Here is a 55,051-nt window from a genome sequence, read left to right as displayed (position 1 = left end):
TCAGCGGATGCAGCTTGAGGTCGACCCAGAAGCCGCCATCCATTTCGAGCAGGAACAGGCGGGCGATATCGGCCTGCATCGCCGGAAACCGGCAGGCGGTGATGGCGGCGCACACATCGGCGCGATCCTGCAGGCGAGCCAGCCTCGCGACCTCGCCGAGCCGCCAGAGCTTGTAACCGAAATTCGGATGCAGCAGCCGCCACGCCAGGCAATTCGCCGCGACATCGGCCGGGAGTGCCGCCGGTTCCCGGTCGCCCAAATCCTTCCCGGCACGCGCATTCGGGTCGATCCAGAGCTGATGGATCGACGGTGGGATCATCCAAAAAAATCCCAGAAATCGAGATTTTTCAATCTCATTTTCTGGAATTTAGATTTTACATCTATGTTTTCAACGTAAATGATTCAATTTTAATGCAACTCTAAATTTAGAGCGTGATCGGTTCAAGCCGATCACGCTCTACTCATATTTTGGCGAGCAAATTGGCCGGTTTTGATCGAACCCTATGGTTCAATCAAAACCTACCTTGCTCTAGAGATACGCGCTGCCGCTCAGTGCTGGGTGGTGACCAACTCCGACAGCGTGCTCACATCGCGCCCGGCGGCCGCGCGAATGCGGCGCATCAGCGCGTCGTAACGCGTCGGCGGCGCGATGCCGAGGCGGCGCCGCGCTTCGATCAGATCTTCGGTGAGCAAGGCTTCGAGATCCTCGCCGGGCAGCCAGGCGGCGGATTTGCCATGGCGATAGGCTTCGCGCACCGCCGCGATCACACCCTCGCGCGGCAGCCCGGCGCGGCGCAGCATCTGCGTCGTGCGCAGCGCGCCGAGTGCCGCGATCACCGCGAAACTCCTGATCTTCTGCTGCGGATAGGAAAAGGCGAGAACGCACACCTCGCCGAGTTCGTCGCGCCCATAGCCGGTAATGATGTGGCAAAGATCGTGCATGTCGCGCAGCCTGCGGGCGAACAGCTTGGCGCCGTCCTCGCGGTTGTTCAGACTATCCAGCGCGTCGCCGGAAATCGTCACCAGCCCTTCCGCGCTCAGCCCCTGCTCCTGCATGAAAGCGAGATATTCCCGCCCGACGCTGCCCTCCGGCAGGCGGGACAGTGCCGCATGATCGGACAAGGCAGTGAGCAGATGGCGCTGCTCGGCGATCGCCCGCGCCCCCACCGGGGAGGCGCGGAACCGCTGATAGGGTGCCACGCCGGATTTGCCGCGCAGCGCATCGGTCAGGCGGAACACCTGCCGCGTGTCCTGCGGATCGCGCAGCAGCCGGTACAGCGCGAGCGCCGCGTCGAACGGGCGGATTCGCGGCGATTTCGGTCTGACGGATGCGGTGATGTCGGACATTGCCGGTCCCCTGATTTCCTGATTAATTGTTGACAGAAATGTTCGTTAAAGTCAATCTCAAAACCATGGGCGCGCGTCGCCGCCCCTGACGTCCAGGCACCAAAAACGGAGAAACCATGTCCGAATCCCTGTTTTCCCAAGCCGAAACCGCGCTGCTGAACACCGTGGTCGGCGCCGGAACCGCCCTGTCCGATGCGCTCGCCTTGCCGCCGGGCACGCTGCCCTTCCTGCCGACCGGAACCTTCGCCGCGATCTCCTCCGGCATCGACACGCTGGACAATCTCGCCAACGCGACCGGCCTTACCACCCTCGCCAGCGACCTGCTCGGCGCGCCGGAGAGCCTGATTAATGGCACGGCAATCGGGGGCACCACTCTCGGGATTCCGCAATCGATGGGCTTCGTCGCCGGCGCGGAACCAGCCATCGTGCCCATCGAACCCTCCGCGGCCACGCCGACGGTCGCGCAATTTCTCGATGCCGCCAACGCGGAATACACGCTCGGCGGCACGCCGCCCGGCATGCGCCCGTTCCTGGTCGATGGACGGCAGCTCGGCATCACCAACGAAATCACCGGCCTGTCCGCGAAAGTCTGGGTGACCGACCAGAATCAGATCATCATCGCCTATCAGGGCACCACCGGCGGCGACAATCTCCTGGTCAACCCGCTGATCGCCCTCACCCAGGTCGCTACCGACGTGCAAATCTACGCGAAAACCACGCCGCAGGCCGAAACCGGCGCGCTGGCCTTCGCCAGGGAGGTGATCGGCTATGCCGCGCAGCAGGGGATTTCGCCGGGCAGCGTGTTCGTCACCGGCCATTCGCTGGGCGGAATCGAGGCGGAATACGTCGCCCAGCAGACCGGGCTGGGCGGCATCGGCTTCGAGCCGACCGGAATCCCGAAATCGGCGACCGCGGCAGGCACCGGCGCCAATTTCGTCGATGTGGTGACCTATGGCGACCCGGTGGGCAATTACGCGTCGGACATCAAGGGCGAGCAGCCCTTCGCCCCCGCCTACGCGCCGGGACAATCGGGCAGTTTGCCGCATTACGGCCAGGTGGTGATGATCGGCACGCCGTCCGATCAGACGCAACTGACCCAGGCAGTCGCGAGCTGGAACAATCCGGGACTCAATCAGCTCACGGTGCCGGCAACGCTGGCCGTGCTGATGGCCGAATATCATTTGCCCGGCACCCAGGCGCACGATCTCGGTATCGCCCTGTCGCCGCTCGGCGTCTCCGATACGCAGGGCAGCATGAATGGCACCGTGTTCCCGGCCGGCGGCTACACCATCCCGCAATTCATCAAGGCGTATGATGCGGCGCACGGCATCGCCGCGAGCGCGCTGGCAGCCTGACCGGAGAGCGGCGGCCGTCCGATCAGGCGACCGCCGCCAATACCGAGCGATCGGTGAACGCATCGTAGCGGATATCGGCACGGCCGATCCCGGCTCCGTTCAGCACCGGAATCGCCGCGTCGATCATCGCCGGCGGCCCGCACAGATAGGCGTGGGACGATGCGAGCGCCACCGGCTCCATCGCGCCGAGATGAGCGTGAATGAAGCCCCGCGCCCCGGCCCAGCCGGAACCGTCCGGCTCGGCCGACAGGACCGGGACGAAGCGGAACTGCGCGATCCAGCCGCGCGCGAGCGCCGCGATCGCATCCAGCGCATACAGATCCGCCTCGCTGCGCACGCCGAACATCAAGGTCGCGTCGCGCGACACCCGGTCCCGCCGCGCCTGTTCGAGCAGCGCGAGCACCGGGCCGAGCCCCGAGCCGCCGGCGATGGCGAGGATCGGTGCGGTCGAGGGGCGCAGGAAGAAATCCCCGAACGGCGCGCGCAGCGCAAGCCTATCGCCCGGCCGCGCCGCATCGAACAGCCACGAGGTGAGCTCCCCGCCCGGCACGCGGCGGATGAAGAAGCGCGCGCGGCGCGTCCCGCCCTCGTCGGGCGCGTCGATGAAGGAGAATTGCCGCGCCGGCTCGCTCCCGCGCGCGAGTTCGGCATATTGCCCGGCGGTGTAGGCGACCGGCTCTGCGAGATCGAGGGTGAGCCGCATGATATCGCCGGTCTGCCGGTCGAGTGCGGCGATGCGCGCTTCGGTCGCGACCACGTCGTGGCGCGGCCCGCCGGCGATCAGCCCGAAATTCTCGAGCACCAGATCGCCCTTGGGCACCGACTGGCAGGCGAGAATCACCCCTGCAGCCATTTCCTCATCGCTCAGCAGGTAGGATTTGTCGGTCAGTTCGCGCACCTGGCCGGAGACCAGCCTGGTTTTGCAGGTCCCGCAGGAGCCGACCCGGCAATTATGCGGATAGGCGTAACCCTGGTCGAGTGCGGCCTGCAGCACGGTCTGCTTCGGGCCGACCGCGAACCCGATATCGGCGGGCAGCACGCGGACCTGGGAAGGCGCTTGTGCTCCGCCGCCGAACAGCCGGGAGAACAGCGCCATTATTCCGCCGCAACCAGCGGCGCGCCGCCGAGATGCGCGCGCGAGCCGATGAAATTGGCATCCCGACTCGCCGCGTTCGCCGCCTCGATCAGGGGATATTCGGCGGGTGCGGCATAGCGGCGGTCCCAGTCGAGCACGGCGGGATCGACCACGCGGCGAAACCAGGACGGGATCAGCGCGATATAGATCATGGTGAGGTAGCCATAGGGCATCATCGGCGCGTCTGGGTAGGAGCGGAGTTCCCAATAGGGCTTGTCGCCCATCGCGTGGTGGTGGGAATGGCGCGTCAGGTTGAACAGCATCCAGGACGAGATCCGGTGGTTGCAGTTCCAGGAATGGCGCGGCTCGACCGCCGCCCCCGGCACCCGGACGATCCCGTAATGCTCGATGAAGTTCACCGCTTCGAGATAGCATTTGCCGAACAGCGAGGTGACGAAGAACACCGCGACCCCGGCCCAGCCGGCGAAGGCGTAGAAAATCGCCGCATAGACGAGCGACATCGCCCAGCCGGTGAACATCCGGTTGCGCAGGGACAGCACGCCGTGCCCGGTCCGCGCGAGCCGGCGCGCCTCGATATGCCACGCCCCTCTGATCTGGCCGAGCGTGGAGCGGACGATGAAATGATAGACGGTCTCGCCGCGATACGCGGTCGCCGGGTCGGACGGCGTGCCGAGATTGAGGTGGTGACCGTAGACATGCTCGATCGCGAAGCTCGCGTCGCAGGTCAGCGCGAGCAGCCAGCGCCCGACGATCATCGCTGTCTTGCTCCAGGTCCGGTGGGTCAGCTCATGGCCGACCACGGTGCCGAACCCGGCCCAGATCGTGCCGAGGCAATAGGCGCCGACGATCAGTTCCGGCAGGTTGGTATGCGTCCGCACCGCCAGAAGATCGATGCCGGTGACATGCTGGAACGCCGCGCCGAGGCCGAGCGGATCGCCCGCCACCCCGAGATAGCCGCCGAGGAACCACGCATAGAACACCAGATAGACCACCATCAGCGGCAGAACCAGGTAGAGCTGAAGGTTCATCTGCCCCGGATGGCGATATTCCGGGTCTTCGGTCTCCATCCCGCTGACCAGATCGAGCCCGACGAAAACGCCGGTGATGATGATCGCGGCAAGATAATAGCGCCAGCCGCCCAGCGTCATCAGGACGGTGAAGGTGACGGCGATCGCGGTGATCGAAAGACTGCGTGCTGTAGCCTGCATGGTACGGACGTCCCTTATTGCCTCGGGTGATTTCCGCCACACTAATGACAAAATAGTCAATAGCGCAAGCGAAAAATGCAGCCGCCGGCTTTTCGTCGCCCGTCCCGATGTTATCCGGGGGTGATGGCCGGCGAGAAACCCGCGGCGCGGATGACGGACCTGCACACCTGCCCGGAGAGCGACGGGCCGGTGCCGCATGTCGGCGGGCCGATCGTCAAGGGGTCTCCGACCGTGCTGATCGGCGGTCTGCCGGCGGCAAGGGTGAGCGATCTGGTCACCTGCGTCGGACCGCCCGATATGATCGTGATGGGCTCGCCCACCGTGCTGATCAACGGGATGCCGGCGGCGCGGATGGGCGATCAGACCGCCCATGGCGGGGTGATCGTCGGCGGCCTGCCCACCGTGCTGATCGGGATGGGCGGAGCGCCGGCGCCAGCGGTCGTTCTGGCGGCGGATACGACCACGCCCCAGCATGCCCTCTTGACCCGTGAGCAGGTTTTCCGGCGCCTCCAGGATCACACGGCCAATTCAGCGCGAAAAATCGATGAAATGGGCGATCAAGCTTATACAAAACGACAATTGGACGCCATCAAAAACGACGAACGGGCAAGACCCCGGTTTCGCGGCTCCCAGATCGACAAGGAGGCACGAAAGCAAGTTCAAAAAGATGATGATTTGAAGGAACGGGTCACCGGCAAGCCGAACAAGAGGCCGGACTTCATCGATAAGGAGACCGGCGACCAGTACGACATGACCACCGAGGGCCAGTTGCCGGCACATCGGCTGAAATACGGCGATGACCTCATGCACCTGGACACCGGCGGCAAGACGATCGATCCGCAGCCGCCGATGCCGCCGCCCAGGATCGCTCCCGTGTCCCCGCAAGGGCCACCGCCGGACACCGCCATCTTGCCGGAACAGCCGGACCTGCCGATCATCGACGATATTCTGCCATTGCCGTGAGTCTCATGACCGATCTTTCACCCTCCCGCCCTCCCAAGCGCTATTCCCCGAAGCAGTTCACCGCGTGGCGCGAGCGCTGGACCGGGATCGAGCCGGACGAGGCGCTGCGAACCCAGCCCTTCGGCAAGACCGAGGACGGGCTGTTCGATCTACGCGGGCTTACGATATGCCCCCCACAGCCCGGCGAAAAATGCGATTGGACCATGCCGTGTTCAGGTCATGCGATTTCACCGCCGCTTCGCTCGCCGAGACGAACGCCGAACATTCCGTTTTTCAGGATTGCGTCTTCGACTATGTCGACATGAACAATTTTGGAGACTACGGCTCCACCTTCACCAATTGCCGGTTCCACCGAGGCGAATGGCAGGTCGGAGCGATCGGGTTCGATACCAGCGGCAGCGCCAGGGGCGAATATCAGTCCCGCTACGTCAACTGCCATTTCGAGAACGTGAAGCTGACGAAGACGGTCTTTGGCGATCCGCATTTCATCAACTGTTCTTTCGTGTTCAAGAAGCTGAGCGGGGTGGATTTCGCGTGCAGCGGGTTCGTGAGCTGCCGGTTCGAGGGCGCGTTCCAGGATCTGACGTTCCGGGGTGCCTACGATCCTGAAGACTGTGTGCGCAAGGGAAAGCCGGAATTTGCCGGGTTCACCGATGTCAGCTTCGAGAAGGCGGCATTGCAATGGATCGACGTGCGGGGTGGCTTGCCGTTCCGATCCGTCAAGATGCCGGCGGATGGCAGCGCCTTCACCGCCGATCTGCCGAAGATGTGCAAGGAGCGCGCTTCCATTCTCGACCAAACGGCGGATGGGCGGCCCCGAGAACTTATCGCCCGTTACCTTGAGATCACCTGTCGCTTCGCGCACGAACAGCCGGTGGATATCATTTCACGCTACGACCTCATCGAGTCCGCCGGAAAGGGCGAGGAAGCGACCGCTGCCGCCATCTACGATACGCTCAGGCGCGGCTACGAAATCGCCGCGTGATTTCGCAAACGCATCGTCCCCGCCGAAACCGCAAGATCAAGCCCGAATACGACGCAACCCTCCATCGCCGGCGGCACAAGATCGAAACCATGTCCGGCCGTCTCAACAACTGGCGCCGCATCGCAATGCGTCGAGGGTGTGCTACCCTCCCGGCATGACCAGCCAGAACACGAAGGCATTCCTCTCGCTATGGGTCGTCATCGTCGTCATGGCGGCGCTGGTGTTCGTCCCGGCCTGGACATTCGATTACTGGCAGGCCTGGGTGTTCCTCGCGGTCTATTTCGCCTCGTCCTTCGCGATCACCCTCTACGTGATGAAAACCGACCCGGCGCTTCTGGCGCGCCGGATACGCGGCGGCCCGTTCGCCGAAAGGGAGCCGGCGCAGAAAATCATCATGTCCCTCACCTCACTGGGATTTATCAGCCTCGTCGTCGTCCCCGCGCTCGATCATCGGTTCGGATGGTCCCGCGTGCCGCCCGCTCTCGCGCTCGCGGGAGACTTGCTCGTCGTGCTCGGCTTTCTCGCCGTCCTGGCCGTGTTCCGGGAAAACAGCTTCACGTCCGCGACCATCGAGCTCGCCCCCGACCAGACAGTGATATCGACCGGCCCCTACGCACTGGTCCGCCACCCGATGTACGCCGGAGCCCTCGTCATGCTTCTCGGCATCCCGATCGCACTCGGCTCGTGGTGGGGGCTGCTCGTCATCGGCGCGATGCTGCCCGCTCTGGTCTGGCGCCTGCTCGACGAGGAAAATTTCCTGGCCAAAAACCTGCCCGGCTATGCGGAGTATCGGAAGCAGGTCCGGTATCGCCTGTTGCCCCCGGTCTGGTAGCACCGGAACCTGCCCAACCGGCCTGTCATTGCGAACCGAAGGCGAAGCAATCCAGCGAAGGCGGCGCGGCGAGCCATTCCAGCATCTCGGCATCCCTCAGCGGCGGGCAAACCTTGAACCCCTGGGCATTGTCGAAGCCGAGCGCGCGCAGCAGGGCCATATGCTCCTCGGTCTCGGCCCCTTCGCCGGTCACCGCGAGGCCGATATCCTTCGCCAGCCGGACGATATTGCCCAGGATTTTCCGGCGGCGCGGATCGTTCGCGGCGTCGAGGAGCAAGGATCGGTCGATCTTGAGCGTGTCGAACTGGAAATAATACAGCGTCGCGACCGAGGAATAGCCCGAGCCGAAATCGTCGAGCCCGAGCCGGCAGCCGAGCGCCTTGATCTCGCGCAATATGGCGACGATGTGCGCACTCATGTCGAGCAGGGTGGTCTCGGTCAGCTCGAATTCGATCCGCTCCGGCCGCACGCGGTTGCGCGCGAGCGCCGCCGCGATTTTCGCGATCAGCGCCGGATCGTGCAGCTGAACCGGGGACAGATTGACCGAAACCGCGACCGGCTCGGGCAGGGTCGCGGCAAAGGCGCAGGCCATGTCGATCGCCCGCGCACCGATCGGGATGATCGCGCCGCTCTGTTCGGCGATGGCGACGAACCGGTCCGGGCCGAGCACGCCGTAGCGCGGATGATTCCAGCGGATCAGCGCCTCGACCGAGGTGATCCGCCCGGTATCGAGTGCTGCGATCGGCTGATAGTCGAGCAGGAACGCCCGGTCGTCGAGCGCGTTGTTCATCTCGAAATTGAGTTCCTGCGCCAGTTCGGCGTGCTTGTCCCGCTCGGGGTCGAACAGGCGGTAGGTGGCGCGGCCTTCGGTCTTGGCCCGGTAGAGCGCGAGATCGGCTTCGTGGTGCACCTCGTCCGCCACGGCACCGGCGATACCGATCTCGGCGATGCCGACGCAGGCGCCGATCCTGACGCTGATGCCGTTGCACTGGAACGGACTCGCGAGCCGCGCCACGATCCGTTCGGCGACCGCCATCGCCTCGCCGCGCTCGCTCGCCGGCAGGATCACCGCGAATTCGTCGCCGCCGAGCCGGAACGCCAGATCGGCTGTCCTGATGCTGCCGGCGACGCGTTTCGCCACCGCGACCAGCAGGATATCCCCCATCTTATGGCCGAAGGAATCGTTCACCGTCTTGAAATGGTCGAGATCGAGGCAGAGCAGCGCTGCCCCCTTCGGCCCCGGATCGGCGCAGACCGTTTTCAGCGCATCGTCGAAGCTCAGCCGGTTGGCGAACCCGGTCAGGCTGTCGTGGTTCGCGATGAAGGCGATCTTCTGCTCCGCCCGCCGATATTCGGTGACGTCGGAACCCACGCCGCGATAGCCGGCGAACCGCCCGTCCGCGCCGAACACCGGCTTGCCGGTCAGCGACCACCAGCGCAGCTCGCCGCCGAGGCGGAGCGCCACCCTGCGGTCGCGAAACGGCTCGAACCGGCCGATCTGGCCGATCAGCGCATCGGCGGCCCCGTCATCGGGCGCGCTCCCGTGCTCGCGGAGAAAACCGGTCAGCGACATTGACGTCATCTGTTCGAGCGTCTTGCCCGCGACCTCGGCGAACCGGGCGGAGGGCCGCGCCACGCCGAGCGAGGCGTCGGTTTCCCACAGCCAATCGCTGGAGCCTTCCTCGAAATCGCGCAGCAGCAGCCCGATCACCTCGCTCTGAAGCTGCGCCTCGATCCGCTTGAGTTCACGGTCGATCGTGTCGCGGTTTACCGACAGGATCGAGGTGAAGGTGAGAAAAGCGTAGCTGAACAATCCGACCAGGCTCGGCACCGGCGGCGTCGGGCTGTCGACCAGCAAAGCGATCAGCGAACCGACGGTGATCGGAATCCACAGCGCCAGCGCATAGACCGCCGGGCCGGTGAACGCCGGCGCCGACATCAGCCCGACCGCCAGCGCGTAGAGGGTGCTGGTCTGCACCAGATCGGCGTGACCCAGCCCCTCGATCAGGACCAGTGACCAGGAAATCCCGATCAAGGCGGGAATGCAGCAGAATACAAGCTGAAACAGCCCGAACCGCTGAATCCTGTTTTGCTCCAGCCACCAGAGCCTCGTGGTCAGGATCAAGGTAAAATAGCTCGCGAAAACGCCACCGAAGGCGATGCGCATCAGCGGCGAATCTCCGTGATTCCAGAAACTCCAGGACAATGCCAGGGCGACGACAGCGCCGGTAACCGCCATGCGGGGCGCAAGCCGGGCCCGCAAATCCATTTGCGCCATGGCAATTTGCCGCCGGATATCCGCAGGCATTTCCTTGCGTTTTATGGACGGTATCCCAAGATTTGCGATGAAATCGAAAAGTTGCATCGGTTGTTAGTCCAACCACTCTTCCTGTTTTGGAACAATACAAATTAAGATACGCTATATTTCTGTTCTTCTATACAATTCAGATTATCATACCGCCATCGTGCAACCGGCGGTGGAGCGAGTCAATGGATGGTTACAATTTCGTGGCACATCCCCAGCGGGGAATCAGCGTCAAGAATTTCAGGCCTGACGCCGATGTTCTCGAAGCGCAACTCGCTCTTGGCCAACGTCTCTCCAACATCGCCTATCAGCTCCGCTACGAGGGCTATCGGTCCTATGACTATATTGGCGATCGTCCGGGCGGATCATATTCCGATTCCTATGACGCCCAGGCCAATAACCGAACCGCGATCGTCTTTAAACAGGGCATTCCCGCCGCCACGGTCAGGATCACGGTGCACGATCCGGCCAGCGCCGATTCCGGTGACCGCAAACTGCCGGCGATGGAAATTTTCAGCGACGAGATTAAGGCGACGATGGCCGCCCTGCGGCCGAACGGCAGAAGGCCGCGCGCCGCGGAAATCGGCAGGCTGGTCCGTTCGCCGGCCTACGCCAAGGATTTCGCCATCGTCTTCGCCCTGTTCAGAATAGCGGGCTACCTGATCCTCCACGCCGACGCCGATGTCGTATTCAACGCGGTGCGAACCCATCATATGCCGATGTATCGACGGTTCGGCTTTCAGCAATTGGAAGCACCGCGCCAATATCCCGGCCTCGCGTTCGAGACAGGCCTGATGGCATGTTTCCGGCCGAATTTCGCCGATGCCCGCGACAATCTGCCGTTCCTCCAGGGGATTTCGACCGAGGATGCCTGTTATGCCGGCCTGATCGCCGGCGAGCGGGTCAGGCTGTTCGGCGACGCCCCGAACCGCGCCGCGCGGCGCGAACCGGCCGGCATGAAGACCACGCCATAACAGACAAACCGTTGCAAATAATAATAAAATTCGTCATTGCGCGCCGAAGGCGAAGCAACCAATCGGCCGGAAGGTCCCGATCGCTCCTACGGCTTCACCACCACCATGATCACGATGATAACCATGAGAACGGTCGGAATCTCGTTGGCGATCCGGTAGAAGCGTTCCGATCTCACGTTCCGGTCGGACGCGAAATTCCGCCGCCATTTCGACAGCGCGCCATGAAACCCGCTCATCAGGATGACCGCGCCGAATTTCACCAGCCACCACGGCGCCGACCAGGAAATCGCCCCCGGCGTCAGGATCAGCAGAATGCCGAACCCCCAGGCGCCGATCATCGCCGGCAGGGCGATCTGCTTGAGCAGGCGCCGCTCCATCACCTTGAACCGCGCCGACTCCACCGATCCGGGTGCCACCTGGCAGTGATACACATACAGGCGCGGCAGATAGAACAACGCCGCCATCCAGGCGATCACCGAGATCACGTGGAACGCCAGCTCCCAGCGATAAAACGGCGCGAGGGCGGCAATGGTCATGCCCCGACCCGCTCCGGCGCCACCAGTGCCGCAAGATCATCGAGCCTGCGCAGAATCCGCGCGGCCCCCGCCGCGAGCAGCGCGGCGCCATCGCCATGGGGCAAAAACCCGTAGCAGGTCATGCCGGCCGCTACCGCCCCGGTCACTCCGGTCACGCTGTCCTCGATCACCAGGCAGCGTCCGGGGGCCACGCCCTCGGCCCGCGCCGCGTCGAGAAACACGTCCGGCGCCGGCTTCGGTCTGCCGCCCGTGGCGAACAGGCGCGGCGCGCTGTGAGTGCGGCCGCGCACCAGCACGGTAAAGCCGGTGCGGGCGAATTTCGCGTCCATCTCGGCATCGGCCGAATTGGACGCGATGCGCCAGGGAATCCCCAGCGCATCCAGCCGCTCCAGAATCGCCCGCGCGCCGGGAATTTCGGTCACCTCGCGCGCCATCGCCGTGGCGATCTTCGCCACCATCCGCTCGCCCCAGCCCGAAGGCAGTTCAGCCCCGCGCTCTGCTTCGATGATCGGCTTCATGGTCCGCAGCGAGACGCCGGCGAACCGCGCCATCGCCTGCTCCGGCGTGGTGGGAATGCCGTGCTCGGTCATGTCCTCGGCCACCACGCGGGCGGAGACGATCTCGCTGTCCATCAGCACGCCGTCGCAGTCGAAAACGATCAGGTCGAACGGTCGTATCATGCGGCGTTAACTGCCCGATAGCGGGTCCAGGGGCAATCGCCGTGGCGCGCATCGCAGGCCCGCCCGCCGCGATGCGAACACAGCCCGTCGCCCTGCGCCAGCGCCCGCCGCGCGATTCCGGCGAGCGCCGCGATGAACGAAGCGTCGTCGTTCGGCGCGGGCACCCGGTAATAGCCTTGCAGATGCAGCGTCTCCGCGACCTCGCGATAATCGACATCGAGCTCGACCAGGGTTTCGATATGCTCGGAGACGAAGGCGATCGGCACCACCACGGCCACCACCCCGTCCGCGGCGGCCCGCGCGAGCGCCTGCTCGGTCGAGGGCTCGATCCAGCGCTGTGGCGTCGCGCGCGACTGATAGCAGACCTGATGATCGATCGCCTCACCCAGCGACCGGCCCAGCGCCGCCATCACCGCGGCGACGCTCCGCTCCACATGGTCCTGATACGGATCGCCCGCGCGAACGATGTTCTCCGGCAGCCCATGCGCCGAAAACAGCAGCCGGATTTTTGCTCCTGGCCGTTCGGCGTGCGCCGTTGCTAAGGTTCCGGCAACCAGCGCCGCGATCGAAGCCGCATAACCGGCATCGTCATGCCAGCAGCACAGCGTGGTGGTCGGCGCCACCAGGCCGGCGCGCGCAGCCGCCTCGTGCCAGTCGGCGAGCGAACTGCCGGTCGTGGTGGTGGAAAATTGCGGATAGAGCGGCAGCAGCAGAATCCGCTCCGGTTTCCAAGCCTTGACCTGTTCGGCCGCCTCGCGCGCGAACGGATGCCAGTAGCGCATCGCGACGAAGCATTTTACCCCCGGCAGCCCTGCCTCCAGCGCATCCGCCTGACGCCGGGTCAGCTCCAGCAGCGGCGATTTGCCGCCCATCAGCGCATAACCCTGCTCGGCCTTCTGCTGCGCCGCGGCGGCGATCCGCCGTGCCAGCCAGAACCGGATGAACCAAGGCGCCCGGATGATCGCCGGATCGGAGAACAGGTTGACCCGGAACGGCTTGATCGCCTCCGGGCCATCCGGCCCGCCCAGGTTGAACAGAACGATCGCGATGCGCCGGTCCGAAGCCGGCCCGGCACCGCTCATGACACCGAACTGGCGGCGAGCCGCGATTCCTCCAGCGCGGATGCCCCGCCTTGCGGTCTCTCGAGGGTCCGGATGCGCTCGACCAGCGCCGCGACATGCTCCGGCGGGGTATCGGGCAGGATGCCGTGGCCCAGATTGAAAATATGCGGCATTCCGGCAAGCTCGCCGGCGATCCGCGCGGCGGCTTGGTCGAGGGAAACCCCGCCGGCGCGCAGCAGCAGCGGGTCGAGATTGCCCTGAAGGGCGACCTTGCGCGGCAGCAATCGAACAAGGCCCGGCGCGTCGGTCGCGGTATCCATCCCGAACCCGGAAACCATGGTCTCCTCGATATAGGGCAGCGCCATCAGCCCGGCGAGGCGGGGAAACCCGATGATCCGTGCCCCCGGATGCCGGTAGCGCACCGCCTCGACGATCCGCGCGGTCGGATGGATCACATGGGCGCGGAACAGGTCGGGCGGCAGCATCCCGGCCCAAGAATCGAACAACATGACGCAATCCGCCCCGGCCTCGATCTGCCAGCACAGATAATCGACCGTGGCGGTGGTGACGATTTCGATCACCGAGGCGAGCAGCGCCGGATCGGCATAGGCGAGCAAGCGGGTGCGCGAAAAATCCCCGCCGCGCCCGTCCAGCATATAACAGGCAACGGTGAACGGTGCCCCCGCAAACCCGATCAGCACGGTTTCGCCGGGCAGTTCGGCGCGCACCCGCGCCACCGTCTCCGTCACCGGCTCGGTACCCGGCTTGAGCCGGTCGAGCTTGAGCGCCTCGACATCGGCGAGACTCTCGATCCGCCCGAGCACCGGCCCCTCGCCCTCGGCGAAGCGCAGCTTCTGGCCGAGCGCCCAGGGCAGGATCAGGATATCGCTGAACAGGATCGCCGCATCGAGCCCGAACCGCCGCACCGGCTGCAGCGTCGCCTCGGTGGCCAGACCGGGCGTGGTACACAAGGCGATGAAATTTCCCGCCGAGGCCCGCAGCTTGCGATATTCCGGCAGATAGCGCCCGGCCTGGCGCATCAGCCATACCGGCGGCGGCCACACCGCTTCGCCGTCGAGCACCCGAAGCACCGCGCGGTCCGTCGTTTTCCCCGTCATGCCTCATGCCTAGCTTCAAATCGTTCTAGAGAAAAGAATGGTGAAGCTGTCTGGCCCTGTGGATTATGGGGATCCATGCCGCTCCACCATCAATTCACAAACTTATCCACACGAAATTCCCTGGAACAATCTACTGATTCTACGTCAAACTGGGAGTTTTTCCACAATTGGCGACGCACCCCGGCAATTCCATCCACAGCGATCGGGCATGTTCGGGTTATCCCCGCGATTCACACCGGCGGCTTCCGGCGGCGCGGTTATCCCCGCTATAGAGACGGCGATGACCGGCAAGCGGCTCAATCTCCACCTGATCTCCGATGCCACCGGCGATACGCTGAACGCGGTCGCGCGCGCCGCCATCGCGCAGTTCGAGGGGGCGGAGATTCACCTGCACCGCTGGAGCCTGATCCGCTCGCGGCTGCAATTGCACCGGGTTCTGGAAGGGATCGAGGCGGAACGCGGCCCGGTGCTCTCGACCCTGGTTGACCGGGCGCTGCGTGGCGAGCTGGAACAGGCGTGCCAGCGCCTGGGGCTGCAGGTGCTGCACATGCTCGACCCGGTGTTCGACCTGCTGCAGCAGGAATTCGGCGCGCCCACCCGCCCGACGCCGGGCCGGCAATACGTGCTCGACGCCGATTACTTCCGCCGGATCGACGCGATGCACTACGTCATCTCGCATGATGACGGTCAGGCGATCCGAGGCCTCGCCGAGGCGGATGTAATCCTGGTCGGCGTGTCCCGCTCCTCGAAAACCCCGACCTCGTTCTACCTCGCCAATCGCGGGATCAAGGCGGCGAACGTGCCCCTGGTGCCCGGCCTCGCCCTGCCGCCCGAGTTGAACGACCCGCCCTGTCCGGTGGTCGGGCTGTTCATCGAAGCCGCCCCGCTGATCGAAATCCGCCGCCACCGGCTCAGCCTGCTCGGCGCGGCATCCGGGCCGGCGGCGGCGTTCCAGCGCGACGATGCCGCCTATATCGACGAGGAGGCGGTCGGCCAGGAACTGCTCTGGGCGCGCCGGCTCTGCTCCTCGCGCTTCTGGCCGACGGTCAACGTCACCCGCCGCTCGATCGAGGAAACCGCGGCGGCGGTCCTGAAAATGATGGAAACCTGGCACGAGCGCCGGGCGCGCCGGGGTTGACTTCAGTGACTCAGCTTCTAGCCTCAATCGAGGACCGCTCCGTGCCCCATATCTCGATCCATCATCCGGCGTTCGGCGATATTCTGCTCCGCGAGGCTGGCGGCGCGATCGTGTCGCTCGACTGGGAAAGCGGCGCGGACGATGCGCCGACCCCCCTGCTCCGCCGCGCCGCCGAGGCGCTGCAAGCCTATTTCAGGAGCGGTGTCCTGCCGGCCGATCTGCCGCTCGCCCCGGCGGGCACCGCGTATCAGCGCCGTGTCTGGGCCTGTCTCCGCCGGATTCCGCGCGGCGAGATCCGAACCTATGGCGCGGTCGCGTCCGAAGCCGGCGGCAGCGCCCGCGCGGTAGGCGGGGCGAACCGCGCCAACCCGATTCCCATCCTGATCCCGTGTCACCGCGTCTGTGCGGCGAACGGGCTCGGCGGCTACGCCGGCAGCGACCGGGACGGCTGGGGCCTGGACATGAAACGCCGGCTCCTCGAACTCGAAGGCGCGGTGTAAGCGTCGCATAGTGGAGACAAACATGAGCACCAAGGCGATTCGCATTCACGCCCATGGCGGGCCCGAGGTTTTGCGCTGGGAGGACATGCCGACGCCCGAGCCCGGATCGGGCGAGGCGCTGGTCCACCATGAGGCGGTTGGGCTGAACTATATCGACATTTATTTTCGTGCCGGCCTCTACAAAATCCCGCATCTGCCGGCGATCCTCGGGCTCGAGGGCGCCGGCGTGGTGCGCGCGGTGGGCGAAGGCGTTACCGAAGTCGCGGTGGGCGATCGCGTCGCCTATGCCGGCGGCCCGATCGGCGCCTATGCGACCGAGCGGGTGATCGCCGCCGACCGGCTGGTCAAGCTGCCGGATTCGATCGACTTCGCGACCGGTGCGGCGATGATGCTTCAGGGCATGACCGCGCAATATCTGATCCGCCGGACCTACCGGGTGCAAAGCGGCGAAACCGTGCTGGTCCACGCCGCCGCCGGCGGCGTCGGGCTCATTCTCTGCCAATGGGCGAAGCATCTCGGCGTCCGGGTGATCGGCGTGGTCTCCACCGAGGCGAAGGCGGAACTCGCCCGCGCGCATGGGGCGGATCACGTGGTGGTCGGCCATCAGAATCTCGCCGCCGAGGTCAGGCGCATCACCGACGGCGCGATGGTGCCGGTGGTCTATGACGGCGTCGGCAAGGATACGTTCCTGCCGAGCCTCGACTGCCTCGCGCCACTCGGCCTGATGGTGAGCTACGGCAATGCCTCGGGCCCGGTGCCGCCGGTCGAGGTCGGGATGCTGGCCGCCAAGGGCAGCCTGTTCCTCACCCGCCCCACCCTCGCGACCTATACCGCCCGCCGCGAGGATCTGGTCGCGGTGGCCAACGATTTGTTCGCCGTGGTGGCGAGCGGGGCGGTGAATATCAGGGTGAACCAGACTTTTCCGCTCGCCGAGGCCGCCGCCGCGCAGGAAGCGCTGGAAGCGCGCCGCACCACCGGCAGCACGGTGCTGATTCCGTAAATCACAACTTCGTGACGATCACGACAGCGCCATGTTTCGGTGCTTAAACTCCCCATCACCAGCAACAACAGGAGCAACACAATGACCGAGGACCGGAAATTCGATGGCCGCCGCGCGCTGCTGAAAAAAGCCGCCGGCATCTCCGCCGCCCTCGCCGCCGCCGGCATGGTGGCCGCCCGCACCGCCGAGGCCGCCGGGATGACGAAAGCCTCGGTGAAATATCAGGACAAGCCGAAGGGCGGCCATCAATGCGACGGCTGCGCACTGTTCGTCCCCGGTTCGTCGGCGACCGCGAACGGCACCTGCAAGGCGGTGGCCGGCTCGATCAGCCCGAAAGGCTGGTGCACGCTCTGGACCCCGAAAGCCGCCTGAACCCGGCCGATTCAAGTTCGAGAGATCGTCATTGCGAAGCCGCGCCCCGCGCAAGCGGGACGCGGCTGAAGCAACCCAGGACTCAAAAAGACCGAATCACTTCCCTTCCATCACCTGGCCGCGGATCTCGCCGGCCGGAACCTTCACGGTATGGACGTTCACATAGGACATGCCGCCGAGAATGGTCTTCGCCTCGGCTGACGTGATTTTCGCCTTGCCGTTGATCGGGCTGGCGTGCGGGCCGCTGATCGGCACCAGCACCGGACCATTGGCGCCCGGTTTCGCCGGGCCGTGGAAATGCGCCGCCGTCACCTTGCTGGACAGATGGCTGTAGGTGACGTGCCAGTAGAGCATATGCGTCTTCGAGTTGTAGCGGCCGGTCACCGTGCCGGTGCCCTTGGATGTCACGCCCGCGGCCGGTTTCAGCTTGGCATGAAGCGGGGTCACCTTGGCCATGGCGACGCCGGTGAAGGCCAAGAACGCGAGCGCGGTCATCGGCAGCAGCTTGTGCGTGGAAAGGCGCATGGAGAAATTCCCCCTATGATGATGGCGGCGGATCGCCGCCGTTCGCATATAGGGCGTCCCGTGTGGCGGCAAAGTGGCAAATCCGCGTCGGAATACTTGCGCCGGAACCGATTGCGGCGCAGAGGCGGCCCATGATGGAAACCGCCCGTCTCGCCGATGCGGCATTGTCGCGCCGCCGTATGTTCGTCCGCGACCTGGTCATGGAGGCGCGGATCGGCGTTCACGCGCACGAGCACGGCCGCACCCAGCGCATCCGGGTCAATCTCGACCTCGCGGTCGACGATGACGGCGCGCGCCCGCTCTCGCGCCAGGCGGTCGGGCGCGACGTTCTGACCAGGGTGGTCGATTACGAACATCTGGTGAACGCGGCGCGCGAGCTGATCGTCGCCGGCCATGTGCAGCTGGTGGAAACCCTGGCCGAGCGGCTCGCCGAACTCTGCCTCGCCGATCGCCGCGTCGCCCTCGTCCGCGTGCGGGTCGAAAAACTCGACGTCTTCCCCGACGCCGAAGCGGTCGGCGTGGAAATCGAACGGCGCCGTTAGAGCAATATGGCCTTAAGTGGAATCGCGCGGCGATCCACAAAGCCATGAAATTGCTCGCCCAAACAAAGAGTAGAGCGTGATCGACTGAAAGTCATCACGCTCTAGATTACGCCACGCCTCGGTCACAACCCGCCTTCCGAACGTCATTACGACGCCGAACGCAGTGAGGCGGAAGCAATCCAGCATGGTCGGAGACCGCAATGACTGGCACACCGGAGCGGCCGGTTTCAAGGAAATCCAGCATTACTTGGCGTTGAACCTGATCCCGAACGACACGATCGGCGGCGGCCCGGCGAATACCGGCGGCGGTCCGGCAAAAAGCGGCGGCGGCGCCAGTTCCGCTTGGGGTCCGCCGTTGTCGGATGACGCGCTGTAATAGCTCGGCACCGGCCCGGTCACATGATTGAGCGACAAGGCCGGGCCGAGATACCACCAGCCATGGCGCTGCAGATAGAAGCGGCTCGGGTTCGCGCTTTTCCTTGCATGGACTTGCCCGGTCACGGCGGGCTGGCCGGCGGCCGGCGGCGCGGCCGGCGCCGGTTGCGCAAAGCTGGCCGGCATCGTGGCGAACGCCGCGACGGCGAAGCAAAGGGCGATCATCGAAAAACGGGCGCGTTGCATGATTCATATCCTTTCCGGTGAATCAGCGGCCGCTTTACATATATGCGGTATTTCCGGCAGTTAAACCCTGCCCGGCGGGCTGCCCCGTCAATCGCCGAGAACGGTGAGACCGATCCGGCCGAGCCGTTCGGGATCGGCGATCGCTTCGATCCTGGCGATCCGGTCGCCCCGGATCGTCATGCGGAGCAGGACGCGCAGCCGCCCGCCGGGAGCGACGAGGAGCCCGACGGCGCCGTCCACCAGAATCGGCCGGGCGCCCTGCGCGCGCCTCTTGAACGTCTTGGCGACGGCCTCGGCGCCGTGAATTTCCGGCGCCCCGCCCATCCGCACCGCCACAGGGTCGGCCCGGAACGCGACATCGGGATCGAGCACGGCAAGCAGCGCCGCGAAATCGCCGGCGCGCGCGGCGGCCAGGAAGGCATCGACGATCGCGCGCTGCCGGGCGCGGTCGACATCTTCGGCCGCTTGCACCCCACGCACGCGCCGGCGCGCCCGGCTGGCGAGCTGCCGCGCCGCCTCGGGTGACCGTCCGACGATGGCGGCGATCTGGTCGAACGGCAGGTCGAACATGTCGTGCAGCACGAAGGCGACCCGCTCGGCGGGAGCGAGCCTGCCGAGCACCACCAGCAGGGCGACGCCGACCGAGTCGGCCAGAAGCAGATCGTGGTCGGGGTCGTCCCGCCTTTCGGTCACCGGTTCGGGCACGCGCGCATCCATCGGCTCCTCGCGCCGCGACTTGCGCGCGCGCAGCATGTCGAGGCAGACGCGGGCGATCACCGTGGTCAGCCAGCCCCCCGGATTTTCCACGCCGCCCGGACCGGCGCGGTTCAGGCGCAACCAGGTCTCCTGGACCGCATCCTCGGCGTCGCCCGCCGAACCGAGCATCCGGTAGGCGACCGCGAGCAGGCGGCTTCCATGGGTCTCGAACAGTTCGGCCGGCCAATTCTTCTCACCCACCGGTCACATTCCCCCTTCATGGTCCGTCATGGCGATGACGGACGAAACCCAGCCGATGTGACAGGCCGGCCGGGAAAGATGTCGTCGATTTTGCGGTTTTGAAAGGACACAGACCATGCAGGAACGAATGAAAAACCCGGCGATCGTCATTCCCGAGGCGATGGAGGGCATCAAGGTGCTGCTCGCCGCCGTGGGCAAGACCGGCGTGCCGGGGACGACGCTCCATCTCGTCCATCTTCGGGCCAGCCAGATCAACGGCTGCAGCTACTGCGTCGCCGGCGGCGCCGGCCACGCGAAGCAGGCCGGCGAATCCGACGAGCGGCTGTTCGCGGTCGCCGCCTGGCGGGATACGCCCTATTTCACCGAGGCCGAGCGCGCCGCGCTGGCGCTCGCCGAGGCGGTCACCAGGCTCGCCGACCGGGCCGACCCGGTGCCCGACGAGATCTGGAACGAGGCCGCGACCCACTATGACGAGCGGCAGCTCGCGGGCCTGCTCCTCTGGATCGCGACCACCAACGTCTTCAATCGCCTCAATGTTTCCACCAGGCTGGTGGCCGGCACCAAAATGCCCTGGGGCTGACCTTCGCGCGGTCGTCGCAAGCCGCGTGCGGCGACCGCGCGGCTCGCCTCAAATCGCCGCGGTGTTGCCCTTCGCGCGCGGCTTAACCCCGAAATACTCCATATACGGCGCGAATTTCGGCCGCAGCCGCTCGGGATTGATCCCGAAATCGGCTAGCCGGTAGCGGTTGCGGCCATAGCCGCCGCGCGGCCTTGCGGCGAGGAAACCGCGCATCGCCGCCTCGGCCTCCGGCGACAGCACCGCGCCGAAACGGCGGTACAGTGTGGCGATCGCCGCCATCGGGTCGGCGGTCAGTTCGTCGTAATGGATATGCAGCTTGCGCGCGGGCGCGATATCGGCGCGCCGGTCGAATCCGACCAGCCGCCGCGCGCCGTCGATCCAGCGCGCCGTCACCTGCGCGCCGATCTCCGCCGGGTCGGTCTCGCGCAGGAACGGCCGGCGCAGCACCTCGGTCAGATGCGCGACCGAGGCGAACACATGCACCGGATCGCGATGCACGATCACGAACCGCGCATCGGGATAGACCCGCAGGATCGCATCCATCGAGAAGGTATGGTCCGGGCATTTCAGCGCCCAGAATTTCGCGCCGACCCCATATTGCATCGCCTGCAGGAACCGCTTGTGGAAGGCGAATGCATCGTCATGGCCGAACTCGTCCAGCCAGGCGAGGTAGGACGGCACCCGGAACGTCGTGTCGAACCGCAGCGACTGGAACACATGCGCGGTGATCTCGCTGCATTCCTGCGGGCTGTCGGCATGGATCGGATGCACCAGCGGAAACTCGGGCGCCAGCCCCGCGAAGGTGGCGAGCTGCCGGTCCGTCCGCCGTGCCGCCGCGCTCCGCCTCGGGTCGAAATCGCGCGGTCGCGGCGCGGGATACAAAGTCTGCCAGTTGCGCGGCACCATCACGTCCGGGTCATGGGCGAGCAGCGTGTGCAGAAACGTGGTGCCCGAACGCGGCAGGCCGAGAATGAACAAGGGTGATGCCACGGCCGCCGCGCCGATCGCGGCGTTTTCCGCGTGCATAAGCTCGATCGTTGCCCGGTTGCGCGCCAGCCGCGTCAGATCGTAGCGCACCGAAATCCGCCCGAACAAGGAAAGCCGCGTCTCGCGCGCCAGCGCCTCGATCAGCCGCGCCAGCCCCTCGCGCGCCGCCCCCTCGACCGCGACGCCCGCTTTCGCCTCCACTGCCCGCACCGACAAACCCGGCCAGTCGCGCGGAAGCACCGCCTCCGCCGCGCCGAATCCGGCCGACAGCGCGCGATACCGCAGCGCCATGCGCGGCTTGCGCTCGGGGATCGGCGGAACCGGGTCGGGGCGAGTCATTGTCAATGCCGCTCGATCAGTTCGATTTTGTAACCGTTCGGGTCCTCGATGAAGGCGATCACCGTGGTGCCGAACTTCACCGGGCCGGGCTCGCGGGCGATTTTCACGCCGCCCGCCCGCAACTTTTCCACCGTCGTCTTGATATCCGGCACGCCGAGCGCGAGATGGCCGAACGCATTGCCCTGGTCGTAGCGATCGGTGCCGTAATTATAGGTCAGCTCCAGAACGGTGTTCGATTTCTCGTCGCCGTAGCCGACGAACGCCAGGGTATATTTGCCGTCCGGCACGTCGTTCCGGCGCAATTCCTTCATCCCCAGCATCCTGGTGTAGAAATCCACGCTCTCCTCCAGGTCGTTCACCCGGATCATGGTGTGAAGATACTGAAACTCGCTGCTCATTCCGGTCTCCCTCATTCCCAATCCGGCGCCGCGGGGTCGATCCCCAGCAGAAACACCCCGGCCGCCTCCGCCGCCTCGATCATCGGCACACGTTCGAGCAATATGGTCCCTTGCGCCTCGAATGCCACGCCGCGCAATCCTGCATCCCGCGCCCCCGCGATCGTCGCCGGCCCCAGCGTCGGCAGATCGGCCCGGCGGTCCTGCCCCGGCTTGACCAGCTTGACCAGAACTCCGCCCGGACCCGGCCGCGCCAACCCGCGTGCCCGCGCCAGCATCGCATCGGTGCCCTCGACCGCCTCGACCGCCAGCACGATCCCCTGCTGCACCACGCAAGCCTGGCCGACATCCGCAACCCCCAGGGCCCGCACCACCGCAACCCCTCGCGCGATATCCGCCATCGCCGTCGCGTCCGGCGCCGCGCGCGTCAGCAACCCCTCCGGCGCCAGCGCCTCGCGCAACACCTCGTGCGCGCCCAGAACCCGAAACCCCTCCTCGCCCAGAACCCGCACGATCGCCGCGAGAAACCCGTCATCCCCGGAAAACGCCGCCCGCCCGATCCGCGCCAGCAGCTTCGCTCCGACCGCGTCCGGCCGCAAATCCAGCAGCGAGGGCCGCTTCACCGGCCCGGCCAGCACGATCTCCGCGCACCCGGCACGCCGCAACGCGGCGATCGCCGCCCCCACCGCCCCCAGCCGCACCACCTCATGCGGAAACCCGCCGATCACCTGAGGCTCGGCATACCCCTCCAGCGCCACCACGAACACCTCCCGCCCCGCCGCAAGCGCCGCCAACCCCACCCGCCCCGGCAACGGACCACCCCCCGCGACAATGCCGAGCGGCCCCGATCCGGTCATGGGGCGCTGCCCCATACCCCGCCAGGAGGCTCCGCCTCCTGGACCTCCGCTAAGGGCTTAGCCCTTAGAACCAGGAATTTGGGATTTCCGCGCATGGGGGCTCGTGCTCTCGTCGCAGTCTCGTGCCCCCATGCGCGGAAATCCCACTCTAGGATTCCAAAGGCTCTGCCTTTGGTGGGGTTCCAAGGGACAAAGCCCCTTGGTCGGGTGCGGGACAAAGCCCCGCGATCTGACACGGTGGTCACGTCTCGGGGTCGTCGGCGTGGCGGGTGGTGTGGCGGATGAGGCCGCGTTTGCTGGGTGCGTCGATGAAGGCGAGGATGGTGGCGATGTAGGGGTCGTCGCCGGCGGCGCTGCGGACCTGTTCGACCCGGTCGGCGAAATTTCCGTCGGACTGGAACAGGATGCGGTAGGCGGTGCGCAGCCGGTGCTGGGCGGTTTTGTCGAGGCCGCGCCGCCGCAGGCCGATGATGTTGAGGCCGTGCAGCCGCGCGCGATTGCCGATGACCGAGCCGTAGGGGATGACGTCGGCTTCGACGCCGGAGGCGCCGCCGACCATGGCGCCGGTGCCGATGCGCGCGAACTGGTGGATCGCGGTCGAGCCGCCGATGATCGCCTGATCGGCGATCTCGACATGGCCGCCCATGACGACGTTGTTGGCGATGACCACGTTGTCGCCGATCGCGCAGTCATGGGCGACGTGGACCACCGCCATGAGCAGGCAGCCGGCGCCGAGCCGGGTGATCCCGCTGCCGGTGACGGTGCCGCGATGGATGGTGCAATGTTCGCGGATCGTGCAGCGCGGGCCGATTTCGGTCGCGGTGTCCTCGCCCTGGTATTTGAGGTCCTGCGGCGCCAGCCCGATGGTGGCGAAGGGGTAGATTTTCGTTCCCGCGCCGATCCGGGTGCGCCCGTCGACGACCACGTGCGAGACGAGATCGACGCCGTCTTCCAGCACGGCGTCGGGCCCGATCGTGCAGAACGGCCCGACGCGAACCCCGGCGCCGAGCCTGGCACCGGGGGCGATCACCGAGGATGGGTGGATCATGGGGCTTCGGCTCGCCGGTCCATGATCATCGCGGCATAGGTCGCCTCGGCGACGGCGCTGCCGTCGACCCGCGCGATCGCGTGGAATTTCCAGACATTGCCGCGATTGCGCTCCTTGACGACATGGATGCGCAGACTGTCGCCCGGCACCACCGGGCGGCGGAATTTCGCCCCTTCGACCGACATGAAATAGACGACCTTGCCGGCTTCTTTCGGCCCCAATGTTTCCACCACCAGCACGGCTGCGGTCTGCGCCATGCTTTCGATGATCAGCACGCCCGGCATCACCGGGTGGCCGGGAAAATGGCCCTGAAAGAAATGTTCGTTGACCGAGAGATGCTTGACCCCGACCGCCGAGACGTTGGGGATCAGCTCGACCACCCGGTCGATCAGCAGGAACGGGTAGCGGTGCGGAATCGCGTGCATGATGCCGGCGATATCGACCGTCCGTCCCGTTTCGGTGTCTTGCGCCACGCTGTCGGTGCTGCTGCCGTCCATCGCCGAGGTCCGCCGTTTATTGATCGTCCGGGTCGCGTTCCGCCGCTTGATCGGCGGCGGCGCCAGAATGGCGCATTCCGCCGCGCCGTGCAAAGCGCCGGAGTGCGGCGATCTCGCGAAAAAACGCCTTGGCCGGCTGGGCCGGGCTGCCGAGCATTTCCGCCCCGGCGGGAATGTTGCTCATCACCCCGGCCTGCGGGCCGATGCGGGCACCCTTGCCGATGGTGAGATGGCCGGAAAACCCGGCCTGCCCGGCGATCACCACGAAATCCTCCAGCACCGTCGAGCCGGAAATCCCGACCTGCGCGACGATCACGCAGTTGCGGCCGGTCCGCACGTTGTGGGCGATCTGCACCTGATTATCGATCCGCGTACCGGCGCCGATCACGGTATCCTGCGCCGAGCCGCGATCGATCGTGGTATTGGCGCCGATATCGACATCGTCGCCCAGGATCACCCGGCCGAGCTGCGCGACGGAAACGAACCCGTCCGGCGAGGGCGCGAAGCCGAACCCGTCCTGGCCGATCCGCACGCCGGGATGGATCGTCACCCGGTCGCCGATCAGCGCGAAACCGATGGTCACCTGTGCCGCGATCCGGCAATCCGCGCCGATCACCACGCTCGGGCCGATCACGCTATGCGCCCCGATCGCGCTGCGCGGCCCGATTTCGGCGCGCGGGCCGATCACCGCATAGGGGCCGATTTCGGCGGAGGGATCGACGCGCGCCGAAGAATCGACGATCGCGGTGGAATGCCGGCCCGGCAGCGCCGCTTGCGGCGGATGGAACAGCCCGCCCGCCCGTGCCCAGGCGAGATAGGGCTGAGCGACCGGCAGGGCAATGCACTCCGCGGGCAGCCTGTCCGCGAATTCGGCGAGCAGGATCACCGCCCCCGCGCGCGTCGCGGCAAGCAGCGGCGCGTAGCGCTTGTTGTCGAGAAAGCTGATCTCGTCCGGCCCGGCGCTCTGCAGCGGCGCGATGCCGCGAAACCGCCGCGCGGCACCGGACTCGGGCACCGGCGCGCCGATCGCCCGCGCGATCTCGGCCAGGGCGAACGGGCCGAGCCGGGGAAAGAAGCGCGGATCGCCTGGTCGTCCCGCGCCGTCCGCGTCAGTCACGACGCCCAGCCTTACGGCTTTTTGGGCGCCGGCGCATTCGCCAGTTTCGGCACGACCGAGGGCGGCACCGCGACCGAGGGCAGGATCTTGTTGAGGTGGCTCGCGACTTCCTTGGAAATGTCGAAGCCCTTGACGTTGAGCGCGACCTGCGAGCGGTGCAGCACGAGGTTCATGCCATGCGCCTGCGCGACCTGCCGGATCACCGCGATCAGCGTCGCCTCGATCTTGCCGAGCGCCTTACGGGCGGAAAGCTCGATCGCGATGTTGCGGTTATGGAAATCGACCTGGGCTTTCTCGATCTCCTTCTGCAGCACCTTTTCCTTGGTGGCGAGCGCGGGTTTCGAGAGTTTGGTCTTCTCGGCGTTGATCGCCTTCTGCTCGGCTTCCCATTTCTTCTGGTCGGCCTGCGCGGCTTTGCCGAGCGCCTGGCGCCGCGCCAGGATGATCTTCTCGACCCCCTGCGCCGCACTCGATTCCTGCATGATCTGGGGCACCGAGAGCACGCCCATCACCGCCGCCGGCGGGGCGGCTTCCTTCGGCAGCGCGGGCAGTTGCGGAATCGGCGGCAGTTTCTGCTGCGGCACGGCGGGGCCGGCCTGTACGCCTTGCGGCGCCGGCGCTGGCGCCGGCGCCGCGGCGCGCTCGGGTGCCGGGTGCGGCACCGCGGCGGGCTTCGGATGCGGGATGAAATAGCCGGGGCCGCCGCTATTCTGCGCCTGGGCAACACTCAGTCCGAGCGCCAGCGCGGGAAGGGCCAGAAGGAGCCGTGTGGAAGCGAAGCGTGTCACTGTTAGAACCTCGTACCGAAGGAAACGCGGAATTGCTCGACCTGATCGTATTTATATTTCTTGATCGGCTGGGCAAAGGAAAGATCGATCAGGCCGAACGGCGTGTTCCACGCGACCCCGACGCCCACCGAAATGCGCGGCGCCGGATTGTCGTAGATGCCGAGGGTCTGGCCGTTGACGGTGATCGGGCGGACGCCGGACAGGCTGCCGATATCGGTGAAGGCGAAGCCGGACACGCCGAGATCGGGGCTGACAGGCAGCGGGAAGTGCAGCACCGTGTCCTGGGTCCAGATGAACTTGCCGCCGAGGCTGTCGCCGAACGTGGTGTCGTGCGGGCCGGCGCCGCCGGTCTGGAAGCCGAGCAGGCTGTCGCCGCCGAGGAAGAACCGGTCGGCGATCAGCGAATGATAGCCGAACAGGTCGATCAGGTCGCCGACATGGCCGTCGAATTCGAGCACCCACGCCTTGCTGCCGAGATAGCGGCGCAGCGGAATGTAATAGGCGCCGCGCGCCTGCAGGCGGAGGAACTTCGCGGTGCCGCCGAGCCCCGCATAATCGCCGGACAGTGCGAGCAGCCCGCCGCTCGACGGATCGAGCCGGTTGTTGCGATAGTCGAAGGTGAGGGTGGTGCCGAGCTGCGACAGGCTGGACGAGCCCTGCTCGTTCAGGATGTAGAGGCTGGCGCCGGAAATGACGTTGTAGATGCTGCGGGTCGAGACGGTATAGGTGAAGGCCTGGCTGATATGGTGGTTGTAGCGGAAGCCGAGCCGCACGTCGCCGCCGATCGACCGTTCGCTGAACACGTAGGCCGTGGTGTTGTAGGTGTCGGTGCGGAACAGATCGACGCCGGCGATCAGATTGCGCCCGAGGAAATACGGGTTGGTCACGCCGAGGTTGAACTGGGTGCCCCTCTGCGCGAGCAGCGCGCTGATCGAGGCGTTGATTCCGGTGCCGAGGAAGTTGTTCTGCGACAGGCCGATATTGGCGAGCGCGCCGAGATCGGTCGAATAGCCGCCGCCGAGCGAGAATTCGCCGGTCGCCTCCTCATGCACGCCGACATCGAGATTGACCTCGTCGGGCGAGCCGGTCGGGGTCGGCTTGATCGTGATGTCCTTCTTCTTGAAGAAGCCCAGGTTTTCAAGATTCTGCCTGGATTCCTTGACCGCCTGCTCGTTGAACGCATCGCCCGGCGCCAGCTCGACCTCGCGGCGGATCACCTGGTCCTCGGTGCGGGTATTGCCGGTGATCGACACGTCGCGGACATAGACGCGCGGCCCCTCGATCACCCGGAAGGTGAGCGCGATCGTATGAGTCTTGTGGTTCTCCTTCACGTCCGGCTCGACCTGGGCGAAAGCGAAGCCCCGGTTCTGCACGTCGTCGGAGATCTGCTTGACCGCGGTGCGCAGCGCGTCACCGTCGAAAATATCGCCCTTCTCGATCGGCACCAGCGGCAGCAGCGATTTGCCGGGCAGGTTGCGCAGCGCGGAGACGACCTTGACCGCGGAAACCCGGTAGCGCGGCCCCTCGTCGATCACGAAGGTCAGGTAGAAGGATTTGCGGTCCGGCGCCAGTTGCGCGGTCGCGCTGACGATGCGGAAATCGGCATAGCCGTGATGGTAGTAGAACCGGCGGAGCAGTTCCTCGTCGTATTTGACCCGCTCGGGATTGTATTCGTCGGAGCTGGACAGGAAGCGGAACCAGGCATTCTGCCGGCTGGAAATCACCTCGCGCAGCTTGCCGGGGCCGTAGCGGTGGTTGCCGATGAAGTTGATCCGGCTGATCAGCGTCTGCGCGCCGTCATGGCACTTGAACACCACGTTGACCCGGTTTTCCGGCAGCTTGACGATTTCCGGCGAAACCGTCGCGCTGTAATGGCCACGCTTGGCGTAGAGGGCGAGAATCGCCTTGGTATCCGCCGCCGCCGCCGCCGGGGTGAACACCGCACCCGGCTTGAGCGACACCGCGCCCCGCATCGCCTTGTCCTTGACGACCGAATTGCCCTGGAAAAAGACCTGGTTGACGACCGGATTTTCCTTCACCTGCACCATCAGGGTATCGCCCTGGCGGGTGATCGAGACCGTCTTGAACAGGCCGGTGGCATAGAGCGTCTTGAGGCTGAGATTGATCCGGCGCTGGCTGAACGGGTCGCCCGGCCGGAGCAGGATGTAGGAGCGGATGGTGCTGGGATCGATCCGCTGGTTGCCGCTCACCTGGATCGCAGCGATCCGCCCGCCGGCTTGCGCTTCGGCCGCCGCGGGCGCCGCCGCGCGCGCCTGGAGCGCGGCTGGCGCGATCAGCGCCGCGCCGAGGCATGCCGTGGTCATCAGAGCCAACCGCAGTTGCCGCAAGGATAATCTCCCAAACGCCTCAAGGTCACGATGCCGGCCGCATGAACCTTGCCCACGCACCGCACCGAGATGCGCCTAGCGGCAACCGCCGCCGCCCGCAAGGGCATCGCCGCCCGGCCCGGTCACAAAGTTTTTCAGCAATCCCGCAACGATCGGCGCCGCGCCGCCATCTTGCCTCGCCCCGCCCGGCGCGCGATGCATAGGGTGTGCACCCAGTGGCGACAAGGAGAAACCGATGCCGAACGCCATCAGCCGCTTTCCGGTGCCCGAACTCGCCGGCCTGCCGGACGACATCCGCGAAAAAATCCTCGCGGTGCAGGAAAAAGCCGGCTTCGTTCCGAATGTTTTTCTTGTGCTGGCCCACCGGCCGGACGAATTCCGCGCCTTTTTCGCCTATCACGACGCGCTGATGCTGCGCGATAGCGGCCTCACCAAGGCAGAGCGCGAAATGATCGTGGTCGCGACGTCGGGGGCGAATCACTGCCTCTATTGCGTCATCGCCCATGGCGCGATCCTGCGCCTCTACGCGAAAGACCCGGAACTCGCCGACCGGCTCGCGGTCAACCCGGACCGCGCCGGTCTCGCGCCCCGTCAGGCCGCGATGCTCGGCTATGCGATGAAGGTGGCGACCGCCTCGCACGCGGTCGCCGAGGCCGATTTCGCCGCGCTGCGCGTCCATGGCTTCGACGCCGACGCCATCTGGGATATCGGCGCCATCGCCGCCTTTTTCGCGATGTCCAACCGCCTCGCCAACATGACCGCGATGCGCCCCAACCCGGAATTCTTCACCCTGGGCCGCATACCATGAGCAAGGGTGGCGATCGCCCTATTTCTGCTTGAGCTTGGCCATATAGGCATAGAGCGCCATCAGGTTCTGCCGCGCCGCCGCGTTGCCCTGCTCGCCCGAGAGCCGGTACCAATAAATCGCCTTCGCATAATCCTGCGGCACGCCGTGCCCGAGTTCGTACAACTGGCCGAGATTGTTCTGCGCATTGGCATTGCCCTGATGCGCCGCCTGCCGGTACCAATAGGCCGCCAGAACGTCGTTCCGGGGCACGCCCCGTCCCGCCTGATACAGCAGCCCAAGATCGGTCTGCGCCACGGCGTCGCCCTGGCGCGCCGCCTGGCCGTACCAATAGGCTGCCGTCGCGGCGTTCTGCGGCACGCCTTGCCCCTCCAGATAGAGCGAGCCGAGATAGGTTTCCGCGCCGACATTGCCCTGCCGCGCCGCACTGATGACCGGCCCGACCGATGCCGCCTCCGCCGGCTGGCAAACTCCGGCGGCGACCAGAACGGCAAGGCCGAAGCCCAGAAGCCGATGGTTCGAACGGACACCCTGCATGACGATCCCCTCCATGCTCCCAAATCCGAGACAATATGGAGCGCCCGTCCGCTCATGTCACGCCGGCTGGGTCAAAGATCACGCTTCCCGGCCCGCGAAACCGGATTTTTGGGCCCGGCCGGCGATGCCGCGAACACCGGCGAACCCGGTTCGGCCCGGACGCTTGGCTCATACCCCCAGAGTACCATGGAGAGTTGAAAGGCGTAGCCCGCTTGATCCGCCGCATCGCTCCGGGCAGTCTCCGCCGATGACCGCCACTGCCCACACCCAGGCCCTGGTGCTGTTCTCCGGCGGGCAGGACAGCGCCACCTGCCTCGCCTATGCGCTCGACCGCTACGACCGGGTCGAAACCATCGGCTTCTTCTACGGCCAGCGCCACGCGGTGGAACTCGACTGCCGCGCCCCGCTGCGCGACGCGATCGTCGCACTCCGCCCCTGGCGCGCGACGCTCGGGCCCGATCACATGCTCGATATCGAAGCCGGCCTCGCCGCACTCGGCGCCACCGCGATGACCGCCGATATCGCGATCGAAACGACCGAGGCAGGCCTGCCCAACACCTTCGTCCCCGGCCGCAACCTGCTGTTCCTGACTTACGCCGCCGCATTGGCCTACCGGCGCGGCCTCGGCGTCCTGGTCGGCGGCATGTGCGAGACCGACTATTCCGGCTACCCGGATTGCCGGAGCGCCACCATGGCGGCGATGCAAGCCGCCCTCCGCCTCGGGCTCGACCGCGACATCGCCATCGACACCCCGTTGATGCGGCGCGACAAGGCGGATACTTGGCGCCTCGCCGCCAGCCTCGGCGGCGAACCTCTCATCGAAATCCTGCGGGTGCAAAGCCATAGCTGCTACCGGGGCGAGCGCGGAGCGCTGCACGACTGGGGCTATGGCTGCGGCGACTGCCCGGCCTGCGATCTGCGCGCCGGCGGCTGGCGGCGCTTCCGCGCCACCACCCCGGCCGGCTGATCCGCGAACCCGGCCCCGATCACCGCCTTCGGCACGTTTCGATTCGCTTGCGGATCGCTCGGCCCTGGAGAATACTCGGTCGCACGCAACAGGGGTTTCCACGCGAGGAAACGATGGCCGGACTCTGCGTCTTGTTGACCAACTCGCTCCTCAGCGAGCGCACCGGCTCCGAGGTCACGACGGAACAGCTCGCCGATGGCCTGCGCCGGGCCGGCCATCTGCCGATCGTCTATGTATCGCGGATCGGGCCGCAGGGCGAAGCGATGCGCGCGCGCGGCCATGCCGTCGTCGATCGCCTCTCGGCGCTGCCGGACCGCCCGGAGGTGATCCACGGAACCCATAACATGATGACGATGATGGCGCTCGCCGCCCTGCAAGGCGTGCCGGCGCTGTTCGTCTGCCACGATGCAACGGCGATGCACGACGCCGCACCGCTGCACCCGCGAATTCGCCGCTATTACGGGGTCAGCGAGGTCGCTCGGCGCCGGCTTGTCATCGACGGCGCGTCGCCGGAGCTGTGCGGGGTGCTGCCGAACCCGGTCGATCCGCTCCTGTTCCGGCCGCGGCCGCCCTTGCCGCCCCGCCCAGGTCGCGCGCTCGCCATCTGCAAGCCCGCGCCTCCTCGGGCGGCGATCCGCGCCGCCTGCGCCGCCGCCGGGCTCGCGCTCGACGAAGTCGGGACCGGGGCAGGCCGGGTGAGCGAGCGGATTCACGAGGAATTGACGCGCTACGATCTGGTTTTCGCGTCCGGGCGCGGCGCCCTCGAAGCCGGGTTTACCGGCTGCGCGGTCGTCATCTGCGAATCGCGCGGCTTCGGCGGCCTGCTGACCAGCGCGGCGCCGGAGCTGTGGCGGCGCGGCAATTGCGGCGCCGGAACCCTGACCCGGCCGGTCGACGCCGCTGCGATCGCTGAAGCGATCGCAGCGTATGACGCGGACGACGCCCTGGCGGTCAGCCTCGCGATGCGCGAAGCCCTCTCGCTCGATGCCCATGTCGAACGTCTCGTGCCGGTCTATCATGACATGATCCGCGAAACCGGGGATGTGTCCGCAGAAGCCGAGGCGTCCGCGATGGCGCGATTTCTCGAGGATTTCCTGCCATCGCATGCACCCGCCCGGCCCTGGCGCGCGCTGGTCCGCGACATAACCGGGATCGCGCCCGACGATTTGCCGCCGCCCGTCGCCGGCACCATCCCGAGCGTCGAGCACCGGGACGGCGCCGCCACCGAAACCGTTGTGCCGGAGCCGAGGCCCGAGTCGGCGTTTCGCCGCCTGTGGCGTAACCTGCCGGTGCTGCGCCCCCGCCGCACCGGCATCGGCGATTTGCAATAAAATCGCGGATTCCCCTGCCGCCCCGGTATCTCGCGCCTTTATTCCATGCTATAGATGCGCTTTGAAGCATGGGAGTCGGCTTCGTGCAGGCTTTCCCAACCGCATCACGCTGGTGATCGCGCCGCGACGAGAGCGCGACGCCGGGCTCCGGGCGTGACCAGAGATGTGCGCCCCATGCGACGAGTTGATGCGCTTGAAACGATGCTGAACCCCCCGCGAACGTCGCGCCACGCGATGAACAGGTTGCCAGGACGATGAAGACGATCAATGCGATCCGCATGGGCGGATCAGACATCCTCCCGCTGGTTGAGGGCGGCAAGGGCGTGGCCGTCTCGAACGGGCGCACCGCCGGGCAATGGGCGGCATCGGGCGGCATCGGCACGTTCAGCGCCGTCAATGCAGACAGCTACGACGAGCAGGGCCGGCTGATTCCGCAACTCTATCACGGCCGTACCCGCCGCGAGCGCCACGAGGAGCTGGTCGCCTACGCGATCGAAGGCGGTCTCGCCCAGGCGCGCCGCGCGCACGAGGAATCCAATGGCCAGGGCCGCATCCACGCCAACATATTGTGGGAAATGGGCGCCGCCGAGCGGGTGATCACCGGCATTCTCGAAGGCGCCAAGGGGCTGATCAACGGCATCACCTGCGGCGCCGGAATGCCCTACAAACTCTCGGAAATCGCCGCGAAATTCAACGTCCACTACTACCCGATCGTCTCCTCGGCACGCGCCTTCAACGCGCTGTGGCGCCGCGCCTATCACAAGGTCGCCGATCTGATGGGCGGCGTAGTCTATGAAGACCCCTGGCTCGCCGGCGGCCATAACGGACTGTCGAATTCCGAGGACCCGACCAAACCGGAAAGCCCGCTGCCGCGCGTCATCGCACTGCGCCGCCAGATGCGCGAATTCGGCCTGGACGCGACGCCGATCATCATGGCCGGCGGCGTCTGGTGGCTGGAGGAGTGGGAGGACTGGATCGACAACCCCGATATCGGCCCGATCGCCTTTCAGTTCGGCACCCGCCCCCTGCTGACCCGCGAAAGCCCGATCAGCGAAGCGTGGAAGCAGAAGCTGCTCACGCTGAAGGACGGTGACGTGTTCCTCAACCGCTTCTCGCCGACCGGGTTCTATTCCAGCGCGGTGAACAACGACTTCATCAAGGGGCTGCGCGCGCGCAACGAGCGGCAGGTGGCCTACACCACCGAGCCGGTCGGCGCCCATTCCGCCGAATACGGCGTCGGCCCGCGCAAGCGCGTGGTCTGGCTCACCCCGGCCGATCTCAAGCGGGTGCTCGGCTGGGAGCGGGAGGGTTACACCGAGGCCCTGCGCACCCCGGATTCCACCCTGGTGTTCGAAACCCCGGAGGCCGCGACGGAAATCCGGCTCGATCAGGTCAACTGCATGGGCTGCCTGTCGCATTGCCGGTTTTCCAACTGGGCGCAGGAGGAACCGGACTACAGCACCGGCAAGAAGGCCGATCCGCGCAGCTTCTGCATCCAGAAAACCCTGCAGGATATCGCCCATGACGGCGAGCACCCGGATTCGGTCGACCGCAACCTGATGTTCAGCGGCCATAACGGCTATCGCTTCGCGTCCGACCCTTTCTATTCCAACGGCTTCATCCCGACGGTGAAGCAGCTCGTCGACCGCATCCTCACCGGACGATGAGAGCGGCGCGCCGTTCGCGGCGGTCATCGCGACGCGTCGAGGCGATCCATCCGCGCCAAGCCCAGTAGAGCGTGACGACTTTAAGTCGATCACGCTCTACTCTTGGTTTGGGCGAGCAATTTCATGGCTATGCGGATCGCTTCGCGATTCCGCGTAAAGCCATATTGCTCTGGCAGGCGAATGACAAAAATATTGTCTTAACGAAAACCTCTTGCCCATTAGGTTAAGCGTCGCTACAAGCGAACCCAATCGGGACGTCCAAAATAGCGTGCGTCGTCGCAAGGAAATGCGTTCCCGATCATATTGTGGAATTTCGACAAATCCCGGAATTCCATAGGGCGGTCGCATCGAATAGAGGGAGGATAACCATGGGTTTTCGAATTAAACGGACGGCAATCGCATTCGCCGCCGGCACCGCGCTCGCCACGTCCATGGGCGCCGCCCACGCCGCCGGCCTCGGCCTGATCGCGCAGAGCACAGGCGCGCTCGCCCATGCGTTCGGCGGCGTCACCGTCAACGCGACCCCCTCCACCGCCTATTACAACCCGGCCGGCATGGTGCTGATCAGCGGCAACCAGTTCGAGGGCGATCTCAACTATTACGACATCAACTCCAGCTTCACCGGCAGCAGCACCGTGCTCGGCTCCGGCACCGGCAAGAATTTCGTCGAATCCACCCTGGTTCCCGGCAATTTCGGCGTCATCAGCCTGCCGCACGGGGTCAAGCTCGGTTTCTCGATCACCACGCCGATCGGCGGGCGGATTAAATACGCCCCCGATTTCGTCGGCCAGTTTCAGGGCAACGAGGCGCTGATCACCTCGGTCCAGATCGGGCTCGACGTCGCGATCCCGATCACCCGGAAACTCTCGATCGGCTTCGGTCCGGAAATTAACTATTTCCAGAACATCCTCGGCCTCAACCAGAATTTGGCGCCCTTCCCGGCAGCGGAAGGCCAGTTCAAGGGCCAGAGCTACGCCTTCGGCTACAATATCGGCGCGATGTACCAGTTCAGCCCGTCCACCCGGATCGGCATCGACTACCGCTCCAAGATCGGCCAGACCGTGAAAGGGCCGGAATCGGTCCATCTCGACCCGTCGCTCTACAACCTTCTGTCGGCTTTCAATGCCGCGCCACCAATCGCCTCCAACGCGTTCGACCGCTGGACCTTCCCGCAGCAGATCTCCTTCGGCATCTACCAGCAGGTCACGCCGCGGCTCTCGCTGATGGCAAGTGCGCAATGGACCAACTGGGCGCAGCAGCAGGCCCTGGTCATCACCGATCCGTCCACCATCGGCTTCACCCTCGGCTCGATCTACACCCCGTTCAAATACCGCAATACCTGGACGGTCGGACTCGGCGCGAACTATGTCGCCGCCCCCGGCCTCACCCTGATGGGCGGGGTGGGCTACGACGAAAGCCCGGTCACCGCCGCCACCCGCCAGGATCTGCTGCCGGATGCCAACCGCGTGCTGCTCGGCGCCGGCCTGACCTATCAGATCATGCCGATGGCGACGCTGCAGCTCGGCTATCAGCATATTTTCGTCGCCAGCGCGCCGATCAACCAGACCCGCTCCGGCCTCAACGCCGACAATTCGCTGAATACAGCCGGCGCGGCCGGCACGCTCACCGGCACCTACAATCTCAGCGCCAACGTGTTCTCCACCGGCGTCATTCTGAAATTCTGATCCACACCCGGCTGACGAACGCCGCGGAGCCTCGCTCCGCGGCGTTTACTTTTGCGCCTACCGCCGTGCCGTCACCCGCCGGCGCTCCCTGACCACCGGATAGAGCGGCGCGCTCGCGAGGCGGATGGTCAGGCTCCGCGCGCCCTTGAGCAGCGCGGCCGGAATCACCGCGTCGCCGCGTGTCCACCGATGCCCGTCCTCGGCCCGATGCCACCCCGCCGTCAGGCGCGCATCGCCGAGATCGATCCGCCCGGCTTCGGTTTCCAGCGCCGCCACATCGAGCCCGAGCACCCGCCGGTCCTCCGACCCGGCATCCAGATGCGCCGGCACCAAAGTCCGGCTCGTCAGCCGCACATCGCCGGATGTCGGCACAGCCACCCGCCAGCACGCCGCACCCACCCGAGTCACCGCGACCGTCCGCGCCCCGATCGTCGCGACGATGCCGGGATCGCCGGTCGTCTCGACCGCTCCCGCCCGCGCGACAATCTTCCGGCGCAGCGCCGTCACCGCCGCGCCCGCCTCGGCGAACGGCGCATAGCCCTCCCGCTCGCGCAGGGTCTGCGCGAAATCCGGGTGCAGCACCCGCGCCTGCCCGGCCTCGCCAGAGAAAAACCCCCGGTTGCCGGTCTCCAGATAGGTCTCCGTCGGCAATCCCTCGGCGAACACCACGTCGTGCCGGTCCAATTCCAGATGGAAATAATCGACATGCCGCCGCTCGACCTGCGCGATCGTCGTGCCATTCACCAGCGCCTTCGCCGGCACCAGCAACCCGTCCAGATACAGCGCATGGTCCGGCGAGACATAAAGGTCGCGCGCCGGCACCCCGTCGGTGATCGCCCCGGCCTCGATGCGGACCGGCCAGATCAGTTCCGGGCGCGGATGCCGCCGCGCATCCAGCGTCCGCCGCCCGATCCATTGGATCGGCGCGCACCGCCCGCCATGGGCGATCACCCGATCCCCCACCGCCAAATCCTCGACCGCGACCGGGCCCGTTTCGGTCAGAATCCGCGTGCCGGCCGCGAAACACACGGCCTGCGCCGTCACCAGCCCGGCCGAAACGACGAATGTGTCGCCCGCGAAACTCTGCGCGGGGTCGAGCTGCACCTGATAGCTCACCGAGCCGTCGGTGACGCTCAGCACGTTGTTCGTCCCCAGCGTCGCCGTCCCCGCGCCCGCCCCGGCCGCCCCGGCGAGCAGGATCGCGTCGTCCTCGCCCACGCCGGCCGCATCGAACCCGCTGATCACGTTGCTCAGCGTGGTCACACCCTGCAGCACCAGGGTCGCGCCCGCGCCGGTGAAATCGATCGGCCCGGTGATCGTCGCCCCGGCCTCGATCACCATGCCGCCATTCACCCCCAGGGTCGTCCCGGTCGCGGTCCCGCCCGACGAGACATACTCGATCCCGCCATTCTCCGCCGTGGTGGCGGAGGCCACGCCGCCATGGAACACGGTCTGGCTGCCACCATCGAGCAGCGTGGTGATCGCCGTGCCGCCCGCCGAATTGACCGACCCGCCGACATACCCGACAAGCTGCGTCCCCCCGGCATTGATCGTGTTGCCGGTCGCGGTGCCGCCGCTCAGCACGAGCTGAACGCCACCGGAATTGACCACATTGCCGCTGGCCGAACCACCGCTCGTTATGGACTGAGCGCCGCCATTGTTGACGGTGGTGCCGCTCGCCGCGCCGCCGCTCAGCACGTTCTCATGCCCGCTGACATTCAGCGTCACGCCCACCGCCCTGCCGCCGCCGGTGAGTTCGAGCTGGCCGGTATCCACGATGCTCGCCGAGGCGACGCCGCCGGACGTTACCGTCAGCGCGCCGCCCGAGGTCACATTGTTGCTGGTCACGACCCCGCCACTGGAAACCAGCAACGTGCCGCCGTCGATATTGGTGACCGACATCGCCCCGCCGGTATAAGTAGTCAGACCGATCTTGTAGCCGTCGGCGATCTCGCCACCCGAGGCGATCGTCGTGCCGGTCATCTGCGCGCCACTGGCCACGATGCCGATACCTGAAACCGTCAGCCCGCTCACCGTGCCTTCGAACAGTCCGATCCCGCCGGAGAGCACCACCCCGCCATCGGCGACGCCGCCGGGCAGCACGCCCTCGATACCGCCGCTGCTCACCGTGATCGCCGACACCGTCCCGCCCGACGCCACCTCCAGCTTGCCGCCGCTGGTCACCGTCGCGCCGCTGACCGTCTGGCCCGAGGAAACAACCGTTGTGCCGCTGATCGTGGTTCCACTCATCGCGTCGATCCCTTTTTCTCTTGCCTGGATGTTGTCGTGTCATGGCGTGCGAAGCCCGGAATCCGGGCAATCGCGCCGGTCACCTGTCCGGCGGTGATCAGCCTGGTGCATTCGAACTGCCGCTCGGTGCCGGCCTGGCGCGGGCACCACAGGAAATCCTTGTGGTCGAACCGCGCGCGCGGGTCGTTCCAGCAGGAATTGCAGGCGTGGTAGTTGATCACCCGGTGCGGGGTAAAAAATTCGTTGGTCGGATGGGTGAATCCCGAAATCATCACCACCGGCGTCCCGACCGCCCAGGCCAGCCAGGCGAGCCCGCTGGACAGGCCGACGAAAAACGCCGCGTGGCGCAGCAGATGCGCCCGTTCGAGCAGCGGAACGTCGCCGGTCCTGTCCTCCGCGCCATGCGGAATATGGGTCCAGACCAGCCCCGACCCGCCCACCCGCTTCTGGTCGATGCAGACCACCCGGTATCCCGCATCTTGCAGGAAGCGCACCACCGCGTGCCAGCCCTCGGGATTGCTCCAGATCTTGGCCTGCGCCGAGCTTTGCACCGCGATGCACACGTAAGGCTCGGCGATCGGCCGCTTTTCATCGGTCGCCGCGATGCGCGGCGGCGCTTCGGTGGGATCGACACCGAGAATATAGCCGGCGGTGCGGTGCAGCCCGACCAGCCGGAAATCGCAAGGCTGCCAGTGCCGGTTCTCGTCGTCGAAAAACAGCCCGAGATGATAGGTCGCATAGAACCGCCCGGTCTCGACCGCGTCCTGGGTGACGAAGGCGATATGCGGATAGGCATCGGCGAACAGCGGAATCAGATTCGCCGCCATCGAACAGGTCAGCCGGCAGCCCCGCTCGGCCTGAAACCGCGCGGCATAGGGCAGCCAGCCGATCACGTCGCCCAGGGTGCCGACCGGAAACGCGATATGCACCTCCCGGTCCCGGCAATCGAGGTCATGGGCGAAAACCTGCGCGCCGTTCTGCGCCACCTCGATGCGGAACGGCACGAAATACCGCTTCGAGCTGACCACGAAACCCTGCTCCAGCCTTGTCTCGAACAGGATATTGCCGGTCGCGGTGTCGCGCAGCACGACATGCCATTCGCCCTCGCCGCGCGGCAGCGCGATCCGGCAGCCCTCGTTGAAATCGAATCGCAGCCCGAACGGCCCTTGCTGCGTCGGCACCGGCGCGGGCGCCGGATAGGCGCGCGGCGGCGCCTGGATCGTCGGTGTTCGGGGGAGAGCGGGCAGGCTATCCATAAATTTACGCGGTCACCACAATAGGAGGACAGAGCTAAAACGGAACCGTAATTTGAGACGATAGCTGGATGGAGAGATTAAGAATAGATTAATGCGACATGTAACGCAAAAAATATAAATCACTCCGAACATTCCGCGCGCCGAACCCTGGCCGCGCCCGCCAAGCTGGGCTATCGCGTGTTCCCATGAACGGCCCGGCACCGGACCAGTTGCGCGATCCCCGCTCCCAGACAGCTCCGCGCCGCGCGGTGGTCGATCTGGGGTCCAATTCGGTCCGCCTCGTGGTGTTCGAGGGCCAGTCCCGCAATCCGGTGCAGATTTTCAACGAAAAAGCGGTCCTCCGCCTCGCGCGCGGCCTGATCCGCACCGGCAGGCTGGACGAGGCGGCGATGGACGAGGCCGCCACGGTGATCCGCCGCTACGGCGCGATCGCCCGCGCCATGGGCGCGCATCCGTTCGAGGCACTGGCCACCTCGGCGGTGCGCGACGCCGAAAACGGCCCGGATTTCGTCGCCCGGCTCGAAGCCGCGACACCCGGCCTCAAGGTCGTGGTGCTGTCCGGCGAGCAGGAGGCGCATCTCTCGGCCGAGGGCGTGCTCTGCGGCATTCCTGGCGCCGACGGCATTCTCGCCGATCTCGGCGGCGGCTCGCTCGAAGCCGTGCGCCTCTCGGCGGGCACAATCGGCGATGCCGCGACCATGCCGATCGGCGTGATCCGCCTCGCCGAACGCGCGGCCGGAGACCCCATCCGCGCGAAAGCCATCGTCGCCGGGGAATTGGCCGAGCTGCCCTTTCTGTCCGACGGCGCGGGCGGCGACCTCTATGTCTCCGGCGGCGCGTTCCGCGCGCTCGCGCGCATCCATATCGCCCAGACCGGCTATCCGCTCGCCATGGTCCACCACTACACGATCGGGCGCGAGGAGGCGCGCGACCTCTCGGCGGTGATCGGCGAGGCCAGCCGGAAACTGATCGAGCGGATGCCGGGGGCCGCGCGCAAGCGCATCGAGGATCTGCCCTTCGCCGCGATCATTCTCCGCCGCCTGCTGCGCGCGACCGGCGCCGCCCGCGTGGTGTTCAGCGCCAACGGGCTGCGCGAGGGCTGGTTCCTGCGCCAGCTCCCGCCCGCGATGCGCGAGCAGGACCCGCTGGTCGCCGCCGGGCGCGACCTCACCATCGGCCTGCTGCGCGACCCCAATTTGCCGGACGCGCTGATCGGCTGGACCGCGCCGCTGTTTCCCGCCGAAACCCACGCCCAGCACCGGCTGCGCGAGGCCGCCTGCTGGTTTTCCGATATCGGCAATCACGAACACCCGGAATACCGCGCCGAACAGGCGTTTTTGCGCGTCCTGCGCCAGACCGGAGTCGGGCTCGACCACCATGCCCGCGCCTTTCTCGCCCTCACCCTGGCGCTGCGCTACGAAGCCCCGATCGAAAGCCCGTTTCTCGCCCCTGCGCGCGCTTTGCTCGACATGGCCGCCGCCCGCCGCGCCGAAACCCTCGGCGTCGCACTGCGCCTCGCCTATACGCTCTCCGCCGGCACGCCCGCTCTGCTCGCCGCCACCAGCCTGATCCCGCGGGATGGCCGCCTCGTCCTCACCCTCGATGCGGCGAGCGGCGTGTTCGCCGGCGACCCGATCGAGCGCCGCCTTGCCCGCCTCGCCTCGATGGTCGGGCTCGATCCCGAAACCCGCCTGATCTGAGCGCCCCGAGTGTGGTCTTTCAGGAGGTTGTCCATCCGGTCCTGAGCGAGGAAGCTGAACTTGTCGCCGCCGCGTCCCGTCACCCCGCCGCCTTCACCCAGCCGTGCTCGCCCTGCTGCCAATAGGTCAAGGTGTGACCTGCTTCCTTCGCGACGCGCCACCGCTCCCGCGCCGCCGCGACCGCATCCGCGTCATTGCCGTCGAACATATCGAAAACCCGGTCGAACCGGGAAAAATCCGCCGCCGCGTCATCCACCAGGAACAAAAATCGCGCGCCATTCGGCACGTCGCCGCCCTCGGTCAGCCAGATCGGCTGATCCGCGCCGAACCCCATCGAAGCCGTGCCGTGCGGCAGCCAGTCGGGGTTCGCGCTCAGCCATAGCGACGCATCCAGCGCCGCGATCCGCGCCGCATCGCCCCGCACCACCGCGCGCTGTCCCGCCGCCAGTGTCCGCCCCAGCAGCGGCGCCAGCGCCTCCGCGACGCTCATCCGGGTCAGATGATAGAACCCGATCTCCGTCACGGCGCTATTCAATGACGATGCGCGGCCCGGTCCGGCGCTCGCCGCCCAACTGCCCGGACACCGCTTCCGCCAGCGCCATGAACGCGCGCGCCGCTTCGCCGTCCGGTGCGCTCGCCGCGATCGGCGCGCCCGCATCCGATGTCTCGCGAATCGCCGGCAGGAGAGGAATTTCGCCGAGAAACGGCACGCCGATCCGCGCCGCTTCCGCCCGCGCCCCGCCATGGCCGAAAATATCGGTCCGCGTGCCGCAATTCGGGCAGCAGAAAAAGCTCATATTTTCGACGATCCCGAGCACCGGCACCCGCACCTGCCGGAACATCGAGACGCCGCGCCGCGCGTCCAGCAGCGCGATATCCTGCGGCGTCGACACCACCACCGCCCCGCTCAGCCGCACCCGCTGCGACAGCGTGAGCTGAATATCTCCGGTACCCGGCGGCAGGTCGATCACCATCACATCCAGCGCCGGCCACTCCACCTGGGTCATCAACTGGGTCAGCGCATTGAGCACCATCGGCCCGCGCCAGACCATCGCGGTCTCCTCGTCCACCACGTGGCCGATGGAAATCGCCTTCAGCCCCCAGGCATCGACCGGGATCAGCTTGTTGCCCGCCATCTCGGGCTTGCCTTTGGTGCCCAGCATGCGAGGCAGGGAGGGTCCGTATATATCGGCATCCAGCAAACCCACGCTCATGCCCAGCGCCGCCAGCGACACCGCGAGATTGACCGCGACCGTCGATTTCCCGACCCCGCCCTTGCCCGACGCCACCGCGACGATCGACCGCGCATTGGCGAGCAATGACGGTGCCTGGGCCGGCGTTTCGGCCGCCGCCGCGCGCGGCCCGGTGAACATCACGGTCGCGTTGCGCACGCCCTCCATCGCCGCCAGGTCGGCCTCGACCGCCCGGCGCAGCGGCTCCAGCTTCGCCGCGTCGGCCTTCGCCACGGTCAGCGCCACCTGGACCATGCCGTCGCGCACCGCGACGCTGTCAATCATGGCGGGCGGCACAGTTCTCTTGTCGGCGGGCGCCCGAAACGCCGCGATCCGCGCCCGAATACTGGTCTCGTCGATCATGGTCAGAGTATCTCTCAATTTCGTTAAGATATGGTTTACATCGCGTCGCGGCGGGACGAAACCTGGGCCCTGAGCGCCTCCGCCGTATGCACCGGCAGCGAACACGCATTGTCCCGGCAGACGAACGCCGCCGGCCCGTCGCTCGCCTTGCCATGAGCCGGATGCGACACCGGCAGGCCGCTCGCATCGCCCACCGGCAGCACCACGACCGTCGGATCGAACCCCGCCAGCGCGGCCCGATGCAGCGACGCGAACCGCGCATCGCCCCGATCGCCGACGATCACCACGCTGGTCGCCGCATCCAGCAGCGCCGCCGCGGCGAGCAGGGTCGGATAGGCGGCCAAAGCCCGCCGCTCGCCGGCATGGGCAGCGATCAGCGCTTCCGCGCGCGAGCGATAGTCCGCTCCGCCCGTCAGATGATACAGACATGCATAGCCTTCCGCCATCAGCCCGGCTCCGGCGGGTGTCGGCCCGTCGAACCCGCCGCGCGGCCGCATCCCGCAAGGCAGATCGCCCGAATCGTCGGCGGTGAGGAAAAACCCGCCGGCGCCGTCGCCGAATTTTTGCTCCGTTGCCGCCGCCAACGCCTCGGCCCGCGCCAGATACGCCGCTTCGCCGGTCGCCTGATACAGCGCCAAGGCCGCGCGCAGCATCGCCGCCTGATCGTCCAGCAGTCCAGCCGCCGAAATCCTGCCCCGCCGATACGCATGATCGACCCGGCCATCCGCCCGCCCCAGCAACGCCATTACCGCCCGGAACGCCGAAACCGCCGTTTCCAGCCAATCCGTCCGCCCGAACACCGCACTCGCCCGCACCAGTGCGGCGATCGCCAGCCCGTTCCAGTCGGCCAGTATCTTGTCGTCCCGGCCCGGCCGCACCCGCCGGTCCCGCACCACGCGCAACCGCGCGCGCAATTCCGCCAGCTTGCGCTCCGTCGCCGCATCCTCGGGATGCGTCGCGCGGGTCAGAATGATCTTCCCCTCCCAGTTGCCCTGTGCCGGACACGGATAATGCGTCTCGAAGGTTGAAAAATCGTTACCGAGAGCGTCGATCAGCTCCTGCCGGGTCCAGACATAGAATTTCCCTTCCTCGCCCTCGGAATCGGCATCCTCGGAGGCGGCGAACGCCACCGCCCCGCTCGGCGCCGGATCTTCCGAAGCCGGCATGTCGCGCAACAGCCATTCGACCGTCTCGGCGGCGCGCGCATGGAGCAAAAAATCCGGCTCGGCGGCATAGGCCAGCGCCAGCAGATCGAGCAGCAGCGCATTGTCGTAGAGCATTTTCTCGAAATGCGGCACAAGCCATTCCGCGTCGGTCGAATACCGCGAAAACCCGCCGCCGAGGTGGTCATAAATCCCGCCCTGGCCCATCCGCGCCAGCATCAGCGCGACCGCCGCTCCGGCCTCGTGCCGGCCGGTGCGGGCGTATTCGCCCCAGAGAAACCGGAAAATTGGCGGATTCGGGAATTTCGGCGCGCCTTTCAGCCCGCCATCCGTCCAATCGACCATGCCGATGAACCGCTCCGCCACCGCATCCAGATCGCCCGGCGTCAGCGGTCCGGCCGGTGCCGGCGCCGCCTGCGCCACGATCCGCCGCATCAGCGACTCCCCGCTCTGCTCCAGCCTGGCCCGGTCCTTCGCCCACGCATCGGCGACGCCCCTCAGCACCTGGCGGAACGACGGCCGGCCCCAGCGCGGCTCGGGCGGAAAATACGTCCCGCCATAGATCGGCGCGCCCTCCGGCGTCAGCACCATGGTCAGCGGCCAGCCGCCCTGCTCGCCCATCGCTTGCAGCGCCGCCATATAGATATGGTCGATATCCGGCCGTTCCTCGCGATCCACCTTGATGCTCACGTAATGCGCATTCATCAGCGCCGCTGTCTCGGCATCCTCGAAACTCTCATGCGCCATCACGTGGCACCAATGGCAGGCGGCGTAGCCGATCGAGAGCAAAATCGGCTTCTGCTCCGCCGCCGCGCGCGCCAGGGTTTCGGGTGTCCACATCCGCCAATCCACCGGATTGTCGGCGTGCTGCAGCAGATAGGGCGAGGTTGCGGCGGCGAGGGCGTTTCCGGTCATCGGGTCTGTGCGCTTCCAGGATCATGGTTCCATCGGTAGATAGCAGCCGACAGCAAAAGCGCGAGACCCCCGGATGACCGATCAGCCACCCTATTTCACCAACCACGTCTTCGTCTGCGGCAATCGCCGCCCGGACGACCACCCGCGCGGCTCCTGTGCTGCGAAAGGCTCGGAAAAACTGCGCGATTACATGAAAGCCCGCGCCAAGGAACTCGGCCTTGCCGGGGTTCGGATCAACGCCGCCGGCTGCCTCGACCGCTGCGAGCACGGCCCAACCATGGTCATCTATCCGCGCGGCACCTGGTATCGCATCCCCGATCGTGATGCGGTCGATCGCGTGCTGATCGAGGATATCCGCGACGGCAACCCCATCGCGGAGCTGATGCTGCCCGCCGAAATAGCCCAAGCCAAATGATCGGCATCATTTTTGCTCCCGCCAGCGGGATCGGTGGGGCGATTTCGCTCATCCGCATCAGCGGCACGGGCACCGACGCGCTGATCGCGGCCCTCGCCGGCACTTTGCCGAAGCCGCGCCGCGCCGCGCTGCGCGATTTTCGCGCTCCCGACGGCACGGTACTCGATCGCGGGATTCTGCTCCGGTTTCCGGCGCCGAATTCCTATACCGGCGAGGATTACGCGGAACTCCATGTCCATGGCGGACATGCCGTGCGGTCCGCCATCGCCAATGCGCTGGTCGCTCTCGGCGCGCGCCCCGCCGAAGCCGGCGAATTTTCCCGCCGCGCCTTCGGCAACGGCAAACTCGACCTGCTGGAAGCCGAGGGCATCGCCGATCTGATTGACGCCGAAACCGAGGCCCAGCGCCGTCTGGCGCTCGATCAGGCGGGCGGGGCGATGAGCCGCGCGATCGGCGCATGGCGCGAGGCGCTGGTCGGGCTGATGGCGCGCCAGGCTGCCCTGATCGACTTTTCCGACGAAGACCTGCCGCCCGAGGTCGAAGCCGCGATGCTCGCTGCCATCGCGACGCTGCGCGACGAGATCGTCGCTGCTCTGGGTGCCGGCACTGCCGCCGAACGGCTGCGCGAAGGCATCGACATCGTGGTGCTCGGCGCGCCCAACGTCGGCAAATCCACTCTGGTCAACGCGATCGCGGGCGAAGAGGTCGCCATCGTCTCGGAAACCCCCGGCACCACGCGCGATGCGATCGGCGTGCGCATCGATCTCGGCGGCGTGCCCGTGCGCCTTATCGATACCGCCGGGCTGCGCGAGTCCACCGACGCCATCGAGGCCGAAGGCGTGCGCCGCGCGCGCGCTCATGGCGCCCGCGCCGATTTTTTGCTTCTCATTTCTGCTCCGCCGGATTTTATGGCACCTGAAGCGCCGCCTGGTATCGAAACCTTGCTGGTCGCGACCAAATCCGATCTTCCTTTTGCGCCGCCTGACAATGCTTTGGCGGTCAGCGCGAAAACCGGCGCCGGCATGGCCACGCTGATCGAAATTCTGAAGGCGCGGGTTATGGATTTGACCGATCGCGGCGCCGGTCCGGCCTTGCCGCGACCCCGGCAGATGACCTGTCTGCGCGACATGGTTGCGGCGCTCGATCGGGCGATGGCGGTCTCGGCGCCGGAACTGCGCGCCGAGGAATTGCAACTCGCCGCCAATGCCGTCGCTCGCCTGACCGGGGTGATTGGCGTGGAAGACGTGCTCGATCAGGTGTTTTCCAGCTTCTGCATCGGCAAATAATGCTATAGGCGGCGCCATGAGCGAGACGGAGCAAAACTTCGATGTGGTGGTGATCGGCGGCGGCCACGCCGGAACCGAGGCGGCGGCCGCGTCGGCGCGGATCGGCGCGCGCACCCTGCTGCTGACCCACCGTCTCGACCGGATCGGCGAAATGTCGTGCAATCCGGCGATCGGCGGGATCGGCAAGGGCCATCTGGTGCGCGAGATCGACGCGCTGGATGGCATCATGGGCCGCGCCGCCGATGCCGCCTGCATCCATTTCAAGATGCTCAACCGCGCCAAGGGCCCGGCGGTGCGCGGCCCGCGCGCGCAGGCGGATCGGGCGCTGTATCGGGAAGCGGTTCAGGCGAGGCTGCGCGATCAACCCAATCTTTCGCTCCGCGAAGGCGAGGCGGCGGATCTGGAACTTGCCGCGGACGGATCGCTCGCGGCGGTGCTCACCGCCGATGGCGCACGAATCGCGTGCAGGACGGCGGTTCTGACCACGGGGACGTTCCTGCGCGGTCTTCTGCATTTCGGCGATCGCACCGAAGCCGGCGGCCGGGTGGGCGATGCGGCGTCGAACGCGCTGGCCGCGCGCTTGCTCGGGCTCGGATTGGCGCTGGGCCGGCTGAAAACCGGCACGCCGGCGCGATTGGACAAAAAATCGATCGACTGGGACTCGCTGCCCGAGGACAAGGGCGAGCACCCGCCGACGCCGTTCAGCCTGCTGACCGAGCGGATCGAAAACCGGCAGATTTCGTGCCGGATCACCGAAACCACCGCCGCGACCCACGCGATCATCCAGGCAAACCTGCACCGCTCGGCGGTGTATGGCGGCAGGATCGCAGGGATCGGGCCGCGCTATTGCCCCTCCATCGAGGACAAGGTGGTTCGCTTCGCCGACAAGTCCCGTCATCAGGTGTTCCTGGAGCCGGAGGGGTTGGACGACGACACGGTCTATCCGAACGGGATTTCGACAAGTTTGCCGGTCGAGGTGCAGGAAGCGTTCATCCGCACCATGCCGGGCCTGTCGCGCGCGGTGTTGCTCCGTCCCGGCTATGCGGTGGAATATGATTATATCGACCCGCGCGAACTGACCCATGATCTGGCGCTGAAGCGCGTGGCCGGCCTGTTTCTCGCCGGACAGATCAACGGCACCACCGGCTATGAGGAAGCCGGCGCGCAGGGGATCGTCGCCGGGATCAATGCCGCGCGGCGCGCGGGAGGCTCGGCACCGGTCACGGTCGGGCGGGCCGAAGGCTATATCGGCGTGCTGATCGACGATCTGGTGACGCGCGGCGTGACCGAACCATATCGGATGTTCACCTCGCGCGCCGAGCACCGGCTGAGTCTGCGGGCGGATAATGCCGATATCAGGCTGACGCCGCGCGGGATCGCTTGGGGCTGCGTCGGTCCGGCGCGGCGCAAGGCGTTCGAAGGCTTGCGGGCGGATATTGCGAGTGGCGCGGCAGGGGTGCGGGCGCGCGACATCGTCGAGGCGGACCGGCTCTATGCCGGGTATGTCGCGCGGCAGGCGGCGGAAATCCGCGCGCGCGAGAAGGATGATGCGGTGCTGATTCCGGGTGATTTCGATTATCGCGCGGTGGGCGGTTTGTCGACGGAACTGCTGGCGCGGCTGGAGCGATTCCGACCCGCCTCGCTGGGGGTTGCGGGGCGGCTGGAGGGAATGACACCGGCGGCTTTGGGCGCGCTATTCGCGGCGCTGCGCAAGCCGCGCGCGCTCGCCGCGTGATGGCGATCGAGGCCGAAAAAAAGGTCCGGTTTGGTTCCTTTGTTTCACGTGAAACAAAGGAACCACTTCGATACTATTCGATATCGATCAAAAAATGGACCGAGCGGATCAACCTGATCGCCCGGAAGGATGCCAATGATGAGGCGATCTGGCAGCGGCATATCCTTGATTCTCTTCAGCTTTTGCCGCTGATTCCCAGTGACGTGGACTGCGCGGCCGATCTCGGTTCCGGGGCCGGGTTGCCGGGGCTGGTGCTCGCGATCGAACGGCCGGACATCCATGTGACGCTGATCGAGGCGGATCGGCGCAAGGCGGCGTTTCTGCAGACCATGGTGGCGGAACTGGGATTGAACGCTGCTGTGATCGCCGAGCGTATCGAAAAAGCGACGGTGGCGCCGGTAAAATTGGTCACGGCGCGGGCGCTGGCGCCGCTGCCGGCGTTGCTGGAGTATGCCCACCCGTTGCTTGCCGAAGGCGGGGTATGCCTGTTCCCGAAAGGGCGCGGGATGGAGACCGAATTGACCGCGGCGGTGCTGCAATGGCACATGAGGGTCGAGCGGTTTCCGAGTCAAACGGACGCGGACGCCACGATCCTCCGTATCAGTGAGTTGCGCCGTGCAGCCTAGTGTGGTTCTGAAGTTCCTGCGGATGTGCGGCCGCGATTTTAGGAACTTCAGAACAAAAAACCACACTAGAATCATAGGATTACTAGTGTCCTCTCGATTTGGAAGTTCGTAACGTGACGGGTATTGGTGGTAACGAACTTCCAAATCGGAACACTAGGGTTATTGCGATTGCCAACCAGAAAGGCGGCGTCGGCAAGACGACGACCGCGATCAATCTCGCGACCGCCCTGGCCGCGACCGGCGAGCGGGTGTTGGTGATCGATATGGACCCGCAGGGCAACGCCAGTACTGGGTTCGGCATCGGCGCGGATGAGCGCGGGATGGGCAGCTACGCGCTGATGACCGGCGAGGCGGCGGCGGCATCGCTGGTTTTGCCGACCGAAGTGCCGGGCTTGCTGATCATTCCGGCGACCGAGGATCTGATCGGCGCGGATATCGAGTTTTCTCAGGTGGATTCGCGGGAACGGCTGGTCGAGCGCGCGCTGGCGGAGCCGGGGCTGGCCGGCCAGTTCGGCTATGTGTTTGTCGATTGCCCACCTGGCCTCGGGCTGCTTACACTGAACGCTCTGGTTGCGGCGTCTTCGGTGCTGATTCCGCTGCAATGCGAGTTTTTCGCGCTGGAAGGGATCAGCCAGTTGACCCGCACGATCGAGCTGGTGCGGCGCACGCTGAATCCGCGCCTTGCGCTGGAAGGGGTGGTGCTGACGATGTTCGACCGGCGAAACAATCTGGCGCAGGCGGTGGCGGAGGATGTGCGGGATTATTTCAAGCAGAGCGTGTTCGAGACCGCGATTCCGCGCAATATCCGGGTGACCGAATCGCCGAGCCACGGCAAGCCGGTGCTGCTGTATGATTTTCGCTCGCCGGGGGCGCAGGCTTATGTCAGCCTCGCGGCGGAATTTTTGCGCCGCCAGAACCAAGAGACAAAAGTATGAGCGTGAAGGAACAGCCGCGCCGGCTGGGCAAGGGACTCGTCGAATTGATGGGCAGCGCCGCGTCGGCGCTGACGCCGCACGCGATGCCCGCCGAAGGGGCGCGCACCGTGGCGATCGCGGCGCTGCATCCGGGGCCGTTCCAGCCGCGCCGGGCGATGGACGAGGCGGCACTTGAGGAATTGGCGGCGTCGTTGAAGTCGCGCGGGGTGTTGCAGCCGCTGCTGGTGCGGGGGCATCCGGCGAAACCGGGGCAATATCAGATCATCGCGGGCGAGCGGCGCTGGCGGGCGGCGCAGCGCGCCGGGCTGCACGAGGTTCCGGTGCTGGTGCGCGAGCTGTCCGACACGGACGCGATGGCGGCCGGGCTGGTCGAGAATTTGCAGCGTCAGGATCTCGATCCGATCGAGGAAGCAGAAGGGTATCAGCGGCTGCTGGACGAATTCGGAATGATCCAGGAGGATCTGGCGGTGGCGGTGGCGAAATCCCGCCCGCATATCACCAACATGCTGCGGTTGCTGAATTTACCGCGCAGCGTGCAGACGGCGCTGCAATCGGGCGAGCTGAGCTCGGGCCATGCGCGCGCGTTGATGCAGCACCCGGACCCGGAAGCCGGCGCGCGGGCGATCCTGGCGAACCGATTGACGGTGCGGCAGGCGGAATTGCTGGCGCAGACCGCGCTGACGCCGAAGCCGCCGCCGGCGCGGGCGCGCTATGAAACCGATGTGGAAACCCGTGCCCTGGAGCGGGATTTGTCGGAGCGGCTGGGGCTGCGGGTGCGGATTTCGTTCAACGGAAAGGGCGGCTCGGTCAGTCTGGCCTATGAGGGTCTCGATCAGCTGGACGGAATTCTGGCGCTGCTGAACGGGCGGCAATAGGCGCGGGTTTAGGTTTTGTCAGCAATCGGCTTCATCATTTCCAGTCCATGTGGCGCGAAGCCAGCATCGGCATAAAAACGTTGGGCGTTGGGATTCTCCGCCAATACGTACAGCATAAGACGGTGAACGCCCCGAGCCGCGGCAATACGCTCCGCCTCGACCATAAGAGCTTTTCCGACCCCGGAACCACGCATGGCTTCCTGGATGAATAGGCTGGAAATATAACCATACGATCGCACGTCATCTCGGATAAAAACATCGTCTTCTTCGAATAGGAGGAAGAGATGACCGACGACTCGTCCATCGAGTTCCACAACCAGCGCGCTGCCGCCCTTTGCGGCAATATTTCTCCAGGCGCCCTCCAAAGACTCCAATGCGCCCTGATGATCAGTCCGTCGATCGTCCGAGATCGCGTGTTCATATCGATTCAAACCCAGAAACTGCGACAACAGGGCATCATGATCGTCTGGAGCGGCGGGGCGAATGAGGAGGGACATGGCTTCAAATAAGATGACAGACGGTTCAGGCCGAGGGTATGAGCGTTACGTTGGCGCGGAGCCAGTCGGCCAATCGCCCGAACTCGAACGTGTCGGCCTGATAAAGACCGATGATGAATGCATTGTCCGTCATTCGGTCAATTTCTTGTAAAGCGGCCCGAATTTTCCGTGGCTCGCCTGATAAGCGGCCATGATATCGGCGCGGGGTCTACCCTGCTTGCGCTTTTCGATCAGATCGCGGGTTTGGGATGTCACGGGGGTCAGAGTTTGGCGAGGTGGTCGGCGAGGGTTCGGCGAAGGTCGTCCGGTGCGGTGCGGGCGATGGCGTCGCCGAGTTCGGCGATGCGGCGGCGCAGATCATAGAGCTGGTCGAGCAGCGAGAGAACGACGGGGAGCGCGTCCTCGTTGACCTGAAGATCGTCGCGCAATTCACGGATCAGGCGGACCCGCGCGACATCGATGTCGCGGAAGACGTAGTGCCCGGCATCGCGGTCGGGCCGGACCCATTGATTGCCGATCCAGCGTTCGATGTCCTGCCGGTGCAGGCCGGGAAGCCGGGTGATGAGAACCTCGATGGTGATCATGGGCCTGGCTCCATCGCCGCGCGCGGATTGGCGGGGTGTTCGGGCTTCCAGTCGCGCAGAAAGGCTTCGAGCGCGGCGTCGGGCTGGCCCACGACGACGCGCAGCGTGGCGTAGAGATCGCCCTCGCTTTGGCCGGCATGGGCGGGAACGCCACGGCCGCGCAGGCGAAGCTCGGTGCCGGTATCCGAATGGGGCGGCACGCGCATCCGCACCTTGCCGCCGGGGGTGGGGATTTCGACCGGACCGCCGAGCACGGCTTCGGCGAGAGTGACCGGCAGGTCGAGCCGGATATCGTTGCCGTCGCGCCGGAAGATCGGGTGCGGGGCGATGTGGATTTCGATCAGCGCGTCGCCCGAGGGACCGCCGTTCCAGCCGGCGGTACCCTGGCCGCGCAGGCGGAGGATCTGACCGTCCTCGGTGCCGGGCGGGATGCGGACGTCGAGGGTGCGGCCATCCGGCAGGGTGAGGCGGGTGGTGGCGCCGTTGACCGCATCGAGAAAGCCGGTGGGCAGGGTGTAGCGCTCGTCCTGGCCGCGAAGAGGACTATCGGTGCGAGGCCGGGCGCCGGCGCCGAACATGGTGCCGAAGATGGATTCGATGTCTTCGGCGTTCCAGGCGGTTTGTTGCGGGCCGGACGGGCCGTAGCGGCGGCCGGGTTCGGCCTCGGCGTAGTCGCGGTATGAGGGATGCTGAGGACGTTCCTGGCCCTGGGCGTCGATTTCGCCACGATCGAAGCGGGCGCGCTTTTCGGGATCGGAGAGGATTTCGTTGGCGGCGGTGACGGCTTTGAACCGGGCCTCGGCCTGGGCGTTGCCGGGGTTGAGGTCGGGGTGGTGCGCCTTGGCGAGCTTGCGGAAGGCACGGCGGATATCGTCCTGGCTGGCATCGCGCGCGACGCCGAGAGTTTGGTAGGGATCGTCCACGGTTGCTCCTCATCGGTTCGCGACGCGCCGATGGATGTAATCATGGCTATGCGGTGGTGTCACGGGGTGGAGCTGGTGATTGATTTAGAGCGTGATCGGTTCAAGCCGATCACGCTCTACTCATATTTTGGCGAGCAAGTTGGCCGGTTTTGATCGAACCCCATGGTTCAATCAAAACCTACCCTGCTCTAGCCGCGGCGCGTGCCTTCGATCGCTCCGGTGCGGTGACCGTGGACGTGTGGACGCCATGATTATATATGCATATGCAAGGAGACGCGATGATCGCCAGCGATTCCGATGATGCGCCGTGGGTGTCGATTCCCGCCTCGGATAGGCGGATGATCGGCGGGGTGGATATCCGCGATGTCGCTGGATGCACCTGTTTGCGGCTGCGCCGCGCGGGCCGAATGGCGACACAGATTTTCGACACCCATCTTCAGCCGGCCGGGCTGACGGTCGGCCAGTTCGGCGTCATGGCACAGGTTTACGGCTGTTCGCTGTGGCGCCCGCCGATGACCATGAAGGAGCTGTCGACCATCGTCGGCATGGACCCGACAACCCTCAACCGAACGTTGAAGCCGCTTGAGGTCCAGGACCTTGTCCGCATCGAGCCGGATCGCCGCGACCGTCGCGCACGGTGTATCCGCTTGACGATGTCCGGGCGAGACCGTCTTGCCCAGGCCATGCCGTTATGGCGAGCGGCCGATGACGAGCTGCACCGGACGGTGGGCGCCGAGGCCACTCTGGCGCTGAGCGGCCTGCTCAGTCTGGCGGGCGAAAAGCTGCGCAAGCCCGAATAAAATAATAGTTCTGGACGGGGGAACTGGCCCAGGCTATTAGCTGCATATACAGCTTTTAAGGGGCTGCATGCCGTCTGGCTGAATCAACCATCGGTACTGGCTCCGGCGGATCAACGCGCAACGAGAGACGGATGCCGGGTGGCCCAGGCGTTCGCCGCGGGCAAGGAGGGCGGGCATGCTGGTGAAAAACATCTTCCTGATCGACATGGCGCTGGGCTATCTCGCCTGGGCGTTGTGCATCGCGACTTACGTCTGGCCGCGGCTGCGGGCGATGGATCAGGTCGAGGCGCAGCGCGCTATCGCCACGCTGCACAGTTTCCGTTTCTTCGGCCTGGTCTTTCTGCTGCCCGGATTCGTCGGGCCGAACCTGCCGGCGGCCTTCGCGATGCCGGCGGCTTACGGCGATTTCGCCACCGCGCTGCTCGCAATCCTCGCGCTGCTGACGGTGCGCGTGCGCTTCCTGTTCTGGCCGCTGGTCTGGGCGTTCAATCTGGTCGGCCTCGCCGACCTCGTCATGGCCACGGTGCACGCGATCGGCCTGGATCTGCCGTCAGTGGCCGGCCAGCTCGGGGCGGGTTACGCGATCCTCATTCTCTACGTACCTGCGCTTTTCTGGACGCACCTCCTCGCGTTCTGGCTGCTGCTGCGACCCGCGCGCGCGCCGAGGTTGATCGCCGCGACTGAATAACCGAGAACGGTGTGACGGGCGGGCTGAAACTGACCCGGTCGGTTTGGATCTGACCCACTGCTAATTTTTCTGCAAGCGGCACATGAAATCGTATGATATGCCGTTTTTGGCTGGGTTCCTGACCTTCTGAGGATGCACGGGACAGTCGCGATACCCGCTCTTGCGAAGAATTATGTCCGCCAAAAGCTCGCGTGATTCCTGCATGACGGTGTCTGTCATGGAAAAGGTTTGTCTGGTGCCATTGACGTATATCCGGGCGCCGCTCGGGATTGATTCGAGCCGGATCAATTCAGGGGGAGACGGTTCGAGGGAACACTTGATGCACAGCCGCAATGTGAACCATACTCTATCAACTGTTTTCCTATATATTCCCGGAGTCGCTTGCGCATTCAGGGCCTCAACGTAGGTCTTCGTTGAATGCTGATGCGCGAGACTCGTGAACGGGCGGTAAAAGCGTCCATTGCGCTCAAGTACGAGTGGAATCACTCGGTTGCGAGTCATTCCCTTTTCCGTGGCCATCGTGAAATCGGTGAGGGCCGCAAATGGCGCGGCTGGGAGCGACAGATGATATACGCCTTCGCGTGGCGAGATCGTCGTCTTGGCGTGGATAAGTTTCTTGAGAAGAACAGCGTGCCCCCGGAGATGGAGATCAAGCTTGGGGTCGTACGGGAACATGGTTAGATCGAGAGATTCCGTCTGGATCACAAGTTTTTCGGAGCGGCCCGGAGTGATGTCGATTTTGTAG

At 66.1% G+C, this 55,051-nt stretch carries 56 protein-coding genes (2 of these 56 only partly in view); 25 read left to right on the top strand and 31 right to left on the bottom strand.

What is annotated here, in order from left to right; all coding sequences use genetic code 11:
- A protein-coding gene (locus AiwAL_RS07355) for a glycosyltransferase family 32 protein (protein WP_235703536.1) crosses the window boundary here: on the bottom strand, positions 1 to 319 show its start. 374 nt of this gene lie to the left of the window's left edge; 319 of the gene's 693 nt are visible here — the first part of the coding sequence; the start codon lies at positions 317 to 319; the stop codon falls past the left edge of the window.
- A gap of 230 nt (positions 320 to 549) precedes the next feature.
- Positions 550 to 1,347, bottom strand: a complete 798-nt coding sequence (locus AiwAL_RS07350; RefSeq protein WP_262312431.1) for a ubiquinone biosynthesis protein COQ4 — start codon at positions 1,345 to 1,347, stop codon at positions 550 to 552.
- Between the two features lie 116 nt (positions 1,348 to 1,463).
- Between AiwAL_RS07350 and AiwAL_RS07345 the strand changes: the two genes are divergently transcribed.
- Positions 1,464 to 2,702, top strand: coding sequence for a lipase (locus tag AiwAL_RS07345; protein WP_262312430.1), 1,239 nt, complete (start codon positions 1,464 to 1,466; stop codon positions 2,700 to 2,702).
- A 22-nt stretch (positions 2,703 to 2,724) separates the two neighbouring features.
- Here AiwAL_RS07345 and AiwAL_RS07340 read toward each other — a convergent pair whose 3' ends face one another.
- A complete protein-coding gene (locus AiwAL_RS07340; protein ID WP_235703539.1) occupies positions 2,725 to 3,798 on the bottom strand; it encodes a 2Fe-2S iron-sulfur cluster binding domain-containing protein in 1,074 nt (357 codons plus the stop codon).
- Positions 3,798 to 5,006, bottom strand: a complete 1,209-nt coding sequence (locus tag AiwAL_RS07335) for an alkane 1-monooxygenase (protein ID WP_235703540.1) — start codon at positions 5,004 to 5,006, stop codon at positions 3,798 to 3,800. The genes AiwAL_RS07340 and AiwAL_RS07335 overlap by 1 nt, the downstream gene beginning before the upstream one ends.
- A 123-nt stretch (positions 5,007 to 5,129) precedes the next feature.
- Between AiwAL_RS07335 and AiwAL_RS07330 the strand changes: the two genes are divergently transcribed.
- The 3 genes from AiwAL_RS07330 (at position 5,130) to AiwAL_RS07320 (ending at position 7,786) form a co-directional block, all read left to right on the top strand.
- The gene (locus AiwAL_RS07330) at positions 5,130 to 5,969 is read left to right on the top strand and encodes a PAAR domain-containing protein (protein ID WP_262312429.1); all 840 of its coding nucleotides are present in this window, start codon (positions 5,130 to 5,132) and stop codon (positions 5,967 to 5,969) included.
- Between the two features lie 208 nt (positions 5,970 to 6,177).
- Positions 6,178 to 6,954 carry a pentapeptide repeat-containing protein gene (locus AiwAL_RS07325; protein WP_262312428.1) on the top strand — a complete coding sequence of 259 codons (777 nt, stop codon included), beginning with the start codon at positions 6,178 to 6,180 and terminating at the stop codon, positions 6,952 to 6,954.
- Between the two features lie 154 nt (positions 6,955 to 7,108).
- Entirely contained in the window at positions 7,109 to 7,786 is a 678-nt protein-coding gene (locus AiwAL_RS07320) for an isoprenylcysteine carboxylmethyltransferase family protein (RefSeq protein WP_262312427.1), read from the top strand.
- 25 nt (positions 7,787 to 7,811) lie between these two features.
- On the opposite strand, the gene AiwAL_RS07315 is transcribed toward AiwAL_RS07320, so the two are convergent.
- Positions 7,812 to 10,064, bottom strand: coding sequence for a bifunctional diguanylate cyclase/phosphodiesterase (locus AiwAL_RS07315; RefSeq protein ID WP_262312426.1), 2,253 nt, complete (start codon positions 10,062 to 10,064; stop codon positions 7,812 to 7,814).
- Between the two features lie 212 nt (positions 10,065 to 10,276).
- Here AiwAL_RS07315 and AiwAL_RS07310 point away from each other — a divergent pair, with 212 nt between their 5' ends.
- A complete protein-coding gene (locus AiwAL_RS07310) occupies positions 10,277 to 11,065 on the top strand; it encodes an N-acyl amino acid synthase FeeM domain-containing protein (RefSeq protein WP_235703547.1) in 789 nt (262 codons plus the stop codon).
- Between the two features lie 86 nt (positions 11,066 to 11,151).
- Here the strand turns inward: AiwAL_RS07310 and hemJ are convergent, their stop codons facing one another.
- From hemJ to hemE, 4 genes are read right to left on the bottom strand one after another with little or no spacing between them, the layout of a single operon-like run.
- The gene (gene hemJ / locus AiwAL_RS07305; protein ID WP_262312425.1) at positions 11,152 to 11,601 is read right to left on the bottom strand and encodes a protoporphyrinogen oxidase HemJ; all 450 of its coding nucleotides are present in this window, start codon (positions 11,599 to 11,601) and stop codon (positions 11,152 to 11,154) included.
- Positions 11,598 to 12,281, bottom strand: a complete 684-nt coding sequence (locus tag AiwAL_RS07300; protein ID WP_235703549.1) for an HAD family phosphatase — start codon at positions 12,279 to 12,281, stop codon at positions 11,598 to 11,600. Before AiwAL_RS07300 ends, hemJ begins: the two co-directional genes overlap by 4 nt.
- Positions 12,278 to 13,363, bottom strand: a complete 1,086-nt coding sequence (hemH, locus tag AiwAL_RS07295) for a ferrochelatase (RefSeq protein ID WP_262312424.1) — start codon at positions 13,361 to 13,363, stop codon at positions 12,278 to 12,280. Before hemH ends, AiwAL_RS07300 begins: the two co-directional genes overlap by 4 nt.
- A complete protein-coding gene (hemE, locus tag AiwAL_RS07290; RefSeq protein ID WP_262312423.1) occupies positions 13,360 to 14,460 on the bottom strand; it encodes a uroporphyrinogen decarboxylase in 1,101 nt (366 codons plus the stop codon). The genes hemH and hemE overlap by 4 nt, the downstream gene beginning before the upstream one ends.
- Positions 14,461 to 14,740: 280 nt before the next feature.
- Here hemE and AiwAL_RS07285 point away from each other — a divergent pair, with 280 nt between their 5' ends.
- From AiwAL_RS07285 to AiwAL_RS07270, 4 genes are all read left to right on the top strand, one after another.
- On the top strand, positions 14,741 to 15,598 hold the full coding sequence (locus tag AiwAL_RS07285) for a pyruvate, water dikinase regulatory protein (RefSeq protein ID WP_235703638.1): 858 nt from the start codon (positions 14,741 to 14,743) through the stop codon (positions 15,596 to 15,598).
- 41 nt (positions 15,599 to 15,639) lie between these two features.
- A complete protein-coding gene (locus AiwAL_RS07280) occupies positions 15,640 to 16,098 on the top strand; it encodes a methylated-DNA--[protein]-cysteine S-methyltransferase (RefSeq protein WP_235703552.1) in 459 nt (152 codons plus the stop codon).
- A 22-nt stretch (positions 16,099 to 16,120) separates the two neighbouring features.
- Positions 16,121 to 17,098: a quinone oxidoreductase gene (locus AiwAL_RS07275; RefSeq protein WP_262312422.1), complete on the top strand. Its 978-nt coding sequence runs from the start codon at positions 16,121 to 16,123 to the stop codon at positions 17,096 to 17,098.
- Between the two features lie 81 nt (positions 17,099 to 17,179).
- On the top strand, positions 17,180 to 17,470 hold the full coding sequence (locus AiwAL_RS07270; RefSeq protein WP_235703554.1) for a high-potential iron-sulfur protein: 291 nt from the start codon (positions 17,180 to 17,182) through the stop codon (positions 17,468 to 17,470).
- A gap of 96 nt (positions 17,471 to 17,566) precedes the next feature.
- Here the strand turns inward: AiwAL_RS07270 and AiwAL_RS07265 are convergent, their stop codons facing one another.
- Complete coding sequence (locus tag AiwAL_RS07265) at positions 17,567 to 17,995, bottom strand: CHRD domain-containing protein (protein ID WP_262312421.1); 429 nt, start codon at positions 17,993 to 17,995, stop codon at positions 17,567 to 17,569.
- Between the two features lie 134 nt (positions 17,996 to 18,129).
- Between AiwAL_RS07265 and folB the strand changes: the two genes are divergently transcribed.
- On the top strand, positions 18,130 to 18,537 hold the full coding sequence (gene folB / locus AiwAL_RS07260) for a dihydroneopterin aldolase (RefSeq protein ID WP_407932527.1): 408 nt from the start codon (positions 18,130 to 18,132) through the stop codon (positions 18,535 to 18,537).
- A 243-nt stretch (positions 18,538 to 18,780) separates the two neighbouring features.
- Here folB and AiwAL_RS07255 read toward each other — a convergent pair whose 3' ends face one another.
- Together AiwAL_RS07255 and AiwAL_RS07250 are read right to left on the bottom strand one after the other, a co-directional pair.
- Positions 18,781 to 19,158: a hypothetical protein gene (locus tag AiwAL_RS07255; protein ID WP_262312420.1), complete on the bottom strand. Its 378-nt coding sequence runs from the start codon at positions 19,156 to 19,158 to the stop codon at positions 18,781 to 18,783.
- Positions 19,159 to 19,245: 87 nt separating this feature from the next.
- Positions 19,246 to 20,115, bottom strand: a complete 870-nt coding sequence (locus AiwAL_RS07250; RefSeq protein ID WP_262312419.1) for a sigma-70 family RNA polymerase sigma factor — start codon at positions 20,113 to 20,115, stop codon at positions 19,246 to 19,248.
- Positions 20,116 to 20,230: 115 nt separating this feature from the next.
- Here AiwAL_RS07250 and AiwAL_RS07245 point away from each other — a divergent pair, with 115 nt between their 5' ends.
- Positions 20,231 to 20,695 carry a carboxymuconolactone decarboxylase family protein gene (locus AiwAL_RS07245; protein WP_235703559.1) on the top strand — a complete coding sequence of 155 codons (465 nt, stop codon included), beginning with the start codon at positions 20,231 to 20,233 and terminating at the stop codon, positions 20,693 to 20,695.
- 48 nt (positions 20,696 to 20,743) lie between these two features.
- Here AiwAL_RS07245 and AiwAL_RS07240 read toward each other — a convergent pair whose 3' ends face one another.
- The 9 genes from AiwAL_RS07240 to AiwAL_RS07200 form a co-directional block, all read right to left on the bottom strand.
- Entirely contained in the window at positions 20,744 to 22,021 is a 1,278-nt protein-coding gene (locus AiwAL_RS07240; RefSeq protein ID WP_235703560.1) for a sulfotransferase, read from the bottom strand.
- Between the two features lie 2 nt (positions 22,022 to 22,023).
- Positions 22,024 to 22,419 carry a lactoylglutathione lyase gene (gloA, locus tag AiwAL_RS07235; RefSeq protein ID WP_235703561.1) on the bottom strand — a complete coding sequence of 132 codons (396 nt, stop codon included), beginning with the start codon at positions 22,417 to 22,419 and terminating at the stop codon, positions 22,024 to 22,026.
- 11 nt (positions 22,420 to 22,430) lie between these two features.
- Complete coding sequence (locus AiwAL_RS07230; protein ID WP_235703562.1) at positions 22,431 to 23,273, bottom strand: LpxI family protein; 843 nt, start codon at positions 23,271 to 23,273, stop codon at positions 22,431 to 22,433.
- 241 nt (positions 23,274 to 23,514) lie between these two features.
- The gene (gene lpxA / locus AiwAL_RS07225; RefSeq protein ID WP_235703563.1) at positions 23,515 to 24,321 is read right to left on the bottom strand and encodes an acyl-ACP--UDP-N-acetylglucosamine O-acyltransferase; all 807 of its coding nucleotides are present in this window, start codon (positions 24,319 to 24,321) and stop codon (positions 23,515 to 23,517) included.
- Positions 24,318 to 24,818 (bottom strand): 3-hydroxyacyl-ACP dehydratase FabZ, encoded by a 501-nt coding sequence (gene fabZ / locus AiwAL_RS07220; protein WP_235703564.1) that lies wholly within the window; start codon positions 24,816 to 24,818, stop codon positions 24,318 to 24,320. Before fabZ ends, lpxA begins: the two co-directional genes overlap by 4 nt.
- 16 nt (positions 24,819 to 24,834) lie before the next feature.
- Positions 24,835 to 25,935 carry a UDP-3-O-(3-hydroxymyristoyl)glucosamine N-acyltransferase gene (gene lpxD / locus AiwAL_RS07215; RefSeq protein WP_235703565.1) on the bottom strand — a complete coding sequence of 367 codons (1,101 nt, stop codon included), beginning with the start codon at positions 25,933 to 25,935 and terminating at the stop codon, positions 24,835 to 24,837.
- 11 nt (positions 25,936 to 25,946) lie between these two features.
- A complete protein-coding gene (locus AiwAL_RS07210; protein WP_235703566.1) occupies positions 25,947 to 26,723 on the bottom strand; it encodes an OmpH family outer membrane protein in 777 nt (258 codons plus the stop codon).
- 2 nt (positions 26,724 to 26,725) lie between these two features.
- On the bottom strand, positions 26,726 to 29,047 hold the full coding sequence (bamA, locus tag AiwAL_RS07205) for an outer membrane protein assembly factor BamA (RefSeq protein WP_235703567.1): 2,322 nt from the start codon (positions 29,045 to 29,047) through the stop codon (positions 26,726 to 26,728).
- A gap of 99 nt (positions 29,048 to 29,146) precedes the next feature.
- Positions 29,147 to 29,320, bottom strand: a complete 174-nt coding sequence (locus AiwAL_RS07200; protein WP_262312418.1) for a hypothetical protein — start codon at positions 29,318 to 29,320, stop codon at positions 29,147 to 29,149.
- On the opposite strand from AiwAL_RS07200, the gene AiwAL_RS07195 reads away from it, so the two are divergent.
- Positions 29,307 to 29,879, top strand: a complete 573-nt coding sequence (locus AiwAL_RS07195) for a peroxidase-related enzyme (protein WP_235703569.1) — start codon at positions 29,307 to 29,309, stop codon at positions 29,877 to 29,879. The two genes, AiwAL_RS07200 and AiwAL_RS07195, sit on opposite strands and share 14 nt — an antisense overlap.
- 18 nt (positions 29,880 to 29,897) lie before the next feature.
- On the opposite strand, the gene AiwAL_RS07190 is transcribed toward AiwAL_RS07195, so the two are convergent.
- Positions 29,898 to 30,428 (bottom strand): tetratricopeptide repeat protein, encoded by a 531-nt coding sequence (locus tag AiwAL_RS07190; protein ID WP_235703570.1) that lies wholly within the window; start codon positions 30,426 to 30,428, stop codon positions 29,898 to 29,900.
- Positions 30,429 to 30,660: 232 nt separating this feature from the next.
- On the opposite strand from AiwAL_RS07190, the gene queC reads away from it, so the two are divergent.
- The 4 genes from queC (at position 30,661) to AiwAL_RS07170 (ending at position 36,063) form a co-directional block, all read left to right on the top strand.
- Positions 30,661 to 31,380 (top strand): 7-cyano-7-deazaguanine synthase QueC, encoded by a 720-nt coding sequence (gene queC / locus AiwAL_RS07185; protein WP_235703571.1) that lies wholly within the window; start codon positions 30,661 to 30,663, stop codon positions 31,378 to 31,380.
- A 113-nt stretch (positions 31,381 to 31,493) separates the two neighbouring features.
- Entirely contained in the window at positions 31,494 to 32,711 is a 1,218-nt protein-coding gene (locus tag AiwAL_RS07180) for a hypothetical protein (RefSeq protein ID WP_235703572.1), read from the top strand.
- Between the two features lie 254 nt (positions 32,712 to 32,965).
- Positions 32,966 to 34,378, top strand: coding sequence for a nitronate monooxygenase family protein (locus AiwAL_RS07175; protein ID WP_235703573.1), 1,413 nt, complete (start codon positions 32,966 to 32,968; stop codon positions 34,376 to 34,378).
- A gap of 368 nt (positions 34,379 to 34,746) precedes the next feature.
- Complete coding sequence (locus AiwAL_RS07170) at positions 34,747 to 36,063, top strand: OmpP1/FadL family transporter (RefSeq protein ID WP_235703574.1); 1,317 nt, start codon at positions 34,747 to 34,749, stop codon at positions 36,061 to 36,063.
- Positions 36,064 to 36,120: 57 nt separating this feature from the next.
- Here AiwAL_RS07170 and AiwAL_RS07165 read toward each other — a convergent pair whose 3' ends face one another.
- Both AiwAL_RS07165 and AiwAL_RS07160 read right to left on the bottom strand, forming a co-directional pair.
- Positions 36,121 to 38,313, bottom strand: a complete 2,193-nt coding sequence (locus tag AiwAL_RS07165) for a Hint domain-containing protein (RefSeq protein ID WP_262312417.1) — start codon at positions 38,311 to 38,313, stop codon at positions 36,121 to 36,123.
- Complete coding sequence (locus AiwAL_RS07160; protein ID WP_235703576.1) at positions 38,310 to 39,569, bottom strand: autotransporter strand-loop-strand O-heptosyltransferase; 1,260 nt, start codon at positions 39,567 to 39,569, stop codon at positions 38,310 to 38,312. Before AiwAL_RS07160 ends, AiwAL_RS07165 begins: the two co-directional genes overlap by 4 nt.
- Positions 39,570 to 39,754: 185 nt before the next feature.
- On the opposite strand from AiwAL_RS07160, the gene AiwAL_RS07155 reads away from it, so the two are divergent.
- Positions 39,755 to 41,269 carry a Ppx/GppA family phosphatase gene (locus AiwAL_RS07155; protein ID WP_235703577.1) on the top strand — a complete coding sequence of 505 codons (1,515 nt, stop codon included), beginning with the start codon at positions 39,755 to 39,757 and terminating at the stop codon, positions 41,267 to 41,269.
- A gap of 79 nt (positions 41,270 to 41,348) precedes the next feature.
- Here the strand turns inward: AiwAL_RS07155 and AiwAL_RS07150 are convergent, their stop codons facing one another.
- The 3 genes from AiwAL_RS07150 to AiwAL_RS07140 are packed head-to-tail and all read right to left on the bottom strand — an operon-like array spanning position 41,349 to position 44,942.
- Positions 41,349 to 41,792: a DNA polymerase III subunit chi gene (locus AiwAL_RS07150; RefSeq protein ID WP_235703578.1), complete on the bottom strand. Its 444-nt coding sequence runs from the start codon at positions 41,790 to 41,792 to the stop codon at positions 41,349 to 41,351.
- Positions 41,793 to 41,796: 4 nt separating this feature from the next.
- Positions 41,797 to 42,870 carry an Mrp/NBP35 family ATP-binding protein gene (locus tag AiwAL_RS07145; protein ID WP_235703639.1) on the bottom strand — a complete coding sequence of 358 codons (1,074 nt, stop codon included), beginning with the start codon at positions 42,868 to 42,870 and terminating at the stop codon, positions 41,797 to 41,799.
- A gap of 29 nt (positions 42,871 to 42,899) precedes the next feature.
- Positions 42,900 to 44,942 carry a thioredoxin domain-containing protein gene (locus AiwAL_RS07140; RefSeq protein WP_262312416.1) on the bottom strand — a complete coding sequence of 681 codons (2,043 nt, stop codon included), beginning with the start codon at positions 44,940 to 44,942 and terminating at the stop codon, positions 42,900 to 42,902.
- A gap of 73 nt (positions 44,943 to 45,015) precedes the next feature.
- Between AiwAL_RS07140 and AiwAL_RS07135 the strand changes: the two genes are divergently transcribed.
- From AiwAL_RS07135 to AiwAL_RS07110, 6 genes are all read left to right on the top strand, one after another.
- Complete coding sequence (locus tag AiwAL_RS07135; protein WP_235703580.1) at positions 45,016 to 45,357, top strand: ferredoxin; 342 nt, start codon at positions 45,016 to 45,018, stop codon at positions 45,355 to 45,357.
- The gene (gene mnmE / locus AiwAL_RS07130) at positions 45,354 to 46,643 is read left to right on the top strand and encodes a tRNA uridine-5-carboxymethylaminomethyl(34) synthesis GTPase MnmE (RefSeq protein WP_262312415.1); all 1,290 of its coding nucleotides are present in this window, start codon (positions 45,354 to 45,356) and stop codon (positions 46,641 to 46,643) included. Before AiwAL_RS07135 ends, mnmE begins: the two co-directional genes overlap by 4 nt.
- A gap of 16 nt (positions 46,644 to 46,659) precedes the next feature.
- Positions 46,660 to 48,378: a tRNA uridine-5-carboxymethylaminomethyl(34) synthesis enzyme MnmG gene (gene mnmG / locus AiwAL_RS07125; protein WP_262312414.1), complete on the top strand. Its 1,719-nt coding sequence runs from the start codon at positions 46,660 to 46,662 to the stop codon at positions 48,376 to 48,378.
- The gene (gene rsmG, locus AiwAL_RS07120) at positions 48,378 to 49,004 is read left to right on the top strand and encodes a 16S rRNA (guanine(527)-N(7))-methyltransferase RsmG (RefSeq protein WP_235703583.1); all 627 of its coding nucleotides are present in this window, start codon (positions 48,378 to 48,380) and stop codon (positions 49,002 to 49,004) included. Before mnmG ends, rsmG begins: the two co-directional genes overlap by 1 nt.
- Before the next feature lie 113 nt (positions 49,005 to 49,117).
- Positions 49,118 to 49,939: a ParA family protein gene (locus tag AiwAL_RS07115; protein WP_316044769.1), complete on the top strand. Its 822-nt coding sequence runs from the start codon at positions 49,118 to 49,120 to the stop codon at positions 49,937 to 49,939.
- Positions 49,936 to 50,814, top strand: a complete 879-nt coding sequence (locus tag AiwAL_RS07110) for a ParB/RepB/Spo0J family partition protein (RefSeq protein WP_235703584.1) — start codon at positions 49,936 to 49,938, stop codon at positions 50,812 to 50,814. Before AiwAL_RS07115 ends, AiwAL_RS07110 begins: the two co-directional genes overlap by 4 nt.
- 8 nt (positions 50,815 to 50,822) lie before the next feature.
- Here the strand turns inward: AiwAL_RS07110 and AiwAL_RS07105 are convergent, their stop codons facing one another.
- The 3 genes from AiwAL_RS07105 to AiwAL_RS07095 all read right to left on the bottom strand — a co-directional run bounded on the left by AiwAL_RS07105 (position 50,823) and on the right by AiwAL_RS07095 (position 52,818).
- Positions 50,823 to 51,311, bottom strand: coding sequence for a GNAT family N-acetyltransferase (locus AiwAL_RS07105; protein ID WP_262312413.1), 489 nt, complete (start codon positions 51,309 to 51,311; stop codon positions 50,823 to 50,825).
- Positions 51,312 to 51,571: 260 nt separating this feature from the next.
- On the bottom strand, positions 51,572 to 51,895 hold the full coding sequence (locus tag AiwAL_RS07100) for a chaperone modulator CbpM (protein ID WP_235703586.1): 324 nt from the start codon (positions 51,893 to 51,895) through the stop codon (positions 51,572 to 51,574).
- Positions 51,892 to 52,818, bottom strand: coding sequence for a J domain-containing protein (locus tag AiwAL_RS07095; RefSeq protein WP_262312412.1), 927 nt, complete (start codon positions 52,816 to 52,818; stop codon positions 51,892 to 51,894). The genes AiwAL_RS07100 and AiwAL_RS07095 overlap by 4 nt, the downstream gene beginning before the upstream one ends.
- A 338-nt stretch (positions 52,819 to 53,156) precedes the next feature.
- On the opposite strand from AiwAL_RS07095, the gene AiwAL_RS07090 reads away from it, so the two are divergent.
- A complete protein-coding gene (locus AiwAL_RS07090) occupies positions 53,157 to 53,618 on the top strand; it encodes a MarR family winged helix-turn-helix transcriptional regulator (protein WP_262312411.1) in 462 nt (153 codons plus the stop codon).
- Positions 53,619 to 53,793: 175 nt separating this feature from the next.
- Positions 53,794 to 54,306 (top strand): hypothetical protein, encoded by a 513-nt coding sequence (locus AiwAL_RS07085; RefSeq protein WP_262312410.1) that lies wholly within the window; start codon positions 53,794 to 53,796, stop codon positions 54,304 to 54,306.
- Between the two features lie 60 nt (positions 54,307 to 54,366).
- Here the strand turns inward: AiwAL_RS07085 and AiwAL_RS07080 are convergent, their stop codons facing one another.
- A protein-coding gene (locus AiwAL_RS07080) for a hypothetical protein (protein WP_262312409.1) crosses the window boundary here: on the bottom strand, positions 54,367 to 55,051 show its 3' portion. The gene runs 209 nt beyond the window's last position; the window shows 685 of its 894 coding nt (coding positions 210-894); its start codon lies off the right edge, out of view — the gene reads right to left on this strand; its stop codon occupies positions 54,367 to 54,369.

Origin of the sequence: Acidiphilium sp. AL (assembly GCF_025499445.1) — a bacterium.
In the GTDB taxonomy this organism is placed as follows: domain Bacteria; phylum Pseudomonadota; class Alphaproteobacteria; order Acetobacterales; family Acetobacteraceae; genus Acidiphilium; species Acidiphilium iwatense.
Note: the sequence above shows the minus strand (reverse complement) of the source record. Positions and strands in the feature narration are given on the sequence as shown.

Bases quoted from the DNA above. Each gene is read 5' to 3' on its own strand.
- queC (WP_235703571.1), top strand. From the start codon at position 30,661: ATGACCGCCACTGCCCACACCCAGGCCCTGGTGCTGTTCTCCGGCGGG.
- lpxA (WP_235703563.1), bottom strand. From the start codon at position 24,321: ATGATCCACCCATCCTCGGTGATCGCCCCCGGTGCCAGGCTCGGCGCC.
- AiwAL_RS07085 (WP_262312410.1), top strand. From the start codon at position 53,794: ATGCTGGTGAAAAACATCTTCCTGATCGACATGGCGCTGGGCTATCTC.
- mnmE (WP_262312415.1), top strand. From the start codon at position 45,354: ATGATCGGCATCATTTTTGCTCCCGCCAGCGGGATCGGTGGGGCGATT.
- hemH (WP_262312424.1), bottom strand. From the start codon at position 13,363: ATGAGCGGTGCCGGGCCGGCTTCGGACCGGCGCATCGCGATCGTTCTG.
- AiwAL_RS07320 (WP_262312427.1), top strand. From the start codon at position 7,109: ATGACCAGCCAGAACACGAAGGCATTCCTCTCGCTATGGGTCGTCATC.
- AiwAL_RS07335 (WP_235703540.1), bottom strand. From the start codon at position 5,006: ATGCAGGCTACAGCACGCAGTCTTTCGATCACCGCGATCGCCGTCACC.
- AiwAL_RS07230 (WP_235703562.1), bottom strand. From the start codon at position 23,273: ATGACCGGATCGGGGCCGCTCGGCATTGTCGCGGGGGGTGGTCCGTTG.
- AiwAL_RS07285 (WP_235703638.1), top strand. From the start codon at position 14,741: ATGACCGGCAAGCGGCTCAATCTCCACCTGATCTCCGATGCCACCGGC.
- AiwAL_RS07330 (WP_262312429.1), top strand. From the start codon at position 5,130: ATGGCCGGCGAGAAACCCGCGGCGCGGATGACGGACCTGCACACCTGC.
- AiwAL_RS07090 (WP_262312411.1), top strand. From the start codon at position 53,157: ATGATCGGCGGGGTGGATATCCGCGATGTCGCTGGATGCACCTGTTTG.
- AiwAL_RS07265 (WP_262312421.1), bottom strand. From the start codon at position 17,995: ATGCGCCTTTCCACGCACAAGCTGCTGCCGATGACCGCGCTCGCGTTC.
- AiwAL_RS07170 (WP_235703574.1), top strand. From the start codon at position 34,747: ATGGGTTTTCGAATTAAACGGACGGCAATCGCATTCGCCGCCGGCACC.
- AiwAL_RS07105 (WP_262312413.1), bottom strand. From the start codon at position 51,311: ATGTCCCTCCTCATTCGCCCCGCCGCTCCAGACGATCATGATGCCCTG.
- AiwAL_RS07180 (WP_235703572.1), top strand. From the start codon at position 31,494: ATGGCCGGACTCTGCGTCTTGTTGACCAACTCGCTCCTCAGCGAGCGC.
- hemE (WP_262312423.1), bottom strand. From the start codon at position 14,460: ATGACGGGGAAAACGACGGACCGCGCGGTGCTTCGGGTGCTCGACGGC.
- AiwAL_RS07255 (WP_262312420.1), bottom strand. From the start codon at position 19,158: ATGCAACGCGCCCGTTTTTCGATGATCGCCCTTTGCTTCGCCGTCGCG.
- AiwAL_RS07300 (WP_235703549.1), bottom strand. From the start codon at position 12,281: ATGATACGACCGTTCGACCTGATCGTTTTCGACTGCGACGGCGTGCTG.
- AiwAL_RS07200 (WP_262312418.1), bottom strand. From the start codon at position 29,320: ATGGCGTTCGGCATCGGTTTCTCCTTGTCGCCACTGGGTGCACACCCT.
- AiwAL_RS07165 (WP_262312417.1), bottom strand. From the start codon at position 38,313: ATGAGTGGAACCACGATCAGCGGCACAACGGTTGTTTCCTCGGGCCAG.
- AiwAL_RS07195 (WP_235703569.1), top strand. From the start codon at position 29,307: ATGCCGAACGCCATCAGCCGCTTTCCGGTGCCCGAACTCGCCGGCCTG.
- AiwAL_RS07155 (WP_235703577.1), top strand. From the start codon at position 39,755: ATGAACGGCCCGGCACCGGACCAGTTGCGCGATCCCCGCTCCCAGACA.
- AiwAL_RS07245 (WP_235703559.1), top strand. From the start codon at position 20,231: ATGCAGGAACGAATGAAAAACCCGGCGATCGTCATTCCCGAGGCGATG.
- AiwAL_RS07345 (WP_262312430.1), top strand. From the start codon at position 1,464: ATGTCCGAATCCCTGTTTTCCCAAGCCGAAACCGCGCTGCTGAACACC.
- AiwAL_RS07110 (WP_235703584.1), top strand. From the start codon at position 49,936: ATGAGCGTGAAGGAACAGCCGCGCCGGCTGGGCAAGGGACTCGTCGAA.
- mnmG (WP_262312414.1), top strand. From the start codon at position 46,660: ATGAGCGAGACGGAGCAAAACTTCGATGTGGTGGTGATCGGCGGCGGC.
- AiwAL_RS07135 (WP_235703580.1), top strand. From the start codon at position 45,016: ATGACCGATCAGCCACCCTATTTCACCAACCACGTCTTCGTCTGCGGC.
- AiwAL_RS07340 (WP_235703539.1), bottom strand. From the start codon at position 3,798: ATGGCGCTGTTCTCCCGGCTGTTCGGCGGCGGAGCACAAGCGCCTTCC.
- AiwAL_RS07240 (WP_235703560.1), bottom strand. From the start codon at position 22,021: ATGACTCGCCCCGACCCGGTTCCGCCGATCCCCGAGCGCAAGCCGCGC.
- bamA (WP_235703567.1), bottom strand. From the start codon at position 29,047: ATGACCACGGCATGCCTCGGCGCGGCGCTGATCGCGCCAGCCGCGCTC.
- AiwAL_RS07175 (WP_235703573.1), top strand. From the start codon at position 32,966: ATGAAGACGATCAATGCGATCCGCATGGGCGGATCAGACATCCTCCCG.
- AiwAL_RS07310 (WP_235703547.1), top strand. From the start codon at position 10,277: ATGGATGGTTACAATTTCGTGGCACATCCCCAGCGGGGAATCAGCGTC.
- AiwAL_RS07140 (WP_262312416.1), bottom strand. From the start codon at position 44,942: ATGACCGGAAACGCCCTCGCCGCCGCAACCTCGCCCTATCTGCTGCAG.
- AiwAL_RS07350 (WP_262312431.1), bottom strand. From the start codon at position 1,347: ATGTCCGACATCACCGCATCCGTCAGACCGAAATCGCCGCGAATCCGC.
- AiwAL_RS07275 (WP_262312422.1), top strand. From the start codon at position 16,121: ATGAGCACCAAGGCGATTCGCATTCACGCCCATGGCGGGCCCGAGGTT.
- AiwAL_RS07100 (WP_235703586.1), bottom strand. From the start codon at position 51,895: ATGATCACCATCGAGGTTCTCATCACCCGGCTTCCCGGCCTGCACCGG.
- AiwAL_RS07160 (WP_235703576.1), bottom strand. From the start codon at position 39,569: ATGGATAGCCTGCCCGCTCTCCCCCGAACACCGACGATCCAGGCGCCG.
- AiwAL_RS07190 (WP_235703570.1), bottom strand. From the start codon at position 30,428: ATGGAGGGGATCGTCATGCAGGGTGTCCGTTCGAACCATCGGCTTCTG.
- folB (WP_407932527.1), top strand. From the start codon at position 18,130: ATGGAAACCGCCCGTCTCGCCGATGCGGCATTGTCGCGCCGCCGTATG.
- AiwAL_RS07315 (WP_262312426.1), bottom strand. From the start codon at position 10,064: ATGGCGCAAATGGATTTGCGGGCCCGGCTTGCGCCCCGCATGGCGGTT.
- gloA (WP_235703561.1), bottom strand. From the start codon at position 22,419: ATGAGCAGCGAGTTTCAGTATCTTCACACCATGATCCGGGTGAACGAC.
- fabZ (WP_235703564.1), bottom strand. From the start codon at position 24,818: ATGGACGGCAGCAGCACCGACAGCGTGGCGCAAGACACCGAAACGGGA.
- hemJ (WP_262312425.1), bottom strand. From the start codon at position 11,601: ATGACCATTGCCGCCCTCGCGCCGTTTTATCGCTGGGAGCTGGCGTTC.
- AiwAL_RS07270 (WP_235703554.1), top strand. From the start codon at position 17,180: ATGACCGAGGACCGGAAATTCGATGGCCGCCGCGCGCTGCTGAAAAAA.
- rsmG (WP_235703583.1), top strand. From the start codon at position 48,378: ATGGCGATCGAGGCCGAAAAAAAGGTCCGGTTTGGTTCCTTTGTTTCA.